We start from the raw sequence: 46,659 nt of genomic DNA on the forward strand, positions 1-46,659 counted from the left end.
CTGAACGACAGGAGCACAACTAATGCGCCGGGTTACCCGCATCGCGCTCGCAGGTACTGCGACCGCCTCTCTCGCCCTCGCTCTGTCCGCCTGTGGCGGCACCTCGACCTCCTCGTCCTCCACGGACTCCAAGGGCGGTCACAAGGGCCTCGCCATCGCGTACGACGTCGGCGGCAAGGGCGACCAGTCCTTCAACGACGCCGCGTTCGAGGGTCTGAAGAAGGCGAAGGCCGAGTTCAAGTACGCCACCGCCGACGTCGAGCCCACCGACGGTGAGACGGACGCGGACAAGACGCAGCGTCTGGTCTCGCTGGCCAAGCAGGGCTACAACCCGGTCATCGGCATCGGCTACTCCTACGGCCCGGCCGTCAAGGCCGCCGCGGCGAAGCTCCCGAACACCACCTTCGGCATCGTCGACGACTCCACCGTCACGGCGAAGAACGTCGCGGACCTGGTCTTCTCCGAGCAGGAGGCCTCCTACCTCGCTGGCGTCACCGCCGCCCTGTCCACCAAGACCGACACCGTCGGCTTCGTGGGCGGTGTGGACGTTCCGCTGATCCACAAGTTCGAGGCGGGCTTCGAGCAGGGTGTCAAGGACACCAAGCCCGGCGTCAAGGTCCTCTCGCAGTACCTGACGCAGACCGCCCAGGAGGGTGGCTTCGCCAGCCCCGACAAGGGCAAGACGGCCGCCGAGGGCCAGATCGAGAAGAAGGCCGACGTCGTCTACGCCGCGGCCGGTCTGTCCGGTCAGGGTGTCATCGAGGCCGCCTCCGCCAAGAAGGTCCTGGCCATCGGTGTCGACTCCGACCAGTACCTGCAGCAGGCGCTGGCCCAGTACAAGGACTCGATCCTGACCTCCGCCACGAAGGACGTCGCCAAGGCGGTGTACAACCTGGCGAAGTCGGTCGAGGACGGCAAGCCCGAGAGCGGTATCGTTCGGGGCGATCTGAAGTCCGGTGAGGTCGGCCTGGCCGATTCCAACCCGGCGTTCAAGAGCAACACCGCGATCCAGGACGCCGTCAAGGCCGCCCAGGAGAAGATCATCAGCGGTGCGATCAAGGTCAAGACCAGCTGACGAGAAGTACCTCAGGAGCAGCCAATGCGGTCCCGGGGAAGTTCGGGTGCGACGCTGTGCCGTCCGGCACGGAGAGACGCCTGTTCCGCCCCGGAGCCGCTTGGTAACCGCGGGGTTACGTCCGCTCAACGGGATGCGGGGAGTCTTGCTCCCCGTGTCCCGTTCTCGCGGCGCGTGGCCCCTTTCGTTGCCGTAGGGGCGCTACGCGCGTAGACGACCCCCTTTCCCTCAGGAGAGTGCGCCATCAACGCGTCCAGCAGCCCTCCGGCCGGCGCGGTCAACGGTCAGGCGACCGCTGTCGAACTCGCCGGGATCACCAAGCGATTCCCTGGCGTCGTGGCCAACCACGACATCCACCTCAGCGTCCGCAAGGGCACCGTGCACGCCCTCGTCGGCGAGAACGGCGCCGGCAAGTCGACGCTGATGAAGATTCTCTACGGCATGCAGAAGCCGGACGAGGGCACCATCGCCGTCGACGGCGAGCAGGTCACCTTCTCGTCGCCCGCGGACGCCATCGCCCGCGGCATCGGCATGGTCCACCAGCACTTCATGCTGGCCGACAACCTCACCGTCCTGGAGAACGTCGTCCTCGGCAGCGAGAAGCTGTACGGGATCGGCGCCAAGGCCCGCCGCAAGATCGTGGAGCTCTCCGAGCGCTACGGCCTCGGGGCCCGCCCGGACGTCCTCGTCGAGGAGCTCGGCGTCGCCGACCGGCAGCGCGTGGAGATCCTCAAGGTCCTCTACCGCGGCGCCCGCATCCTGATCCTGGACGAGCCCACCGCCGTCCTGGTGCCTCAGGAGGTCGACGCCCTCTTCGCCAACCTGCGCGAACTCAAGGCCGAGGGCCTGTCGGTCATCTTCATCTCGCACAAGCTGGGCGAGGTCCTCTCGGTCGCCGACGACATCACGGTCATCCGGCGCGGTACGACGGTCGGCACCGCCGTGCCGTCCGAGACGACCCCGCGTCAGCTCGCCGAGCTGATGGTCGGCAGCGAACTGCCGACCCCGGAGACCTCCGAGTCCACGGTCACCGACCGGGCCGTGATCGAGGTCGAGGACCTGACGGTCTTCGCCAAGGGCTCGGTGTCGATGGGCAAGGGCTCCGCGGCCCTCCTCATGGACGAGGTGGAGCGGGGCGCCGTACGGCTCGTGCTCGACCATGTCTCCTTCACCATCCACGCGGGTGAGGTGATGGGCATCGCCGGTGTCGAGGGCAACGGCCAGACCGAGCTCATCGACGCGCTGATCGGCCTGAAGGCCGCCGACTCCGGTGTCATCCGCTTCGCGGGCGACGACATCACCGGCCTGTCGACGCGCAAGCGCCGCGAGAGCGGCATCGGCTACATCCCCGAGGACCGCCACCGTCACGGCCTCCTCCTGGAAGCCCCCCTCTGGGAGAACCGCATCCTCGGCCATGTCACCGAGAGGCCCAACGCCAAGGGTTTCTGGATCGACATCAAGGGCGCCCAGCAGGACACGCGCCGCATCGTCGAGGAGTACGACGTCCGCACCCCGGGCATCGACGTCACCGCGGCCTCCCTGTCCGGCGGCAACCAGCAGAAGCTGATCGTCGGCCGCGAGATGAGCCACAAGCCGAAGTTCCTGATCGCCGCCCACCCCACCCGCGGTGTGGACGTCGGCGCGCAGGCGCAGATCTGGGACCAGATCCGCTCGGCGCGCCGCGAAGGGCTCGCCGTCCTGCTGATCTCCGCGGACCTGGACGAGCTGATCGGCCTGTCCGACACGCTCCGGGTGATCTACAACGGCAAGCTGGTCGCGGACGCCGACCCTGCCACCATCACCCCGGAGGAACTCGGCTCGGCCATGACCGGTGCCGCCTCCGGACACCTGGAGAACGAGGAGCTCGCCGAAGCGGCCGAGCTCGAAGAGCCCGCCGAGAACCCGGCGGACGCCCCGGAAGACGAGGCCCGCTGATGAAGAAGTTCGACAAGGAGCGCCTGCTCCTCGGGGTGGCCGGACCGGTCATCGCGCTCGTCGTCGCCGTGGCGCTGACCTCGATCGTGCTGCTCGCCTCGGGCAAGAGCCCGATCGAGCCGTACACGATCATGTTCCAGCAGGCGACGTACTCCGACATCCAGGTCCTGATCATCAACCAGGCCTCGCTGTACTACATCGCGGCGCTGGCGGTGGCCATCGGCTTCCGGATGAACCTGTTCAACATCGGTGTGGACGGCCAGTACCAGCTCGCCGCCATGATGGCCGCGATCGTCGGCGCGCACGTCGCGCTGCCGGCCGTGCTCCAGGTCCCGCTGCTGATGCTGACCGCCATCTGCACCGGCGCGTTCTGGGCCGGAATCGCCGGTGTCCTCAAGGTCACCCGCGGGGTCAGCGAGGTCGTCGCGACGATCATGCTCAACGCGATCGCGACCTCCGTCATCGCCTACCTGTGGCTGCCCGACGTCTTCGGCGTCAAGCTCGGCAACAACAACACCACCGGCGAGATGCACAAGTCCGGCTGGATTCCCGGGTTCAACATGGGTGACGCGGGCGAGATCTACGGCCTGGTCATCCTCGCCGTGGTCCTCGGCATCGGCTACTGGATCGTCCTCAACCGCACCCGCTTCGGCTTCGACCTGCGCGCCTCCGGCGCCTCCGAGTCCGCCGCCGCGGCCAGCGGTGTCGACCCCAAGCGCATGGTGCTCACCGCGATGCTGCTCTCCGGCGGCATCGCCGGACTCGCGGGTCTGCCGATCCTGCTCGGCGACACCCACACGTACAGCCTGAACTTCCCGGTCGGCATCGGCTTCCTCGGCATCGGTATCGCGCTGCTGGGCCGCAACAGCCCCGTCGGCATCGCGTTCGCGGCCCTGCTGTGGGCCTGGCTCGACAAGGCCTCGCCCGAGCTCGACTTCCACGGGTACGACAAGGAAATCGCGGTCATCATGCAGGGCCTGATCGTGATCGCGGTCGTGGTCTCGTACGAGGCCGTCCGCGAGTGGGGTCTGCGCCGCCAGCAGCGCCGCGTAGGCGCGGAAATCGCCGCGGGCAACGTCCTCGGCGCCACCGACAACACCGAGAAGGAGGTGGCTGGCCAGTGACCACCGCAACCGACGTCAACCAGCCCACGCAGCAGCCCGCGGCTCCCAGCGGCCGCCGGATGTCGCTTCCCGTCCTCCTGCTGGTGATCGCGGGCGCCCTGGCGCTGACCTCGATCGTTCGCATCATCACGGGCGCCGACGGCATCACCAACGTCAGCCAGATGTCGACCGCGCTCGAACTGGCCGTCCCGATCGGCCTGGCCGGTCTCGGCGGTCTGTGGGCCGAGCGCTCCGGCGTCGTCAACATCGGCCTCGAAGGCATGATGATCCTCGGCACCTGGTTCGGCGCCTGGGCCGGCTACCAGTGGGGCCCGTGGACCGGCCTCCTGGTCGGCGTCATCGGCGGCGCCGTCGGCGGTCTGCTGCACGCGATCATGACGGTCACCTTCAACGTCAACCACATCGTCTCCGGTGTGGCCATCAACATCCTGGCGCTCGGTGCCACCCGCTATCTCTCCCCGCTCGCCTTCGAGGGCGTCCCGGGCGGCTCGGCCAAGCAGTCCCCGCCGGTCGAATCGCTCGGCCAGTTCACCGTGCCAGGGCTCTCCGACTGGCTCACCACCCTGAACTCCAAGGGCTGGTTCTTCGTCTCGGACCTCGCGGGTCTGCTCGGCGGCCTGGTCACCGACGTCTCCTGGCTGACGCTGATCGCCGTAGCGCTGATCCCCGCCACCTGGTGGATCCTGTGGCGCACCCCGTTCGGTCTGCGCCTGCGGTCCTGCGGTGAGAACCCGATCGCGGCCGAGTCGCTCGGCGTGAACGTCTACAAGTACAAGTACATCGCCGTGATCATCTCCGGCGGTCTGGCCGGCCTCGGCGGTGTCTTCCTCTCCATCGTCGCCAACCCCTTCTACCTGGAGGGCCAGACCGCCGGCCGCGGCTACATCGGTCTCGCCGCGATGATCTTCGGCAACTGGATGCCCGGCGGACTCGCCCTGGGCGCGGTCCTGTTCGGCTACACCGACAGCCTCAACCTGCGCGGCGGCTCGGAGAACGTCCACGCCCTGCTGCTGCTCGGCGCCATGCTGCTCGGCATCGGCGCGATCTGGCTCGCGGTCAAGAAGAAGTACGTGTCCGCCGTCATCACCCTGGTCATCGGCGTCCTCGTCTTCCTCTGGTACTCCATGACCAACGAGGTGCCCAACCAGATCGTCTCCGCCACCCCGTACGTCATCACCCTGCTCGTCCTCTCGCTGTCGGCCCAGCGCCTGCGCATGCCGAAGGCGGACGGGCTGCCGTACCGGAAGGGACAGGGCAAGTGACCCCCGCCGGCGTGGAGTCCGCGGACGTCGACTGGGAGGAGCTGCGGGAGGTGGCCCGTACGGCGATGTCCCGCGCGTACGCCCCCTACTCGGAGTACCCGGTCGGCGCCGCCGCCCGCGTCGACGACGGCCGGATCATCTCCGGCTGCAACGTCGAGAACGCCTCCTACGGCCTCTCCCTGTGCGCCGAGTGCGGCCTCGTCTCGGAGCTGCACACCACCGGCGGCGGCCGGCTGACGCACTTCACGTGCGTCGACGGGCGGGGCGAGATCCTCGTCCCCTGCGGACGCTGCCGTCAGCTCCTGTTCGAGTTCGGCGGGGACGACCTGATCCTGGAGACGCCGGAGGGGCTCGTGTCCCTCGCCGAGATGCTGCCCCAGGCCTTCGGCCCCGGACATCTCACCAAGTAATGCCCCGCGGCCCCTCCTGATCGACCGATCCCAGGGAGGGGCCGCTCACTTTCGGAAGGAACGCCATGGCCATGGACGCCGTCTCCGTCATCCGCACCAAGCGGGACCGCGCCGAACTCAGCGATCCGCAGATCGACTGGGTCATCGACGCGTACACCCGCGGCGAGGTCGCCGACTACCAGATGGCCGCCCTCAACATGGCGATCCTGCTCAACGGCATGAACCGTCGTGAGATCGCCCGCTGGACGGCCGCGATGATCGCCTCGGGCGAGCGCATGGAGTTCTCGTCCCTGTCCCGCCCGACCGCCGACAAGCACTCCACGGGAGGCGTCGGCGACAAGATCACCCTTCCGCTGGCCCCGCTGGTCGCCGCCTGCGGTGCCGCCGTGCCGCAGCTCTCCGGGCGCGGCCTCGGCCACACCGGCGGCACCCTGGACAAGCTGGAGTCGATCCCGGGCTGGCGCGCGCTGCTGTCCAACGAGGAGATGCTGCACGTCCTCGACACCACCGGCGCGGTCATCTGCGCGGCCGGCGACGGACTCGCCCCCGCCGACAAGAAGCTCTACGCGCTCCGCGACGTCACCGGCACCGTCGAGGCCATCCCGCTCATCGCCTCCTCCATCATGTCCAAGAAGATCGCCGAGGGCACGGGCTCGCTGGTGCTGGACGTGAAGGTCGGCTCCGGCGCCTTCATGAAGACCATCGAGGACGCCCGCGAGCTGGCCTCCACGATGGTGGGCCTCGGCACCGACCACGGGGTGAAGACGGTCGCGCTGCTCACCGACATGTCGACGCCGCTCGGCCTGACCGCGGGCAACGCCCTGGAGGTCCGCGAGTCCGTCGAGGTCCTCGCCGGCGGCGGTCCGGCCGACGTCGTCGAGCTCACCATCGCCCTGGCGCGCGAGATGCTCGACGCGGCCGGAATCAAGGACGCCGACCCGGCGAAGGCGCTCGCCGACGGCTCCGCGATGGACGTGTGGCGCCGCATGATCGCCGCGCAGGGCGGTGACCCGGACGCCGCGCTGCCCGTCGCCCGGGAGCAGCACGTCGTGACCGCCCCGGCCTCCGGCGTGCTGACCCGTCTCGACGCGTACGACATCGGGATCGCCGCCTGGCGCCTCGGCGCCGGACGCGCCCGCAAGGAGGACCCGGTGCAGGCCGGCGCGGGTGTCGAGCTGCACGCCAAGCCGGGCGACACGGTGACGGCGGGCCAGCCCCTGATGACCCTCCACACGGACACCCCGGACCGCTTCGAATACGCGCTCCAGGGAGTCGAGGGCTCCTACGACATCGCGCCGGCGGGCACGGACTTCAAGGCCACCCCGATCGTGCTGGACCGCATCGCCTGACCTGCGGTTTCCTCCTTCGGATGAACGGGACCGGTGGACCTCCACCGGTCCCGTTCGGCATGCTGCACTCGGTGACGCACCGATAGGAGGCCGTCATGAGCGCACTCACCGTGAGCCAGGACCCCGAGCAGAGCTGGGACGACCTCGTCCGGTTCCGGGAGGAGATGGAATGGCCCGAGGGCAGCAAGGTGGAGATCATCGAGGGGATCATCACCGTGTCACCTGCTCCCGCCTACCGCCACAACGTGATCGCGGCTCGCATCCAGCGTCGCCTCTACTCCGTGATTCCTGAGGACTGGGGGGTCTTCCAGACACTGGCCATCGCCGTGCCGTCCCGCCTGGGCATGCTCATCCCGGACATCGTGGTCGCTCCGGTGCCTCTGTGCGCCGACACGGACACCCACATTCCGGCCGCGCTCGCCGAACTGGTCGTCGAGGTCACCTCGAAGACCAACGCCCGCCACGACCGCGTCAGCAAGCCCGCCGCCTATGCCGCCGCGGGCATCCCGCTCTACCTCCTCGTCGACCGCTGGGCACCCGACCGTCCCACCGTGACCCTCTTCGGGGACCCCGAGGGCGATGTCTACCGCCCCTCAGCACCGCCAAGTTCGGCGAGCCCGTCAAGCTGCCCGCGCCCTTCGACCTCGTCATCGACACCGGCGAATTCCCCGAGGACTGAGCGGGTTCCCCGGGCGCGGAGCGCGGGCCGGGGCCTGAGTCACCCGAGGACCACCGCCACCACGACGAGTACCGGCACCGAGGCCATGGCCCAGGCCGTGGCCGGTCCAGCGACTCCAGCGATGCGTAGGGCATGCATCCAGCCCGAGACGGAGGAGCGGGCGGCGCGGGTCCATGTGAGCCGTCGCGCCGCGCGCGATGACGCCTCGCGTCGCCGCGGGTGATCCCCGCACCGCCCGCGATGAGTTCCGTGCCCCTGGCCGGTCTACTGACTGTGGATTCCGCGACACCGGCCGTACTCGTGCTGCCAGGACTCGTCACCCGGGACGAGGTGCCCCGGCTCTGTGAGGCCGTCCGAGCCCACCTCGGGGTGGCCGGGGGCGGGGTCGTGGTCTGCGATGTCGCCGGACTCGGGCCGCCCGGCCTCGCCGCCGTCGAGGCGCTGGCGCGCATGGAGCTGGCGGCCCGCCGGGCAGGAGGCCGGATACGCCTGCACGGCCCGGACCCGGCGCTGCGCGCCCTACTCGACCTGGTCGGCCTCCGCTTCGAGACCTCCGACAGCTCCGGGGCCACCGGGTCCGGCGACTCCTCCGGTTGCACCGGCTCCCCGGGCTCCGAGGGCCTCCGCGTCCGCGGGTCCGTCGAGGTGGAGGGGGAGCCCGAAGAGCGGGAACCAGCGGGCCGTGTCCAGGAAGCAGTGGAACCCGGTGATGCGGCCCTTTGAGATCTCCAGCGCCTGCACCGCCCAGGGAGTGTAGCCACCCGTCTCCTCGTCCGGCTTGTACTGGGCGAACCCCGGCAGACCGTTCACCTCGACCGGGACCAGGCACGAGTCGGCGCAGGCGGCGCCCAGCGTCGTCATGAAACCGGTGATGTCCTCCGGGCCGCGCAGCCACAGGTCGAACGGCGGCATCGTCATGATCGCGTCCTCGTGCAGGAGCGCCGTCAGAGCCGTCATGTCGTACCCCTCGAACGCCGCCACATAGCGCTCCAGGAGCTTCTGCTGCTCCTCGTCGAGCGGGTCGGAGGTGGCGGCGTCCGCGCCCGCCCCGGCGTTCTCCGCGAGGGTGGCGCGGGCTCGCTGGAGCGCGCTGTTGACCGACGCGACCGTGGTGCCGAGCAGCTCGGCCACCTCGCTCGCCTTCCACGCGAGGACCTCGCGCAGGATGAGGACCGCGCGCTGCTTGGGCGGCAACTGCTGGAGCGCCGCCATGAAGGCGAGGCGCACCGACTCCTTGGCGACCGCCGCCTCCGCCGGATCACCGGCCGCAGGCAGGACACGGGCGTCCGGCACCGGCTCCAGCCAGGTGTTGTCCGGGCGCGGGGTGAGCGCCGCCTGGGCCAGCGGGGAGGGAGCCGTGAGATCCATCGGACGAGCCCTTCGATTGCCCGCGTTGAGCATGTCCAGGCACACGTTCGTCGCGATCCGGTACAGCCAGGACCGCATCGAGGAGCGGCCCTCGAACTTGTCGTAGCTGCGCCAGGCCCGGACCATCGTGTCCTGCACCGCGTCCTCGGCCTCGAAGGACGAACCGAGCATCCGGTAGCAGTACCCGGTCAGCTCGACGCGGTGCTTCTCCAGCCGGACGTCCAGGTCCGCGGTTGTCGCCGTACCCTCGCTCATGGCCAACCCACCCCTGTGGCTGTTTCCGTTCAGCGCGTCATTGCGCCGGCACTTCGGAAGCTACCGCAGCCCACTGACAATGGCGTGCGGAGCGGGGAAAGGTGCAGCTCAAAGGGGGTGTGTCGGAGGGGTTCCGGGATCAGTGGGCGAGTGCCGGACCGCGGCGGGACGCGGTGCGGGCCGCGTGGGAGCCGAACAGGGTGATGGTGACGACGCCCAGCACCGCGAACAGCCCCATGGCCACCGTGCCCGCCCAGCCCCCGGCGTGGAAGGCGACCGCGCCGAGCGTGCTGCCGGCGCTGGAGCCGATGTAGTAGGCGGACTGGTAGAGGGCCGACGCCTGCGCCCGCCCCTTCTTCGCGGTGTGGCTCACCGACGACGAGGCGACCGCGTGGCCCGCGAAGAATCCCGCCGTGATCAGGACCAGGCCGAGCAGGACCAGCGCCACCGAGTGGCCGAGGGTCAGGAGCAGACCGGCGGTCGTGGTGCCGCCCGCCAGATAGAGGGAGCCGCGGCGTCCGACGCGGCCGGCCAGACGCCCCGCCGTCGACGCCGACACCGTGCCGACGAGATAGACCAGGAAGATCGAGCCGACGATGCCCTGCGGGAGCGAGAAGGGAGCTTCGCTGAGCCGGTAGCCGATGACCGTGTAGACCCCGCCGAACACCATCATGAACAGCGCGCCGATCGCGTACAGCCGGCACAGCAGCGGGTTCGCGAGATGGTCGCGCACCGTGCGGGCCAGCACCCGGGGCCGCAGCGAACCGCGCGCGAAGTGCCGCGGCGCCGGAAGCAGCAGCCGGAAGGCCACCGCGCAGACCACGGCGATCAGCCCGATCGTGCCCACGGCCACCCGCCAGCCCCACTCCTGCGCGACCCAGCCGGTGATGACCCGTCCGCTCATCCCGCCGACGCTGTTGCCCGCGACGAACAGACCGATCGCGGTGATCAGCGCCTTGGGGCGGACCTCCTCCGCCAGATACGCCGTCGCCGACGCGGGAAGCCCCGCGAGTGCCGCGCCCTGCACCGCCCGCAGCGCCACCAGCGCGCCGATCGAGGGCGCGAAGGGGACCAGCAGACCGACCGTGACCGCCACTGCCAGGGACGCCGTCATCAACGTACGCCGTCCGAAACGCTCCGACAGCGCGCTCATCGGGAGGACGAACAGCGCCAGCCCGCCGGTCGCGGCCGACACCGTCCAGCTCGCCTCGCTCGCGCTCACCCCGAAGTCCGAGGAGACCAGCGGGAGCAGGGCCTGGGTGGAGTAGAGGAGCGCGAAGGTCGCGACGCCCGCGAGGAAGAGCGCGAAGCTCATCCGGCGGTAGCCGGGCCCGCCGGGGGCCATACGGGAGTCGGCGACAGGAGCGGAGTCGACGACGGAGAGGGAAGCGGCGGCGGGGGTGGAGGCGGCGGGGACGGAGGCGGCGGCGCCCACGGTGGTGGACGCCCCGGTACTGGCGGAAGGCATGCCTCGAACCTAGGGACACGCCGTTCATCCGTCCAATGCATGGAATCGCCATAATCGATCCCATGGCGCATCAGCAGAGGTCAGAGGCTCACCTGTCACCGTTCAGTGACACAGAAGACAGCGCGCACTTCTCGAGGCTGCTCGCCCCACGCCTCGCGTACTTCGCCGGAGTCGCCCGCACCGAGCACGTCACCCGGGCCGCGGAGCAGATGGGGGTCCCGCAGTCGACGCTGTCGCGGGCCATGGTCCGGCTCGAACAGGACCTGGGGGTCGACCTGTTCGCGCGGCGCGGCCGGACGGTGTCCCTGACCCCGGCGGGCCGTACCTTCCTCTCCTCCGTGGAGCGCGCCCTCGCCGAGGTCGAACGCGCCGCCGACGAGGTGCGCGCGGACGCCGATCCGGCCACCGGCAAGGTCGCGTTCGGCTTCCTGCACACGATGGGCTCGGAGACCGTGCCGGGGCTGATCCGCGCGTTCCGCGCCGACCATCCGCGGGTCCGCTTCAGCCTCGTGCAGAACTACGGGGAGGCGATGCTGGAGCGGCTGCGCTCGGGGGAACTGGACCTGTGTCTCACCTCGCCGGTCCCGGACGCGCCCGATCTGGTGGGCCGCCGGCTCGACGAGCAGAAGCTGCGCCTGGTCGTGCCCGCCGACCACCCGCTCGCCGCCCGCAGGCGCGTCCGCCTGGCCGAGGCCGCCGACGAGACCTTCGTGACCCTGGAACCCGGTTACGGGATGCGGCGGATCACCGACGACCTCTGCCAGGAGGCGGGGTTCCGGCCCCGCATCGCCTTCGAGGGGGAGGAGGCGGAGACGCTCCGGGGCCTCGTCGCCGCCGGACTCGGCGTCGCCCTGCTGCCGCCACCGGCCGTCGCCCGCCCGGGAGTTGTCGAACTCACGGTCACCGCCCCGCGCGCCGTGCGGGAGATCGGCGTCGCCTGGCTCGACGGCCACCCGGACACCCCGCCGGTGGCCGCCTTCAAGAAGTTCCTGCTGTCCCGCCGCGGCCACCTGCTGCCCGACTGACCCGCCGGGCGGCCCATCCTCGGGGCCGCCGCCACGCCTTGCCCGGGTGGCCGCTGCCCGCCGCCCGCCCCGTTCGCGCCTGCCCTGCCCCGTCCGCTGCTGTCTGCCCCGCCTCGTCGGCTGCCCGCCCGGGCGCGCCGTCGGCTGACCGGCGGAACCGCTACCGCCTCGGAGTCCGGAAGCACGGCGGACCCGCTACCGCCGCAGCGACTGTCCGAAGCCCGCCGCGAGGGGCATCCGCAGGCCCAGGGGCGGCGGTGCGGCGAAGGCGTCCTCGACCGGGCGGGAGAAGGAGTGCCTGAACAGCGCGCCCAGCACGAAGTCCTCCGCGAGGGCGAGGACTTCGTGCCGGTGCTGGTGCAGCGCGTGCCCGTCCGAGTGGACCTCGAAGCGGCAGATGCCGCGGTTGGCCTTCTTCGCCCGTGCCGCGAGCCGGAAGGACAACTCCGGGTCGGTGCGCTCGTCGTTGGTGCCGTGCACGATCAGCACGCGCCGCCCGGCCAGTTGTTTCACCGGTTCGGGTGGCGCGGCGACATCGTCCTCGGGCAGCCAGGGCGCCAGCGCCAGCACGGAGTTGACGGCCGGGTGGCCGCCGGCGCGCAGCGCCGCCCGGCCGCCCATGTCGATGCCGGCCAGACACACGGGGACGTCGCCGTAGCGGCGGACGATCTCGTCCGCGGCCCAGGACGCGTCGGCCGCGAGATGGGCCTCGCTGCCGTTCCAGCCCCGGACGCGGTAGTGCACCACGTGGGTGACCAGGCCTTCCGCGCGTCCGGCGCGGGTCAGCCTGCGCCCCAACGCCCGTACGGAGGCGGTCGCCATCATGGGGGAGGGTCTTCGGGCCGAGGTCTCGTCGCCGCCCGGCAGCAGCAGAACAACTCCGCTGACCGCCGTCGGCTCCGGGCCGAGCGCCCTCCCCAGCCGGGCCCTGCGAACCGGCGTCGCTTGCTGTGCCATGACAGAACAGTGTCAGAAGCAACGGTGTACGCCACCCGTCCGCACGGTCACCGTTACGTATCGACGGATTCGTACAACAGGAGATCTACGCGCGTAGGGGCTAGAGTGCGAAAATGACGAGCCAGATCCGGAACACCCCGAGCTCGGAGCAGATCCGCCGGGCGCCCAAGGTCCTGCTGCACGATCACCTCGACGGGGGACTGCGCCCCGGCACGATCGTCGAACTCGCCCGCGAAACGGGCTACTCGAACCTCCCCGAGACCGATCCCGGCAAGCTCGGGCTGTGGTTCCGTGAGGCCGCCGACTCCGGTTCGCTGGAGCGGTACCTGGAGACCTTCGCCCACACCTGTGCCGTCATGCAGACCCGCGAGGCCCTGGTGCGGGTCGCCGCCGAGTGCGCCGAGGACCTCGCCGAGGACGGGGTCGTCTACGCCGAGGTGCGGTACGCGCCCGAACAGCACCTGGAGGGCGGGCTCAGCCTCGAAGAGGTCGTCGAGGCCGTCAACGAGGGCTTCCGGGAAGGGGAACGGCTGGCCCGGGAGAACGGCCACCGCATCCGCGTCGGCGCCCTGCTCACCGCGATGCGGCACGCGGCCCGCGCCCTGGAGATCGCCGAACTCGCGAACCGCTACCGCGACTCGGGCGTCGTCGGCTTCGACATCGCGGGCGCCGAGGCCGGCTTCCCGCCCACCCGGCACCTCGACGCCTTCGAGTACCTGAAGCGCGAGAACAACCACTTCACGATCCACGCCGGCGAGGCCTTCGGTCTGCCGTCCATCTGGCAGGCCCTGCAGTGGTGCGGCGCCGACCGGCTCGGGCACGGCGTCCGCATCATCGACGACATCGAGGTGCGCGAGGACGGCTCGGTGCGGCTCGGGCGGCTCGCGTCGTACGTCCGGGACAAGCGCATCCCCCTGGAGCTGTGCCCCAGTTCCAATCTCCAGACCGGCGCCGCCGACTCGTACGCGGCCCACCCCATCGGGCTGCTGCGCCGGCTGCATTTCCGCGCCACGGTCAATACCGACAACAGATTGATGTCGGGTACGAGCATGAGCCAGGAATTCGAGCACCTTGTCGAAGCGTTCGGTTATTCGCTCGACGACATGCAGTGGTTCTCGGTCAATGCTATGAAGTCAGCATTCATTCCTTTCGATGAACGACTGGCCATGATCAATGACGTGATCAAGCCCGGATATGCAGAACTGAAGTCCGAATGGCTGTTCCAGCAGACCGCCTCCACCAGCGGTTCTGTAGAAGATCAGGTCTGATCCGAGGGGATGGAAATCGGCCGGGTCTTCACTTGTTCTCCATGACTCGGCCGCTTTTCGATGTTTGCGGAGGGCGGGTTTGCGTGTTTACGGTTTTGGACCGCTCACATCCCCGTCACCCATCCCAAGGACGCACTCACGATGAAGCAGTCTGCTGCCAAGACCCTCGGTGTCGCCGCTCTCGGCGCCGCTTTCGCCGCTGTCGGCGCGGGCGCCGCGAACGCCGCCCCGGCCGTGCCGGACGCCTCCTCGGCCCTGGACACCGTCACCAGGACGCTGCCCGCCGAGAACGTCAGCTCGGCGCTGCCCGGCGCCGCTCAGGCACTCGCCCAGGGCCAGAGCGCCGTCGGCACCGGAGTGGTCGCCGCGAAGCCCGCCGCCGCGCGTCTCCTCGCCGACAGGCAGGCCGCGCCCATGGTCGGCCTGCTCGGGGGGATGCCGCTGCAGGGGCTGCCCACGCACGGTCTGCCCGTGAACGGGATTCCGCTGGGCTGACGCGCCCCGTCCCCGTCGGACGGAGGTCCCCCGCCTGTCCGAGCCCGGGGCCTTCCGGCCGTACGGAACGCAGGCACTGCGGCCGTACGAACGCCGGTGGGGCGCACCTCTCGTCGGGTGCGCCCCACCGGCGTTCGCCGTGTGCCCGCCGTGCCCGCCCGGATCACCAGGCGTTGCGGGAGGCGTCGTCCTCGGAGGGGAAGAGGATCCACAGCACTATGTAGAGCAGGAACTGCGGGCCGGGAAGCAGGCAGGACAGGACGAAGACGACACGCATCGTCGTGGCGGAGGTGCCGAAGCGCCGTGCCAGCGCAGCACAGACTCCGCCGATCATGCGGCCGTTCGTGGGGCGGGCAAGGGCGGTCATGGTGGCTCCTTCGCGAACCGTCGTCGAATGCCGGCGGGGCCGGTCTCGTCGTCCTCATCGATGCCTTCACCGATGTCCTCAAGGCTACGAGGACGAAGCGGGCGAAGCCTCGCTCTACGGAGCGATCCCGACCCTGGGAATCGTCGGGGTCCGACCCTGAGCGGGATCCTCCCGAAGGACGGCCGCGCGGCGCCGCGTCTCCGCGCGGCGGCGCAGCCGGGCCCTGGCGGCGGGCACGATCGCGAGGTGCGCGAGGGCCACGCCGAGGGTGTTCAGCATGATCGAGTCGATGTCCACGACCTGGCCCGGGACACCGGTCTGGAGCAGCTCTATGCCCAGCGACAGCAGCACCCCGGCGGCGGTCGTCCGCAGGAGGGAGCCCAGAGGGGAGACGGCGAGCCTGCCCCCCGCCATCGGGAGCAGGACACCCAGCGGGGCGAGCAGCCCGAGGCCCGCGGCGATCCGGCGGGCCGCCACCTCGGGGCCCAGCGCGAGGTCGGCTCTGATACCCGCGAAGGGCCGCAGGTTGGCGGCGCTCACCCAGGGGACGTCCAGCGGGCGCAGCGTGATCCAGGCGACGAGCGCCAGGTGTGCGACAAGGAGGACACCTCCTGCCACACGGACGCGGGTGACGGCGCTGCCGCCGTCTGAACCTTGACGCTGCACGCCCCCCAAGACGCGGGGTCCGGCACGATCGGTTCCGTGGCGGGGGTTTTCACCCCCGTCACGTCAGGAGCCCTGGACCGCCGTCGACGCCGGGGACCGGTCGCCCGGGGCGGCACGCACCTCGGGGGTGCACTCGTAACTGCGCAGGGGAGCGGGGGCGGGACCGCCCAGGACGACGCTGCCGTCGTCCCGTGCCGCGGCCGAGTCCGAGAAGGTGCAGACGATCTGGGCGAGGGCCGTCGAGGTGAGGTCCTCCGGCGGGGTGCTCAGCCGGAGCGTGTCCTCCGGGTCCCCGTCGTGGGGCCCGCCGACCGTCATGCCGCCGCGTACGTCCGTCGTGTACCCGGCCTGCTCCTCGGGCGTCGACGGCGCCTCGGCGAGCTCGTCCAGCAGCGCCTGGGCCACCAGGACCCGGCGCGCCGCCTCCGCCGTACCGTCCGGGATCCGCACCGACCGGTCGACGGTCACCAGCTGCGCCGAGCAGAGCAGGAAGACCTGGACCGGAACCCCGTGCGAGGCCTGGGTGGAGATGTCGGGGCCGGAGAGGGCGCACGGCACCCGCGAGGGCGCCGGACCGAAGTCGGTGGGCACCTGCGTGGAGCGGATACCGCACCCCGCGAGCAGCACGGCGAGCAACGGGACGGCCAGCCAGGACCCCGTCCTCCGCAGCCGCGACCGCCGGGACCGCCGGGACTCCCGGCCGGGTCCCGCGGAGTTCGCCACCCGGGGCCGCGCGGCCACCGGGCGGTCGGTCCCCGGAGAACCGGCGGCCCGCGGGCGGCTGGTCTCCGCCGAGCCGGTGGCCTGCGGGCGGCTGGTCTCCGGGAGGTCGGTGGCGCGCGCGGCGGTTGTCGGGGAGCCGGTGGCCCGCGTCGACCGGGTGGCCCCGGTGCCGGAGATTCCCGGGGAGGGGACGACCCCTGCGCCGGAGGGGCCCGGAGGCGGGGTGGCGGGTGTGCCGGTGGGGTGTTCGGTGGTCATCCGGCGGTGCCTTCCGTGCCGTTCCCGCGGGTGGGGCCCTGAGGGTCGTCGGCGAGCAGTTCCGACGCGTCCTGGGGCAGGCGCAGCGTGAAGACCGCCCCGCCCTTGGGCGCGTTCGCCGCTACGATCTCGCCACCGTGGATGTGCGCGTTCTCCAGGGCGATGGAGAGGCCGAGGCCACTGCCCTCGGAACGCGGGCGGGACGCGCTGGCCTTGTAGAAACGGTCGAAGACGTGCGGCAGGACGTCCTCGGGGATACCGGGGCCGTGGTCCTGCACCTCGATGACCAGTTCCTCGCCCTCCAGCCGCACCGACACCCGGACCGGCGATCCGCCGTGCTTGAGCGCGTTGCCGATCAGGTTCGCGAGGATCACGTCGAGACGGCGCGGGTCGAGCCGGGTCGTCATGCCGCGCTCGGCGTCCAGGTCGACGGCGTCCAGCCAGGCGCGCGCGTCGATGCACGCGGTGATCTGGTCGGCGATGTCCACGTCGTCGAGGATGAGCCGGGCGGTGCCCGCGTCGAAGCGGGTCACCTCCATCAGGTTCTCCACGAGGTCGCCCAGGCGCCGCGTCTCGCTGACCACCAGCCGTACGGCCGGCTCGATCATCGGGTCGACGCTGCCGGTCTCCGCGTCCAGTTCCTCTTCGAGGATCTCGGTGACGGCGGTGATCGCGGTGAGCGGCGTACGGAGTTCGTGGGACATGTCGGCGACGAAGCGCCGCGACGCCTCGTCCCGCGCGCTCATGTCCGCGACCCGCTTCTCCAGGGCCTCCGCCGTCCGGTTGAACGTCCGTGACAGATCGGCGAGTTCGTCCGTGCCCGACACCCGCAGCCGGGTGTCCAGCTTGCCCTCGCCGAGCCGGCGGGCCGCGATGCCCAGCCGGTGGACCGGCTTGAGGACCGTGGTCGCCGCGGCCTGCGCGAGCAGCGCCGAACCGATCAGCGCGAGCCCCGTCGCGATCCCCAGCGACCAGGCCAGGGAGTTGAGATCCTTGGCCTCCGGTTCCAGGGACTTGAGCATGTAACCGGTCGTGCTGCCGTCGATCACCCGCGCCCCGCCCACGAGATACGGCTTGTCGTGCTCGGTGATCCGCTGCCAGTACAGGTGGTACGCGGACGTGTTGGTCGAGGACAGCGGCTGCTGCTTGTTCACCGCCTTCTGGAGGGACTTGGGCACGTCCTCCAGGGTGAAGGTGTCCAGTTCGGAGTTGCCGGTGATGGTCTTGCCGCTCGCGTCCTCGGCGATGAGCAGCACACTGAAACGCTGACTGCTGTTCGCCATCTGCCCGGCCGTGCGCTGGAGTTCGTCCTGCGCGGGGTGCACCGGCAGCATGCTCGCGTGGTTGCGCATCTCCTGCTGGAAGTCGCGCAGCACCGCGTCCTGGGTACGCGTCAGCACGGCCTCGCGGTTGAGCCAGTACGCGATGCCCGACGCGGACACGGCGGCGGTGAGCGCGACGAGCCCGAACACCACGACCAGGCGCAGCCGCAGACTGGTGAAGCGCAGACCGGACAGCAACGCCTTGCGCGCCGCGGCCCAGCCGCGGAGCTTGTCCTGCGGTTTGGTCACTGAGGATTGTCCAGCCGATAGCCGACGCCGCGCACGGTACGGATCAGGGTCGGCGAGGACGGAACGTCCTCCACCTTGGCGCGCAGCCGCTGCACACAGGCGTCGACCAGGCGCGAGTCGCCGAGGTAGTCGTGCTCCCACACCAGACGCAGCAACTGCTGGCGGGACAGGGCCTGTCCGGGCCTGCGGCTCAGCTCCAGGAGCAACCGCAGCTCGGTGGGCGTCAGTTGCAGATCCTCGCCGTTCTTGGTGACCGTCATCGCGGCGCGGTCGATGACCAGCGAGCCGAACGCCGCGGAGTCGTTGGCCTCCCGCTCGCCGCGGCGCAGCACGGCACGGATCCGGGCGTCGAGCACCCGGCCCTGCACCGGCTTGACGACATAGTCGTCCGCGCCGGACTCCAGTCCGACCACGACGTCGATGTCGTCGCTGCGCGCGGTCAGCAGGATGATCGGAAGCTGGTCGGTGCGCCGGATGCGCCGGCACACCTCGAATCCGTCGATGCCGGGCAGCATCACATCCAGCACGATCAGGTCCGGCCGCTGCTCGCGCAACAGCTTCAGACCGTCCTCGCCGGTGGCAGCGGTGGCCACGCGGTGTCCCTGGCGCGTCAAAGAGAGCTCCAGGGCCGTACGGATGGCGTCGTCGTCCTCGATCAGCAACAGGGAAGGCACGGACGTCATTCTGGCCCATGTCATGCTCGGGTATCGACCGTTGGAGCGCTCCCACTCGTCTCCTGTGTGCGACGAAGGCCCGCGCGGGCGGCGGCCGGGGCCCAAGTGGTCATCTGTGTAGTCGTACAGCTCTTCTCTGTGATCGCGCTGTGCCGCGCCAGGGAACGACCCCTGTGACAGGTCTGTGACAGTCGGCGGACACGGCCATGAAGTGGGCCCGCCAAGCTTTTGGACACAAGGCAGGACGCACGACGGAACGAACCGAAGAACCGGGACTCCACGACGGGGGGCGCGAGATGAACACGCTGCACAGCACCAACACTGGCGCAGTAGTCACGCGGCTCCATGACGTCAACCGGGCCACGGAGAAGTCCGGTGCTGTGATCGGGCGGGGGTGCGATCGCGGCACCGGGCGTCAGCACACCACGTACATGACGGTGGTTGACGCCTGCACGGGGGAGAGCCCGGCGGCGGCGACAGCCGCTGTGGGTACGGCCGGGGGGAAGGCTCACGGGGGAGCCGCGTACGGGGAGGTCACGGGGGAGCGTCACTCCGGGGCGGGGTCGGTGGAGGCCGAAGCGGCTTTCACCGCCTACGTCCAGGAGCGCCGCGCCTCCCTGTACGCAACCGCCTATCACCTGACCGGTGACCGCTTCGAGGCCGAGGACCTGCTGCAGAGCGCGCTGTTCTCGACCTACCGGGCCTGGGACCGGATCAGTGACAAGGCCGCGGTCGGGGGCTACCTCCGCCGCACCATGACCAATCTGCACATCAGCGCGTGGCGCCGCCGCAAGCTGAACGAGTACCCGACCGAGGAACTGCCGGAGACGCCCGGTGACACGGACGCGATGCGCGGCACCGAGCTGCGCGCGGTCCTGTGGCAGGCGCTGGCCCGGCTGCCCGAACTCCAGCGCACGATGCTGGTCCTCCGTTACTACGAGGGCCGCACCGACCCGGAGATCGCGGAGATCCTCGACATCAGTGTCGGCACGGTGAAGTCCAGCATCTGGCGGTCGCTCCGCCGGATGCGCGAGGACGAGGTCCTCAGCTTCGGCCGTGACGAGGAGGAGTCCTTCGGGGAGCTTGTCGCCTGAAGGTCCGGGGGGAGCGGTAACAGGTAGGACGGGGGAGTCGGTTCCGGGGGGAGCCGGCGACGGGGAGTCGGTTCCGGGGGGAGCCGGCACACAACGGGGTCACGGGGAAACGGGTCACGGGGAGACAACCGTGTCACGGGGGACCACGGGGGAAACGGAAGAAGGTCCAGGCGGACGGGGGTTCGCCTGGACCTCTTTTCGTTGTCGGGTTGTCGAGTTGCCGCGTTGCCCGGGGGCCGACGGGTTTGGTCCCCCCCGGGAGTTGGGCCGTGGGCTCGCGCGCCGGAGCCGTGTCCGCCCGGTGCGGGGCCTCGGCTACAGGGCTGTCACCGGGGCGGACTCCCGTTGTCCGGCCGCGGCGGACGTCAGCCGGCCGAGTGCCTCGTCCCGGTCGCAGGGGTGGGCGCCCAGGGCCGCCTGGCGGGCCACGATGGAGCGCTCGGCGCGCATCAGCCGCCAGCCGCGCCGCAGCAGGAAGGGCACCGACTTGCGGCCCTCCTTCAGATCCCGCACGAAGCGCCGCCGGAACGTGGTGACCGCTCCCCGTGACAGGCACAGCGCGTCGGCGAGCACGCCGAGTTCACGGCAGCGCTCGACGATCTCGGCGGCGAAGATCCCCTCCGCGATGAACAGCGGTGCCCGTTCGATGCTCAGGGCCTCGGTCCCCGTGCGGGCGCTCAGCGAGATGTCGTAGACGGGGAGGGTCGTACGTCCCGTACGGCACAGTTCCCCGATCGCGGCGAGGGCGGTGTCCGCGTCCCAGGACTGCGGGTGGTCCCAGTCGATGTCCTCGCTGCCCTCGACCTGGGGCAGGGTCGGGTCCGTGCCCTCCTTGTAGAAGTCGTCGAGGCGGAGCACGGGGAGCCCGGAGTCGGCGGCGAGAAGGGACTTCCCGGAGCCGGAGGGGCCGCAGAGCAGCACCACGCGGGCGGGTATCGGGGGAGGGGAACCCAATGGTCTGCACCTTCTGTGACGGGTCCGGCGGCGCCGCGCGTCGGCGCGGCTCCCGGCCATTATCCCCGGTTCCGGTGCCCTGCTCCGACGCCCGGACCGGCTGGCGTTGATATGCCTGTTGACCCGCAGGGGCGAATCGGATGCCATGACCGCCCGGAACACGACCTCCGTCAACTACTCTGCGTGTCGCTTTACTTGCTCTCCGCTTTCCGTTCTCGGCTAGTCAAAGAGGTAAACCTGATGGCGCGACACGCAGCCCAGCGGAACACCCTGGCCCGCACGACCGCGCGGATCGCCGTGGCGGTCGGTGTGGTCGCTGCCGGTACGGCCGCGGCCTCCCCGGCCTTCGCGGACACGGCTTCCGCCGTGGACGCCCCGCGTACCCGGCCCGCCTCGCTCGGTGACGTCGACCCGCAGGCGGGTCTCCAGGCCCTGACCGGCACCGTGGGGTATGTCACGGGCCCGGTCGCGGCCCTCAAGCCCAACCCGCTGGCCGGCACCGGTGTGGACCCGCTCGACAACGGCGTGGGCACCCAGGTCGCCGACTTCAAGCCGCTGTCCTCGCAGGCCCTGACGGGGCCGGTGGCGGAGGCGGAGTCGATCGGCGCCGTCCCGGTGCTGGGGCAGGCGACCGGGCTCGTGCACTGACTCCCGCGCGGGCCGGCGGCGGCCCCTGGACATGAGAGAGCCGCGCTCCCCCTGGACGGAGGGGAAGCGCGGCTCTCGTGTGCGCGGGGCCCCGGGGACACGGATCGGGGCCCCGACATCTCGGCGCGTCGGCGTGTCAGCGCGTCAGCACGCCGAGAGGCGGGCGTGCACGGCTCAGTAGGACGAGCCCGAGGCGCCCAGGGAGCCCGTCGGGTGCCAGACCGTCTTGGTCTCCAGGAAGGCCGTGAGGCGCTCGGTGCCGGGAGTCCGCGCGTAATCCACAGCCTGTGGACGAAGAACGCGCTTCAGGTTGTCGGCCGCTGCGATCTCCAGCTCCTTCGCCAGGACGTCGTCCGCGCCGGCGAGGTCGATGGCGTTGACGTCCTGGTGCGCGGCCAGCGGGGCCGCGATCTCCGCGGTCCTGCCGGACAGGATGTTGACCACGCCGCCCGGCAGGTCGGAGGTGGCCAGCACCTCGCCCAGCGACAGGGCCGGGAGCGGGGACTTCTCACTGGCGATCACGATGACCGTGTTGCCGGTGGCGATCACCGGGGCGATCACCGACACCAGACCGAGGAACGACGACTCCTGGGGGGCGAGCACGGTGACGACACCGGTCGGCTCCGGGGAGGACAGGTTGAAGTACGGGCCGGCGACCGGGTTCCCGCCACCCACGACCTGGGCGATCTTGTCGGTCCAGCCCGCGTACCAGACCCAGCGGTCGATCGCCGCGTCGACGACGGCCGCCGCCTTGGCCTTCGACAGGCCCTCCGCCTCGGCCACCTCGCGGACGAACTGCTCCTTGCGGCCCTCCAGCATCTCGGCGACGCGGTACAGGACCTGGCCGCGGTTGTACGCCGTCGCGCCGGACCAGCCGCCGAACGCCTTGCGCGCGGCGACGACCGCGTCACGGGCGTCCTTGCGGCTCGACTGCGGAGCGTTCGCCAGCCACTTGCCCTTGGAGTCGGTCACCTCGTACACCCGGCCGCTCTCGGAACGCGGGAACTTCCCGCCCACGTACAGCTTGTAGGTCTTGAAGACGCTCAGACGCTGCTGCTCGGACTTCTCGGCTGCACTCATTTATCGCTCGCCCTCCGGGCTCGACGGGGCGAGGTACGCCTCCAGGCCGTGACGACCGCCCTCGCGGCCGAAGCCCGACTCCTTGTACCCGCCGAACGGCGAGGTCGGGTCGAACTTGTTGAACGTGTTGGACCAGATGACACCCGCGCGGAGCTTGCTCGCGACGGCGAGGATGCGGGAGCCCTTCTCGGTCCAGATGCCCGCCGAGAGGCCGTACGGCGAGTTGTTGGCCTTCGCGACCGCCTCGTCCGGGGTGCGGAACGTGAGGACGGACAGCACCGGGCCGAAGATCTCGTCCCGGGCGATGGTGTGCGCCTGCGTGACGTTCGTGAAGAGCGTCGGGGCGAACCAGTAGCCGGAGGACGGGAGTTCACAGGCCGGGGACCAGCGCTCGGCACCCTCGGCCTCGCCCTGGTCGACGAGCGTGGTGATGCGCGAGAGCTGCTCGGCGGAGTTGATCGCGCCGATGTCCGTGTTCTTGTCGAGCGGGTCGCCGAGGCGAAGGGTCGACAGACGGCGCTTGAGCGAGTCGAGCAGCTCGTCGTGGATCGACTCCTGGACCAGCAGACGCGAGCCCGCGCAGCAGACCTGGCCCTGGTTGAAGAAGATGCCGCTGACGATGCCCTCGACGGCCTGGTCGATGGGGGCGTCGTCGAAGACGATGTTCGCGCCCTTGCCGCCCAGTTCGAGCGTGACCTTCTTGTGCGAGCCCGCGATCTGGCGGGCGATCGCCTTGCCGACGGCGGTGGAGCCGGTGAAGGCCACCTTGTCCACGTCCGGGTGCGCGACGAGGGCCGCGCCCGCGTCGCCGTACCCGGGAAGGATGTTGACGACGCCCCTGGGCAGGCCCGCCTGGCGGCAGATGTCCGCGAAGAACAGCGCCGACAGGGGCGTGGTCTCGGCGGGCTTCAGGACGACCGTGTTGCCGGTCGCGAGAGCCGGGGCGATCTTCCACGCCAGCATCAGCAGCGGGAAGTTCCACGGGATGACCTGGCCGGCGACACCCAGCGGGCGCGGGTTCGCGCCGAAGCCCGCGTGGTCCAGCTTGTCGGCCCAGCCCGCGTAGTAGAAGAAGTGCGCGGCGACCAGGGGGAGATCGGCGTCGCGGGTCTCCTTGATCGGCTTGCCGTTGTCCAGCGTCTCCAGGACGGCCAGCTCGCGGCTGCGTTCCTGGATGATCCGCGCGATGCGGAACAGGTACTTGGCGCGCTCGGAGCCCGGCAGCGCCGACCACTTCACGAAGGCCTTGCGGGCGGCCTTCACCGCGCGGTCCACGTCCGCCTCGCCCGCCTGGGCGATCTCGGAGAGGACCTCTTCGGTGGAGGGGGAGACGGTCTTGAAGACCTTGCCCTCGGCGGCCTCGGTGAACTCACCGTCGATGAACAGGCCGTAGGAGGGCGCGATGTCGACGACGGAGCGGGACTCGGGCGCCGGTGCGTATTCGAATGCGGAAGCCATGATGGATCAGTCCACCGTCACATAGTCGGGGCCGGAGTAGCGGCCGGTGGCCAGCTTCTGACGCTGCATCAGCAGGTCGTTCAGGAGCGAGGACGCGCCGAAGCGGAACCAGTGGTTGTCCAGCCAGTCCTCACCCGCCGTCTCGTTCACCACGACCAGGAACTTGATGGCGTCCTTGGTGGTGCGGATGCCGCCGGCCGGCTTCACGCCGACCTGCACGCCGGTCTGGGCGCGGAAGTCGCGGACGGCCTCCAGCATCAGCAGCGTGTTCGCGGGCGTCGCGTTCACGGCCACCTTGCCGGTGGAGGTCTTGATGAAGTCGGCCCCGGCCAGCATGCCGAGCCAGCTCGCGCGCCGGATGTTGTCGTACGTCGACAGCTCGCCGGTCTCGAAGATGACCTTCAGGCGGGCGGCGCCCGAGGCCTCCTTCACGGCGACGATCTCGTCGTACACCTTCAAGTATCTGCCCGCGAGGAACGCCCCGCGGTCGATGACCATGTCGATCTCGTCGGCGCCCGCGGCGACCGCGTCGCGGACGTCGGCCAGCTTCACGCCGAGCGCGGCGCGGCCCGCAGGGAAGGCGGTCGCGACCGAGGCGACCTTCACCCCGGAGCCGGCGACGGCCTCCTTCGCCACGGCCACCATGTCGGGATAGACACAGACCGCCGCCGTGGTGGGCGCCGTGCGGTCCGTCGGGTCCGGGAGCACCGCCTTGGCGCCGAGCGCCCGGACCTTGCCCGGGGTGTCCGCGCCTTCCAGCGTCGTCAGGTCGACCATCGAGATGGCGAGGTCGATGGCGTACGCCTTCGCGGTGGTCTTGATGGAACGGGTGCCGAGCGAGGCGGCGCGCGACTCCAGGCCGACCGGGTCGACGCCGGGCAGCCCGTGAAGGAAGCGCCGCAGCGTGCTGTCGGACGCGGTCACGTCGCCGAGCGCGTGGGTGGGGGCACCACCCTGCTCGAGCGGAGTCGAGAGCTTGGGGGAGGGTGCAGAGGTGGGCATGGTCACCAGACGAGCATATCTACGCGCGTAGCGGCTGTACAGCCCCGGGTGCGACCGAGGGTTTTCCCGCCGGGGCGGGCCGTCCGCCCCCTCGAAACTCACTCGATCCCCGGAACCCGGGGTTCTCCGGCCCCTCCCCACAACCTTCTTTCGCCCCTCCGCTCCTCCCCTCCCCCAAGGCCTCGGCTTCGCTCGACCAGGGGGACCCCCACCATCCCTGGGGCTCCGCCCCCAGACCCCGCTCCTCAAACGCCGGAGGGGCTGGATCTTCCCCGCGCCCGGGAGGTGGGCCGGAGGGGGCTGGAGTGTGTCCTGCGCTCGGGAGGTGGGCCGGAGGGGCTGGAGTGTGCCCCGCGCCCGAAAGACGGGGGGTGTCCCGCGCCCGAAAGACGGCGGGTGCCCCGCGTCCGAAAGACGGCGGAGGGGCTGGAGTGTGTCCAGCGCCCGAAAGACGGCGGAGGGGGTTGAAGTGTGTCCCGCACTCGAAAGACGGCGGAGGGACCGTGATGTGCGCTGCGACCGAGAGGTGGGCCGGGGGCGAAGTGTGCTCGGACAGGGCTGAAATGGTTGGTCGGGTGCCGCGGGGCGGCTGCGGCCGGGTACGCGCGGGAGGGGCCGGGCCGGTACATCAGATGCCCGCAGGCCGGACGGATCATCACCCGCTCCCGCTGCGCGACGCCGGTGGGATCCGTTCGGATGCGGGCGGATGTACCGGCCCGGCCCCGACCCCCCACCGGACCCCACCCGAACCCCGCTCACCCGCCGGAGGCGCTCGCGCCGATCTGCCAGCAGGCCGCCGTGAAGCGGACCTCGGTGCCGTGTACGAACGGGTCGAACGCAGCGCGGACCGTGTCGACGACCCGTGCCCGGGTCGGTTCGTCCGTCTCGCGGAGGGCGATCCCGACCGGGCCGAACCGGCTGAAGTACGGGACCAGCTCCGCCTCGGGCAGGACACAGGTCGGGTCGACGGGCCGGATGTCGATCCCGGCCCAGCCGCTCTCCTCCAGCAGTCGGCGCACCCTGTCCGCGTCCGACAGGGCGAACTGCCCCGGTGTGTCCGGCCGGCGCTCCGGCAGGTCCGGCAGGAGCGGTGCCGCGGCGCGTTCGGCCGTTGTCATGAACGGGTTCTCCGCGATGTCCCGCCAGACGATGAAGCGCAGCCGGGCGCCCTCCTTCGCGGCCCGCCGCAGGTTGGTGAAGGCCCGTACCGGGTCCTCGAAGAACATGACGCCGAAGCGCGAGACGACCGCGTCGAAGGCCGCGGGCTCGAAGACGTGGTCCTGCGCGTCGGCGCGGACGAAGGAGGCCCCCGCGCCCTCGCGTGCCGCACGGGCCCGGGCGGCCTCCACCATCGGCCCGGAGATGTCGACGCCGACACACCGGCCCTCGGCACCAAGCCGCCGAGCGAGGGCCACCGTGGTGCCGCCCGTGCCGCAGCCGACGTCGAGCACCCGGCCCCCGTGCCCGGCCGGAACCGCTTCGACGAGCAGTTCCTCCAGCGGCGCGAACAACGCGTCCACCACGTCCTGGGCCTCGACCCAGGCGTTCCCGGCCGGGCCGTTCCAGCGCGCGGCCTGCTCGTCACCCGCCTTGCCCCTGGCCTCGCCGTTCGCCTCGCCGTCCGCCTCGCGGTCCGTCCTGTGGTCCGCCGCGCCGGTGGGTTCCATGACGCCTCCTGTGCTTGCCCTCACGACCTGGAGATGACACCGTCCTACTTCAAGCCGACTTGAGGTCAAGAGGATGCCGGACCTGGACATCGCCGAAGTGGTACGCCGCGCCAAAGTGCCCGCTTCGACCCTGCGCTTCTACGAGGAGAAGGGGCTCATCGCCCCGACCGGCCGGCACGGTCTGCGCCGCCAGTTCGACCCCGGTGTACTGGAACGGCTGGCGCTGATCGCCCTCGGGCGCTCCGCAGGCTTCTCGCTGGACGAGATCGCCCGGATGTTCGCGCCGGACGGGCGCCCGCGCATCGACCGTCAGGCCCTCGCCGACAAGGCCGACGAACTGGACCGGACGATCCGCGAACTCGGAGTGCTGCGCGACTCCCTGCGGCACGCCGCCGCCTGCTCCGCGCCGAGCCACATGGAATGCCCCACCTTCCGCCGGATCCTGGGGGCCGTAGCGTCCGGCACGGTCGCGGTGCCGGGGAGGCGGGGCGCGCGAGGTCTTTCGCGACCGTAGTGAGACCCCACCGAGCTCAAGCGCGTGGCGCGCGTCGTGCACAATCGGGACCATGACCACCCCCGACCACCAGTCACCCCTTCCGGACGCCTCGCGACCCGAGGCCAGGGACCGGGTCTACCGGTCGCCCGCCGGTATCGCGGGCGGCGTCCTTCTGCTCTTCATCGTGGGCTGGCTCGGCGTCGACGCGCTGATCTCCGGACACGGCCGCACCCCCTGGCTGGCGCTCGCCGGGATGATCCTCGGCGTCCCGATCGTGATCGCCTTCACCCTGCGCCCCGCCGTCTACGCGAACGAGGACCGGCTGCGGGTGCGCAACCCGCTCCGCGTGATCGTGCTCCCCTGGGGCAAGGTCGCCTCGCTGCGCTCGCACTACTCGAACGAGATCGTCGACACCTCCGGTACGAAATACCAGCTGTGGGCGGTGCCCGTCTCGCTGCGCGCCCGCAAGAAGGCGTCCAGGCAGCCGATGCCCGGCGCGGCCGGCCGTGGAGGTGACGGCCGGCTGTCGTCGCTGGGCCGTCCGTCCGCCTTCGGCCGGGGCGCAGCCACCGATACGCCGACCCGCCCCGAGACCGACCGGATCATGGACGAGCTGCGCGAGCTGGCCGAGGCCAGGGCCACCGCGGACAGCGCGCAGGGCGAGGTCACGGTGCGCTGGGCCTACGAGGTGATCGGCCCCGCTCTCGCGGGCGCCATCGTCCTGGCGATCCTCCTGGCCGTGGCCTGAGCCACCCCGCTCCACCGGCCGCGGCACCGGCCTCACCGGCCACCGGACGTCACCCCGGTCGGCCGCTGCCGGACGGTACCGGCGGACGGCGCCCCCGCTCTCCGTCGCGGCCCGCCACCGGGTCCCGGGGGAGGGCTCCTAGGGCGCGCTCGGCCACACCAGGACCATGTACGCGCCGCAGTACGCCGAACCGAGCACCGCGGCCGTGAGGAACAGCGTCCGGTGGCGACGCGAGGCGCGGGCCAGATGCAGGGCCGCGGGGAGCAGCAGCGGGAAGCCGGGGAGCAGGAAGCGGGCGCGCGGGAAGTAGACGCCGCCGCTGCCGAGGACGATCAGCAGCAGGATCCCGGTGAAGACCAGGAGGGGGAGCGGCTGGCGGTCCGCCACGCAGAGCCCGTACAGCACCACCGCCGCCAGCAGGGTCACCGTCACCATGATCAGGAACAGCTCGGGCGACGAGTTCTGCGCCAGCACCTCCCGCATCTTGCGCACGGTCTCCGCACCGCCGTCCCATTCGTTGTGCCACAGCCGCTGTACGGCGAAGTAGCCGTCCCAGCGGCCCAGCCGGAGCCCCACCCAGCCGACGTACGCGAGCCAGCCCGCCGGGGCCAGCGCGGCCGCCGCGAGTGCCCGGACCGAGAAACCCCGGCGCAGCGACAGCAGCGCGGTCAGCGCGACGGCGCCGGCCACCGCGATCCCCGTGGGCCGGGTCAGCCCGGCCAGTGCCGCCAGCGAGGCCGCCCACACCAGGCGGCCGGTGAGCACCGCGTACAGCGCCCATGCGGCGAACGCCGTGAACAGCGACTCGGTGTAACCCATCCACTCGACCAGACCCACCGGCAGGGCCGCCCACAGCACGGTCAGCAGCACCCCCACGCGCCGGCCGTGCAGATGACTGCCCACCGCGTGGACGCCCCACGCGGCGAGGAACGAGCAGCCGACCGCGAGCGCCAGCCCGGTCGACGCGCGCGAACCGGGTGTCAGGACGGCGACGGCCTTGACCAGGACCGGGTAGAGCGGGAAGAAGGCCAGGTTGTTCGCGTCGAACGCGTGGCCCAGGTGGTGCGCGTAACCGTGGTCGGCGATGCCGAGGTACCACTCCGCGTCCCACTGCGCCGCGAGGATCGGCCAGACGCCGTGATGTCTGCGGTGCGCCCACAGCGAGAGCGTGATCAGGCCGGTGAGGCGGACGGCCGCGTAGGCGAGGAGAGCGGGGGCCGCGTGCCGCAGCCGGGCGCGGACCGCGGCGGTGACGCCGGCCGGGCCCGGCGCGCGCCGGACGGCCGGAGAGCCGGGGGTGCTCCCGTCCGGGACGCCGTGGGGCGGGGCGGACGCCGGCCGGGAATCGGTCGAGGGCACGCGGCAGCTCCTGGGACTCGACGGTGCGCTACCGCCTACCGTTCCTCGGTCACCCGGGGGCGCACCGGAGCGCTGCGTCAACTGCCGTGTGGAAATCACCCGTAAGAGGGCGGACGCGCGGGTCGTGGTCCGGCGGGAGACGGCGGACGGGCCGTCTCCCGCCGGGGCGGGGGTTCAGATGCCGGCCGCGGCCGACAGGTCCCGCTTGATCGCCGTCAGCAGCTCCGCGGCCTTCGCGTGGGCCGCCGGGAGATCGGCGTGGCCGCCCACGGGCAGCACGACCTCCAGGTAGCACTTCAGCTTGGGCTCGGTGCCGCTCGGGCGGACGATGACCCGGGCGCCGTCCAGGGTGTAGCGCAGACCGTCCGTGGGCGGCAGCCGGTCCGTCCCCTCGTTCAGGTCCTCGGCCTCGGTGACGGCCAGACCCGCGAGCTCCGTGGGCGGCCGCTCGCGCAGCCGGCGCATGGCGTCCGCGATGACCGAGAGGTCCTCCACCCGGACCGAGAGCTGGTCGGTGGCGTGCAGCCCGTACGCGACGGCGATGTCGTCGAGGAGGTCGAGCAGGGTCCGGCCCCGCTCCTTGAGCTCGGAGGCCAGCTCGGTGATGAGCAGGGCGGCGGTGATGCCGTCCTTGTCCCGTACGCCGTCGGGGTCGACGCAGTAGCCGAGCGCCTCCTCGTAGCCGTACCGCAGACCCTCCACGCGGGCGATCCACTTGAAGCCGGTGAGCGTCTCCTCGTACGGCAGCCCCGCGCCCTCGGCGATCCGGCCGAGCAGGGAGGAGGAGACGATCGACTCGGCGAAGACGCCGCGCGCGCCCCGGCGCACCAGGTGCTCGGCGAGCAGCGCGCCGACCTCGTCGCCGCGCAGCATCCGCCAGTCGGCGCCGGACCTCACGGCCACGGCGCACCGGTCGGCGTCCGGGTCGTTGGCGATGATCAGATCGGGTTCCGCCGCGCGGGCCGCCGCGAAGGCGAGGTCCATCGCGCCGGGCTCCTCCGGGTTGGGGAAGGCGACGGTCGGGAAGTCCGGGTCGGGCTCGGCCTGCTCGGCGACGAGCACCGGCTCGGGGAACCCGGCCCGCGCGAAGGCCGCGAGCAGCACGTCCTTGCCGACGCCGTGCATGGCCGTGTAGACGGTGCGGGCGGTGCGCGGCGATCCCTCGGCCAGGACGGCGTCCGTACGAGCCAGATAGGCGTCCAGGACACCCTCGTCGAGGGTCTCCCAGCCGGAGTCGGGGCGGGGCACACCGGCGAGCGCGCCGACCGCGTCGATCGCGGCGGCGATCTCCGCGTCGGCCGGCGGGACGATCTGCGAACCGTCGCCCAGGTACACCTTGTAGCCGTTGTCGCGGGGCGGGTTGTGGCTGGCGGTGACCTCCACACCGGCGACCGCGCCGAGGTGCCGTATGGCGAAGGCGAGGACGGGGGTGGGCAGCGGCCGGGGCAGGACGGCGGCGCGCAGGCCCGCGCCCGTCATCACGGCCGCGGTGTCCCGGGCGAAGTCCGCGGACTTGTGGCGGGCGTCGTAGCCGATCACGACGAGTCCGCCGGTCTCGCCCTTGGACTTCAGGTACGCGGCGAGTCCGGCCGCGGCCCGGATGACCACCGAGCGGTTCATCCGCATCGGTCCCGCGCCGAGTTCACCGCGCAGGCCCGCGGTGCCGAACTGGAGCGTGCCGCTGAAGCGGGTGGCCAGTTCGGTCACGTCCTCGGCGTCGACGAGCTTGGCGAGTTCGTCACGGGTCTCCGTGTCGGGGTCCTCGGCCAGCCATGCCTTGGCCCGCGCGATGAGTTCGTCCTGCACCTCGGGTGCACCTCTCTTCGGTCGTACGGTTCCGTGTTTCCCGGGTGTGTCCCGGGGCGTTCGGCCCCCTACGCCGGGGCGAACACTCCGTCGCTTACAGACGATCCAGTACCTGGGTCAGAAGTTCCCCCATGCGCGCGGCCGAGTCGCGGCCCGCCTGGAGGACCTCCTCGTGGTTGAGGGGCTCGCCCGTCATACCGGCGGCGAGGTTGGTGACGAGGGAGATGCCGAGCACCTCGGCGCCCGCCTCGCGCGCGGCGATGGCCTCGAGGGTCGTCGACATGCCCACCAGGTCGGCTCCGATGACCCGGGCCATCCGGATCTCGGCGGGCGTCTCGTAGTGCGGGCCGGGGAACTGCGCGTAGACGCCCTCCTCCAGGGAGGGGTCGACCTCCTTGCACAGCGCGCGCAGCCGCGGCGAGTACAGGTCGGTGAGGTCGACGAAGTTCGCGCCGATGATCGGCGAGGTGGCCGTCAGGTTGATGTGGTCGCTGATCAGCACGGGCTGGCCGGGGCGCATGCCCTCGCGCAGACCGCCGCAGCCGTTGGTGAGGACGATGGTCTTGCAGCCGGCGGCGACGGCGGTGCGTACGCCGTGCGCGACGGCGGCGACCCCGCGGCCCTCGTAGAAGTGGGTGCGGCCGAGGAAGACCAGGGCGCGCTTGTCGGCGATCCGGTACGAGCGGATCGTGCCGCCGTGGCCCTCGACCGCCGGCGGCGGGAAGCCGGGCAGCTCGGTGACCGGGAATTCGGCCTCGGGGGTGCCGAGGGCGTCCACGGCGGGAGCCCAGCCGGAGCCCATCACGAGGGCGACGTCATGGGTCTCGGCGCCCGTGAGCTCGCGCAGGCGCGTGGCGGCGGCGTCAGCGGCGGCATGGGGGTCGCCCTGGATGTCGTCCGGAAGAAGAGATGCGTTCACGCGCAAGAGGGTAGCTGGTCTGGGCCTACGCGCGTAGATGACGGAGCTCACGGTCTTGCGATCGTTGTCTTGTCGTTTCCGACAAGAGGAGGGAGGGTGCGGTGCCTGAGCGGCCGCTCGGGTCCCCGGGCGGAGAGCCGGGCGGAGTCGGGCGGGTGCAGGGGAAAGACGCCGCGGAGCGGCGGGGCCGGGGGTGCCCGGACGGCGGAGCGGGTCGGGCGGGTCGGTGGGGAAGACGCCGCGGAGCGGCGAAGACGGCGCCGCGGAGCGGTGGGGCGCGTCCCCCGCGAAAGACCTCAGCAGGGGCGCTTGCGGAGCTCCATGACGTAGTCGTGCGGGGCTCCCGCCGACTCGGCGGCATCGGCCAGCTCGCCCAGATAACGCGCCGAGGGCAGTCCGCCCTCGTACCCGTTCAGTACGTAGACCCACGCGGCTTCCTCACCTTCCAGTGTGTGCACACGTACACGCATCCGACGGTAGACGTCGAGCCCGACGCCCTCCCAGCGGTCCATGGAGTCCTCGTCCAGCGGTGCGATGTCGTACAGCGCCACGAAGACCTGTGACCGCGGCGCCTCGACGATCGTCGCGAGCGCGCCCTCCCAGCCCATGTGCTCGCCACCGAAGGTCAGCCGCCAGTCGTTCAGCCAGCCCGTGGCGCGCAGCGGCGAATGCGGGGCGCGGCGCGTCATGAGCCGCGGGTCGAGATTGCCGGCGTACGCGGCGTAGAGCGACATGGGGTCGAGGGTACGGCAGCGACACGTACGCCTCTCGCGTAACAAAGTGGCTCGGATGCCGCGGACTCGGGGCCCCTGGGCGGAAGCACCTTGAAGCGTGCGGGACAATGGAGTACGTGACTCGGATCGTGATCATCGGTGGCGGACCCGGCGGATATGAAGCGGCGCTGGTTGCCGCGCAGCTCGGCGCGGAGGTGACCGTCGTCGACCGCGACGGTCTGGGCGGGGCGTCGGTGCTCACCGACTGCGTGCCGTCGAAGACTCTCATCGCCACGGCCGAGGTGATGACGACCTTCGACTCCTCCTACGAGGAGCTGGGGATCATCGTCGCCGACGACACCCCTCCCCTGGAGCAGGCCGCCCGTGTGGTCGGGGTCGACCTCGGCAAGGTCAACCGCCGGGTGAAGCGTCTCGCGCTCGCCCAGTCGCACGACATCACGGCCTCGGTGACCCGCGCCGGCGCCCGCGTGCTGCGCGGCCGCGGACGGCTGGAGGGCATGCAGTCCCTGGACGGCTCCCGCAAGGTCGTCGTGACCGCCGCGGACGGCACCGAGGAGACCCTCACCGCCGACGCCGTGCTCCTCGCCACCGGCGGGCACCCGCGCGAGCTGCCCGACGCGCAGCCCGACGGCGAGCGCATCCTGAACTGGACCCAGGTCTACGACCTCGACGAGCTGCCCGAGGAGCTCATCGTGGTCGGCTCCGGTGTCACCGGCGCCGAGTTCGCGGGCGCCTACCAGGCGCTCGGCTCCCGCGTCACCCTCGTCTCCAGCCGCGACCGCGTGCTGCCGGGCGAGGACCCGGACGCCGCCGCCGTCCTGGAGGACGTCTTCCGCCGCCGCGGCATGAACGTCATGGCCCGCTCCCGCGCCGAGTCCGCCAAGCGGGTCGGCGACCGGGTCGAGGTCACGCTCTCCGACGGCCGGGTCATCAGCGGCACGCACTGCCTGATGGCCGTCGGCGCCATCCCGAACAGCACGGGGATGGGACTGGAGGAGGCAGGCGTCAGGGTCCGCGACTCCGGGCACATCTGGACGGACAGGGTCTCGCGCACGACCGCCCCGGGCGTGTACGCGGCCGGTGACGTGACCGGCGTCTTCGCCCTCGCGTCCGTCGCCGCCATGCAGGGCCGTATCGCCATGTACCACTTCCTCGGCGACGCGGTGGCCCCGCTGAACCTGAAGACGGTCTCCTCGAACGTCTTCACCGACCCCGAGATCGCCACCGTCGGCTACTCCCAGGCGGACGTCGACGCGGGCAAGATCGACGCCCGGGTCGTGAAGCTGCCGCTGCTGCGCAACCCGCGCGCCAAGATGCAGGGCATCCGCGACGGCTTCGTCAAGATCTTCTGCCGCCCCGGCACCGGCATCGTGGTCGGCGGTGTGGTCGTCTCCCCGCACGCCTCGGAGCTGATCCACCCCATCTCGATCGCGGTCGACAACAATCTGACGGTCGAACAGATCGCGAACGCGTTCACCGTGTATCCGTCCCTGTCCGGCTCGATCGCCGAGGTGGCACGGCAGCTGCACACCCGGAAGGCGACGAGCGAGGGCTGACGGTTCCGGGCGACTCCCCGCTGGTCACGGGGAGTTGGTGACCGTGCGCGCGGCATAGGCGGCGCGAGTAGGCACGTATACCACTCGGCCTCCTGTCATGCGAACAACTTCTGTTATTCGGCGCAAACTGCTGAAAGCAGACGGTCGTTGGGGTTACTGTCAGTTTCGTGTTCGCTGCAGAACGTCGCCAATTGATCCTCGAAATGGTGCGAGCGAATGGGGCCGTGTCGCTCCGTGAGCTCGCCCGCGTCGTCCAGACCTCCGAAGTGACCGTACGGCGGGACGTGCGCGCACTGGAGGCAGAAGGACTCCTCGACCGCCGGCACGGCGGTGCGGTATTGCCGGGCGGGTTCACGCGGGAGTCCGGCTTTCCGCAGAAATCGCATCTCGCGACCGCCGAGAAGACGGCCATCGCCGATCTCGCCGCGGGTCTCGTCGAAGAAGGCGAGGCCATCGTGGTGGGGGCGGGTACCACCACGCAGGAGCTGGCTCGCCGGCTCGCGCGGGTGCCCGGCCTGACCGTCGTCACCAACTCCCTGCTGGTGGCCCAGGCGTTGGCCCACGCCAACCGTGTGGAGGTCGTGATGACCGGCGGCACCCTCCGCGGTTCCAACTATGCCCTGGTCGGCTCGGGTGCGGAGCAGTCCCTCCAGGGGCTGCGCGTCTCCCGGGCGTTCCTCTCCGGGAGCGGCCTGACCGCCGAGCGCGGACTCTCCACGTCCAACATGCTCTCGGCGTCCGTGGACCGCGCTCTCGTCCAGGCGGCCGCGGAGGTCGTGGTCCTCGCCGACCACACCAAGCTCGGGACGGACACCATGTTCCAGACCGTGCCGACCGACCTCATCACCCGCCTGGTCACCGACGAGCCGCCCGCCCATGACGACCGCGCGGCCACCGAACTGCAGGCCCTGGCCGATCAGGGCGTACAGATCACGGTGGCCGGGTCATCGGCTTCGGGCGGCGCGGGAGGAGATCCGCACCCGGGGGGCCGCCAGCCGCGCCGGGACGTGCCGCTCCCTGGCCCGCGTCGCGGCCAGGTGGTCCCGGGCTCGGGGCCACAACTACGGAGCGCGACGGTGATGGGGGACCAGCCCCCGGCCGAAAGGGCACGTGTGGCCGACCTTCGCCGCCGCTGAGCGGTGTGGGGAGGGCCGTGGGGCCGGTGGCGGGTTTCCTCGTCCGGTCCGGTCCGGTCCGGTCAGATACCGGGTCAGGTCCGGTCAGGTAGCGAGGCGGGTCGGTCAGGTACCGGGGCAGCTCAGGTCCGCTCAGGTACCGGGGCAGGGTCGGCTCGGACAGGTACCGGATCCGGTTCGGTCCGGTCGGTTCACGGCTTCAGGCCGCGCAGTGTCAGGCTCAGCAGACGGTCGGCCAGCGCGGGGTCGTCCGCGGTTTCCTCCGCCGCCAGGGCGATGGCGTTGGTCAGCTGGAGGAGATCACCGATCGAGACGTCGGGGCGTACGGCGCCCGACTCCTGAGCGCGGAACAGCAGGGCGCTGCCCGCCTCACGCATCGGGCCGCTGCATCGGGCGAGGTGTGAACCGTCGTCCTGCGAGACCGACATGAGGGCGCGTGCGAGCCCTCGGTACTCACCCGCGTGCGTGATGATCTCGCGCAGCCATTCCACCAGGGCGGTGCACGGCCGCGGAGCGTCGAGCAGCTCACGCGAGCGGGCCAGCAGATCGCTCACGGCCTCCTCGAAGACCGCGCTCATCAAAGCGTGCCGATTCGGGAAGTGCCGGTACAGCGTGCCGATGCCGACACCCGCGCGCCGGGCCACATCCTCCAGGGACGCGTCCGTGCCGTGCTCGGCGAACGCGGAACGCGCCTCGGCGACCAGTCGCCCGTGATTGCGCCGGGCGTCCGCGCGCATGACGCGCGGCGCTCCTGGGCTCGGAGCGTGCCCGGACGTGGGGGCACGCTCCCCCGTGGTCACGCCCACCGTGGCTTCCACCAGCCCTCCACCGCCCTCTCCCACCACCCGGTGCGCTCCAGGATGCCACCGGTGGCGCCCGGGCGGACGCCCACGGGTTGCGCGGTGGACGGCTCGAAGCATCATTGCCGGTTGCGCGGACGGGGGGTCAAGCGCCGTCGTCGGGGCGGGGGCGGGCTTGGTTTCTTCGTCGGGCTCGTACGTCGTCGTCAGGTTGTCCGTACGCCTGTCCGTACGTCGTCGCCCGGCGCTTGTCCGCACGTCGTCGTCAGGCCCGTACGTTCGTCATCGTCAGGCTCGTACGTCGACCGGTGGCGCAGCGAAGCGCCCGGCGGGCCGCGGGTGCGGTTCGCCGGGCGCTTCGGTTGCGACAGGGACGGGTGAGTCACCCGTCCCTGTCACTCGGTCCTACGTCGTTCAGTCCTTGATCTCGCAGATGGGGGCGCCCGAGGTGACGGAGGCGCCGACCTCCGCGCTCAGGCCCTTGATGGTGCCGGAGCGGTGGGCGTTCAGGGGCTGTTCCATCTTCATGGCCTCCAGGACGACGATCAGATCGCCCTCCTGGACCTCCTGGCCCTCCTCGACGGCCACCTTGACGATGGTGCCCTGCATCGGGGAGGCCAGCGTGTCGCCCGAGGCGACCGGGCCGGACTTCTTCGCCGCCCGGCGCTTGGGCTTGGCGCCCGCGGCCAGACCGGTACGGGCCAGCGACATGCCGAGCGAGACGGGCAGCGAGACCTCAAGACGCTTGCCGCCGACCTCGACGACCACCGTCTCGCGGCCCGGCTCGTCATCGGTGTCGGTGACGGACGGCGCGGTGAACGGCTTGATCTCGTTGACGAACTCGGTCTCGATCCACCGGGTGTGGACCGTGAACGGAGCGTCCGAGCCGGTCAGCTCGGGTGCGAACGCCGGATCGGTGACCACCGCGTGGTGGAAGGGGATCGCGGTCGCCATGCCCTCCACCTGGAACTCGGCCAGCGCGCGGGCCGCCCGCTGCAGAGCCTGCTTCCGGGTCGCGCCGGTGATGATCAGCTTGGCGAGGAGCGAGTCCCACGCCGGGCCGATGACACTGCCCGACTCCACACCCGCGTCGAGGCGGACGCCGGGGCCCGACGGCGGCGCGAAGGCGGTGACGGTACCGGGGGCGGGCAGGAAGCCGCGACCCGGGTCCTCGCCGTTGATACGGAACTCGATGGAGTGACCCCGCAGTTCGGGATCGCCGTAACCCAGCTCCTCGCCGTCCGCGATACGGAACATCTCACGGACCAGGTCGATGCCGGCGACCTCCTCGGTCACCGGGTGCTCGACCTGCAGACGGGTGTTGACCTCCAGGAAGGAGATCGTGCCGTCCGTGCCGACCAGGAACTCCACGGTCCCCGCGCCGACGTAGCCGGCCTCCTTCAGGATCGCCTTGGAAGACGAGTACAGCTCCTGGACCTGGGCCTCGGACAGGAACGGTGCCGGGGCCTCCTCGACCAGCTTCTGGTGACGGCGCTGCAGCGAGCAGTCACGCGTGGAGACGACGACCACATTGCCGTGGCTGTCGGCCAGGCACTGCGTCTCGACATGCCGGGGCTTGTCGAGGTAGCGCTCCACGAAGCACTCGCCACGCCCGAAGGCCGCGACCGCTTCACGCACCGCCGACTCGTAGAGCTCCGGCACCTCCTCCAGCGTCCGGGCGACCTTCAGACCACGACCGCCACCGCCGAAGGCGGCCTTGATCGCGATCGGCAGACCGTGCTGTTCGGCGAACGTGACGACCTCGTCCGCACCCGAGACCGGGTCCGGAGTACCGGCCACCAGCGGCGCACCCGCGCGCTGCGCGATGTGCCGGGCGGCGACCTTGTCACCCAGGTCCCGGATGGCCTGCGGCGGCGGACCGATCCAGGTCAGCCCCGCGTCGAGAACGGCCTGGGCGAAGTCGGCGTTCTCCGAAAGGAAGCCGTAACCCGGATGGATGGCATCCGCGCCCGAGTCCTTGGCGGCCTGCAGCACCTTGGCGAAGTCCAGGTAACTGGTGGCCGGGGTGTCACCGCCCAGCGCGAACGCCTCGTCCGCCGCACGGACATGCAGAGCGTCCCGGTCCGGTTCCGCATAGACGGCAACGCTCGCGATCCCGGCATCCCGACACGCTCGGGCCACGCGGACAGCGATTTCGCCACGGTTGGCGATGAGCACCTTGCGCACGATGGCTCCCTCCTTGAAAACAAGCCGAGTTTAGGGACAGCCAACACGACGTTTCGACCTGTCCCCGGTGGTGAGCTTGCCCACACGGAGCGTGATTCGAGGCTCGCCCTACCCGCGAAATCCCTTGTCGTGCCAAGGCACGCCGGAATCCTTCCCTGAACCCTAGCCCGCAGGTGTGGCCAAGGTCTCTGTGGCTCCGTGCTGCGGCCCACAACGATTCTTTGTGGAGTCCCTACGAATGGCCCAACGATTCTTTGCCCTCGGCAGAACCCTTGTCCCGGGGTTTACCCGTTAGTAGCGTTCGGGATGTCTCGAACGTACTTGGGGTAACAGCACGCGGAAGTGGGTGGGGCCGGTGGTGCGCAGACCGGTGGTGTGGGTGGCGGCGATCGTGCTCTTCCTGGAGGCGATGGGGATCGCGCTCCTCAATTGGTACCTCGGCGTGGTCGTCGATCGCCAGGACATGTCCATGGCGGGGCTCGACTCCGACTTGATGTCGCTGTCGTCGAAGATCGGCGGACTGGTCTTCGGCCTCTACTTCGCGGCGTGCGCCGTGGCCGCACTGCTGGTCGCGCTCCGGCAGCGCCCGCCGGGTCTCCTCGGGCGGGTCCTGCTGATCAGCGCGGCCGTGGTGCACGCCCTGCTCGGCGCCTTCACGGTGGGCCTGGTGGGCTGGGGCGCTTTCACCTTCATGATGGTCGCGTTCGCGCTGGTCGTGTTCACCCTCCTGGCGTACGACCGTCGGGAGACCGGCCCCGTCGGCGCCGCGCCACAGGCCGGCGGGAACGGCGACGGCGAGGGTGAGGCCGACGCGGGGAGCGTCGGCCCGGGTGAGGGCGTTGCCGCCGGGAGTGTGGACCTGGGCAAGGGTGCCGAGGTGAAGGACGCGCTTCCCGAAGCGGAGGCCGCGGTGACGCCGCCGCCGAACGCCTCGGCCTCCTGACGGCTCCCGCCGCCCCCTGATCGCTCCCTCGGTCGCCTGGCCGCCCTCTCCGGGCGCGGCCGGGTCTTTCGCGCCGGACGGGGCCCTGCCGGAAGACCGGGCCCTTTCCGGTCGTCCGGCTGTCCGGCTGCCCACCAGCCCGCACGGCTGCGTGGCTGCCCCGGCTCTCTGATTGCCCGGCCGTTTCCGGCTTCCGGCCGATTCCGGTGGCGACCGGTCCCGTTCTGGTGTCGGGGCCGCAACCGGCCTCGGCTGTAAGGCCGTTCACGTGCGGCCGGGTGTTGGGCGGCTCCTGCCGGCCGTCGCGCCCGCGATGCTCAGTGCTCCTGAGGTGTCCACAACTCCGTGATGCCGACGCCCAGTTCGGCCAGCAGCCTGCGCAGCAGCGGAAGCGAGATGCCGATGACGTTGCCGTGGTCGCCGTCGATGCCCTCGATGAACGGGGCCGAGCGTCCGTCGAGGGTGAACGCGCCCGCCACGTACAGGGGTTCGCCCGAGGCGACGTACGCGGCGATCTCCGCGTCGGTCGGCTCGCCGAAGCGGACCACGGTCGAGGCGGTGGCGGACTCCCACCGCTTCTGTGTCGTGTCCCAGACGCAGTGCCCCGTCTGGAGCGTGCCCGCCCGGCCGCGCATCGCCTTCCAGCGCGCGGTGGCCTCCTCGGCGTCCGCGGGCTTGCCGAGCGCCTCGCCGTCCAGGTCGAGCACCGAGTCGCAGCCGATCACCAGCGCGCCCTGGACCTCGGGCCGCGCCGCCACGACGGAGGCCTTCGCCTCGGCCAGCGCGAGGGCGAGTTCGGCGGGGGTGGGTGCGGTGACGGCGTCCTCGTCGACCCCGCTCACGATCACCTCGGGGGCGAGTCCGGCCTGCCGCAGCAGGCTGAGCCGGGCGGGGGACTGCGAGGCGAGGACGAGGCGGCGGCGCGGCTGATCGGTCATGTGCTCAGGGTATCGGCGCCGATGGGCCCCCGCCTCGGCTGCTGTTCGCCCGACCCGGGCGTGGCGGGACCGCCGCGACCCGGCCGCGGACCGCAGCGGGGCGGGACACCGGCTGCCGGGCCGGGGCAGCGGAGGCAGGGCCGGGTCGGCGGAGACCGGGTCGGCGGAGGCAGGGCCGGGTCGGCGGAGACCGGGTCGGCGGAGGCAGAGCCGGGTCATCGGAGACCGGGTCAGCGGATGCCCAGCAGGGCCATCGCGATCACCATGGCCAGTGCCAGAAGAACACCCAGGCGTCGCAACATGTCCTGCATGTCGCGGAGATCCTTGGGGGGTTCGTTCTCCGGGTCGGACCACAGCATGCTCCCGATCGTGCGACGACGGGGCGGCCGGGCGCCTGAGTACGCGTACTCAACTTGCGGGAATCCCCCCTGGGACACGGTCCACAGGGGGGATCGGCGGCCCGCACGTTCGGGCCGCGCCGTCGGCGGCGGGGCGGGGGACGGCCGGACCGCCCGGCCGGAGTGTCCTAGCCCGGCCAGTAGCTCCGGCCCCACGTCGTCGGGCCCGGCTGCGGGAGCCGGTGCGCGGCGATGCGGGCGGGGTCGGACCAGGAGTCACGCGGCCCGGCCGCGCCGGACGGGGTGGATTCCACCGCCGCGGCGCGTACGCGAACCACCGCCAGTGCGGCGGCCAGCTCCTCCGGGGTCGGATTGCCCCGTACGACCTTGATCGTCATGTCTGCTCCCAGGATCCGGGTCTGCGGGGTTCTAGAGCGGGATGTTGCCGTGCTTCTTCGGAGGCAGTGATGCCCGCTTCGTGCGGAGCTGACGCAGGCCGCGTACGACGTGGGAGCGGGTCTGCGACGGCATGATCACGCCGTCGATGTAGCCGCGCTCGGCCGCCGTGTACGGGTTCAGCAGCGTGTCCTCGTACTCCTGGATCAGCCGGGCCCGGGTGGCGTCCTGGTCCTCGGCGGCCGCGATGGTGCGGCGGTGCAGGATGTTCACCGCGCCCTGCGCGCCCATGACCGCGATCTGCGCGGTGGGCCAGGCGAGGTTGAGGTCCGCGCCCAGGTGCTTGGAGCCCATGACGTCGTACGCGCCGCCGAAGGCCTTGCGGGTGATGACCGTGATCAGCGGGACGGTGGCCTCGGCGTAGGCGTAGATCAGCTTGGCGCCGCGGCGGATGATGCCGGTGTGCTCCTGGTCGACGCCCGGGAGGAAGCCGGGCACGTCGACGAAGGTGAGGACGGGCACGTTGAACGCGTCGCACGTCCGCACGAACCGCGCGGCCTTCTCGCTCGCGTCGATGTCCAGACAACCGGCGAACTGCATCGGCTGGTTGGCGACGATGCCCACCGGGTGACCCTCGACCCGGCCGAAGCCGGTGAGGATGTTCGGCGCGAACAGCGCCTGCGTCTCGAAGAACTCGGCCTCGTCCAGGACGTGTTCGATCACCGTGTGCATGTCGTACGGCTGGTTCGCGCTGTCCGGCACGATCGTGTCCAGCTCGCGGTCCTCGTCCGTGAGGGCGAGGTCCGCCTCCTCCGGGAACACCGGGGGCTCGCTGAGGTTGTTGGACGGCAGGTACGACAGCAGCTGCTTGACGTACTCGATGGCGTCCTTCTCGTCGCCCGCCATGTGATGGGCCACGCCCGACACGGCGTTGTGCGTACGGGCGCCGCCCAGCTCCTCGAAGCCGACGTCCTCGCCCGTGACCGTCTTGATGACGTCAGGACCGGTGATGAACATGTGCGAGGTCTGGTCGACCATCACCGTGAAGTCGGTGATGGCGGGGGAGTACACCGCGCCGCCCGCGCACGGGCCGACGACCAGGCTGATCTGCGGGATGACACCGGACGCGTGCGTGTTGCGGCGGAAGATCTCGCCGTACATGCCGAGCGCGCTGACACCCTCCTGGATCCGCGCGCCGCCCGAGTCGTTGATGCCGATGACCGGACAGCCGGTCTTCAGCGCGAAGTCCATGGCCTTCATGATCTTCTGGCCGAAGACCTCGCCGAGGGCACCGCCGAAAACCGTGAAGTCCTGGGAGAACACGGCGATCGGACGCCCGTCGACCGTGCCGTAGCCGGTGACCACACCATCACCGTAAGGACGGTTGTTCTCCAGCCCGAAGTCGGTCGACCGGTGCCGCGCGAACTCGTCGAACTCGACGAAGGAACCGTCGTCCATCAGCAGATCGATGCGCTCACGAGCCGTCAACTTGCCCTTGGCGTGCTGCTTTTCGACGGCGCGCTCCGAGCCGGCGTGCGTCGCCTCTTGAATACGGCGTTGCAGATCCGCGAGTTTGCCCGCGGTGGTGTGGATGTCGGGGTGGTGCAGCTCTTCCGGCTCGGACATCGGGATGCGGCTCCCTGCCTGCTCAAAGGGGATATGAGGGTGAGGTGCTCAGAAGGGGGGCTGGCTACTCGTTCGTAGCGTAGTGGCGTGTCTACCGATCGGCAGTGCGGCGTTTACCACACCTAGGGTGGGTTGCATGACGCCGCGAGATGCAGCAGACGCGAACGACAATCGGTGGTCCGACCTGGACCGTCCGCCACTGAACGGGACCGCCCTGCGCCGGGCGCTGGTCCGTGACGACGGCCTCTGGTCCGACGTGGAGGTGGTGCAGCGGACCGGCTCCACCAACTCGGACCTGGCCGGCCTCGTCACCAAGGGGAACGCCGACGAGGGTGCCGTCCTCGTCGCCGAGGAACAGAACGCCGGGCGTGGCCGTCTGGACCGCCGGTGGACCGCGCCGGCCCGCTCCGGCCTCTTCTTCTCCGTCGTGCTGAAGCCCACCGGTGTCCCCGTCGAGCGCTGGGGCTGGCTGCCGCTGCTCACCGGCGTGGCCGTCGCGACGGCGCTCTCGCGCTCCGCCGGGGTGGACACGGCACTCAAATGGCCCAACGACCTCCTGGTCACCGTGGACGGCGAGGAACGCAAGGCCGGTGGCATCCTCGCCGAGCGCGCGGGCACCGACGCGGTCGTGGTCGGTATCGGCATCAACGTCTCGCTCCGCGCCGACGAGCTCCCCGTGCCGGGCGCCGGATCGCTGGCGCTCGCGGGAGCGACGACCACGGACCGTGACACCGTGCTGCGGGCCGTGCTGCGATCGCTGGAGCAGTGGTACGGGCGCTGGCGCGACGCGGCCGGCGATCCCGCCGCCTCGGGCCTCCAGGCCGCCTACACGGCCGGGTGCGCGACGCTCGGGCGGGCGGTGCGGGCCGAGCTGCCCGGAGACCGGTCGATCGTCGGGGAGGCGGTGGCCGTGGACGGGGACGGGCGGCTCGTCATCGCGACGGAGGACGGCGTGCGGGAGCCGGTGGGGGCCGGGGACGTGGTGCATCTGCGCGCGGTATGAGGGGACGGGCCCGCGCTCGGCGCGAGGAGCCGGGCCCGCGCGCCCCGCACGCGGCGCGACGGTCCGGCTCGGCGGGCGGTGTGACGGCATGGGGCTGAGGGTGGTGTGACGGCACGGCTCGGAGGGCGGTGTGAGGCCATGGGCCGGAGGGCGGTGTGAGCCCTCGGCACCGTCTCCGACCTCGGTCCCGCCATCGGGAGTGAGCCAGCGCACACCTGCCGTAGAGTTGAGCGCGGTCGATACCTGACCACGGCAGATCGGAAGGGCAGCAGGAGTGACCGTCGACGACACCGGCTCCGGCACGGGTGCCCACCCCGCCCCCGACGGCGAGCCGGGCCGTACCGCCGGGCCGGTCACGGACGCGACACCCGCACGGGCCGCCGCGGACGGCGACGCCCGGCAGGACGCCCGTCCCGACGCCGGGACCGGCACCCGCCCGGAGGACCGCTTGGACCATCGCCCGGAAGACCGCTCGGACGCGGGAACCGGCATCCGCAGGGACGACCGATACGACGTGGGGAGCGACATCCGCAGGGACGACCGCAGGGGCGACCGGACCGACGCACGGCCGGACGTCCGGCACGACGCGCGGCACGAGGCGAACGGCCGGGTGGACTCCGAGGTCGAGCCGGACTCCGGCGAGGACCCGCTCGCGCTGCGCCTGGAGGGGCTCATCCTCGGTGCCGAGCGGCGGTACACCCCCTTCCAGGCGGCCCGCAGCGCGGGCGTCTCCATGGAGCTGGCCTCCCGCTTCTGGCGGGCGATGGGCTTCGCCGACATCGGCCAGGCCAAGGCGCTGACCGAGGCCGACGTACTGGCTCTGCGCCGCCTCGCCGGTCTCGTCGAGGCGGGCCTGCTGAGCGAGGCCATGGCCGTCCAGGTCGCCCGGTCCACCGGGCAGACCACCGCCCGTCTGGCCGAATGGCAGATCGATTCCTTTCTGGAGGGTCTGACCGAGCCCCCGGAACCGGGGATGACGCGCACCGAGGTGACGTACCCGCTGATCGAACTGCTCCTGCCCGAGCTGGAGGAGTTCCTCGTCTACGTCTGGCGCCGCCAGCTCGCCGCCGCCACCGGCCGGGTCGTGCAGGCGGCGGACGACGAGGAGATGGTCGACCGCCGGCTCGCCGTCGGCTTCGCCGACCTGGTCGGTTTCACCCGGCTGACCCGCCGCATGGAGGAGGAGGAGCTCGGCGAACTCGTCGAGGCCTTCGAGACCACCGCGGCGGACCTGGTGGCGGCCCACGGGGGCCGGCTCATCAAGACCCTCGGCGACGAGGTGCTCTACTCCGCGGACGACGCCGGTGTCGCCGCCGAGATCGCGCTGCGGCTCATCGAGACGATGGCGAACGACGAGACGATGCCGGAGCTGCGCGTCGGCATCGCCTTCGGCACGGTCACCACCCGGATGGGCGATGTGTTCGGTACGACCGTGAACCTGGCGAGCCGCCTCACCTCGATAGCGCCGCGCGACGCGGTGCTCGTCGACGGCGCCTTCGCGGAGGAGCTGACCCGCACCGGTGACGCTCCTGCCTCCGAGGCGGAGGCCGCAGAGGCCGCGGCCGCGGCGGAGAAGGAAGGCGAGGAACCCCCCTCGTACCGCTTCGCGCTCCAGCCGATGTGGCAGCGGCCCGTTCGCGGACTCGGCGTCATCGAACCGTGGCTGCTGGCCCGCCGGTCCAACGAGACGTAGCACCTCACCTCACCTCACCTCACCTCGGCCGAGCGGGCCGGGCCGGGTCGAGCCGACCCGATTCCGGTCCTGGCCCTTCCCCTGCCTTCCCTGTCCGGTCGTTCCCTCCCCGCCCGGTCAATCGTCGTGGCCGGGTGCCAGCAACCCGTTGACACAGATTCCTACGATCGGTACGCACACGCCGGGCTGCTGGTGCGGCGGCGCCGTCGCCGGGGTGGTGGGAGACGGCGTGTGCCGCGGTGCCGCGGTGGTCGGCACGGCCGTCGGTGTCGAGCGCGGTGGCGGTGGCGTCGTCATGGGGGCCGAGGGGATCCCCGTGGGGGCGTCCGTGGGGATGTCCGTGGTGCTGCCCGGTGCGGTGGTGACGGGGGCCACGCCGTGGGCCGCCGGGATCGCGGCGGGGGCTGTCGGGATCGACGCCGGGGTCCGGCCGGCGTCCGAGGAGGGTGCCGGGCTCGTGCTGCCCATCGCGGCGCTCGCCGGTGCGGCGCCGGGATGCGTGGGCGAGGGCATGGCCTCGCCCGTGGGGACGGCGTCGCTCGCCGCGTCGGTGTCCGCGGCCGTCGCGACCGGCTCCGCCTCCGCGTTCCCGCCGCCCCCGGTCACCGACTCCGGTGTCATCCGGGCCAAGCTCAGCACTCCCGCGGCGAGGGCGAGTCCTCCTACGGCGAAGAGCACCCGGCGCGGCCGGGGTCGGCGGTGTCGGCCCCGGACGGTCCGGAGCCGGACGGGTGCGGGTTCGTTGCCGACGAGCGCGTCCGCGGCCCCGCGCGAGCCGCCCGACCGCGGCGCCGGAACGATCCCTCGCCTCCGGCCGGCACCGCTCACCCCGCCCTCCGACACAGGACCCCCCGCCGCAACCGGCCCCTCGCACACCCGCACACCTGCCGGAGTCCCGGCCTGCTGTGCTCGCGCGCCCGCCGGAGCGTCGGCCCGCCGTGCTCGCGAACCCGCTGCGGCGCCGGTCTCCGCCACCGGTGTGCCAGCCATGGTCCGGGCATCTCGTACCTGAGTGTTCGCCGGGACCCTGACCTGCTCTGCCTGTGTGTCGACCGGAGTCTCGGTCCGCTGTGCGCGCGTGTCCGTCGCGGTGCGGGTCTGGGGCGCCGGTGTGCCTGCTGCGGTCCGGGCGTCTCGTACCCGTGTGTT

42 protein-coding genes and 2 pseudogenes are annotated in these 46,659 nt (G+C 71.5%); 20 read left to right on the forward strand and 24 right to left on the reverse strand.

All coding sequences use genetic code 11. The features are described 5' to 3' along the window. Positions 1–22: 22 nt before the first annotated feature. The 8 genes and pseudogenes from ACIQRL_RS18810 to ACIQRL_RS18845 form a co-directional block, all read left to right on the forward strand. The gene (locus ACIQRL_RS18810) at positions 23–1,075 is read left to right on the forward strand and encodes a BMP family protein (RefSeq protein ID WP_401332587.1); all 1,053 of its coding nucleotides are present in this window, start codon (positions 23–25) and stop codon (positions 1,073–1,075) included. A gap of 243 nt (positions 1,076–1,318) precedes the next feature. Continuing rightward, on the forward strand, positions 1,319–3,010 hold the full coding sequence (locus ACIQRL_RS18815) for an ABC transporter ATP-binding protein (protein ID WP_401333341.1): 1,692 nt from the start codon (positions 1,319–1,321) through the stop codon (positions 3,008–3,010). Beyond that, entirely contained in the window at positions 3,010–4,134 is a 1,125-nt protein-coding gene (locus ACIQRL_RS18820; RefSeq protein WP_401332588.1) for an ABC transporter permease, read from the forward strand. Before ACIQRL_RS18815 ends, ACIQRL_RS18820 begins: the two co-directional genes overlap by 1 nt. Beyond that, positions 4,131–5,396, forward strand: a complete 1,266-nt coding sequence (locus tag ACIQRL_RS18825; protein ID WP_401332590.1) for an ABC transporter permease — start codon at positions 4,131–4,133, stop codon at positions 5,394–5,396. Before ACIQRL_RS18820 ends, ACIQRL_RS18825 begins: the two co-directional genes overlap by 4 nt. Beyond that, positions 5,393–5,806 carry a cytidine deaminase gene (locus tag ACIQRL_RS18830; protein ID WP_401332594.1) on the forward strand — a complete coding sequence of 138 codons (414 nt, stop codon included), beginning with the start codon at positions 5,393–5,395 and terminating at the stop codon, positions 5,804–5,806. Before ACIQRL_RS18825 ends, ACIQRL_RS18830 begins: the two co-directional genes overlap by 4 nt. 65 nt (positions 5,807–5,871) lie before the next feature. Then, on the forward strand, positions 5,872–7,155 hold the full coding sequence (locus tag ACIQRL_RS18835) for a thymidine phosphorylase (RefSeq protein WP_401332596.1): 1,284 nt from the start codon (positions 5,872–5,874) through the stop codon (positions 7,153–7,155). A gap of 95 nt (positions 7,156–7,250) precedes the next feature. After that, positions 7,251–7,834: pseudogene (locus ACIQRL_RS18840) on the forward strand (Uma2 family endonuclease). Between the two features lie 240 nt (positions 7,835–8,074). After that, a pseudogene (locus ACIQRL_RS18845) lies at positions 8,075–8,314 on the forward strand (STAS domain-containing protein); the annotation flags it as partial. Between the two features lie 39 nt (positions 8,315–8,353). Here the strand turns inward: ACIQRL_RS18845 and ACIQRL_RS18850 are convergent. Together ACIQRL_RS18850 and ACIQRL_RS18855 are read right to left on the reverse strand one after the other, a co-directional pair. Next, positions 8,354–9,457, reverse strand: coding sequence for a sigma-70 family RNA polymerase sigma factor (locus ACIQRL_RS18850; RefSeq protein ID WP_401332598.1), 1,104 nt, complete (start codon positions 9,455–9,457; stop codon positions 8,354–8,356). Between the two features lie 139 nt (positions 9,458–9,596). Further along, complete coding sequence (locus ACIQRL_RS18855) at positions 9,597–10,925, reverse strand: MFS transporter (protein ID WP_401332600.1); 1,329 nt, start codon at positions 10,923–10,925, stop codon at positions 9,597–9,599. A gap of 62 nt (positions 10,926–10,987) precedes the next feature. On the opposite strand from ACIQRL_RS18855, the gene ACIQRL_RS18860 reads away from it, so the two are divergent. Then, positions 10,988–11,950 carry a LysR substrate-binding domain-containing protein gene (locus ACIQRL_RS18860; protein ID WP_401332602.1) on the forward strand — a complete coding sequence of 321 codons (963 nt, stop codon included), beginning with the start codon at positions 10,988–10,990 and terminating at the stop codon, positions 11,948–11,950. A 195-nt stretch (positions 11,951–12,145) separates the two neighbouring features. Here ACIQRL_RS18860 and ACIQRL_RS18865 read toward each other — a convergent pair whose 3' ends face one another. Continuing rightward, the gene (locus ACIQRL_RS18865; RefSeq protein WP_401332604.1) at positions 12,146–12,907 is read right to left on the reverse strand and encodes an alpha/beta hydrolase; all 762 of its coding nucleotides are present in this window, start codon (positions 12,905–12,907) and stop codon (positions 12,146–12,148) included. A 113-nt stretch (positions 12,908–13,020) separates the two neighbouring features. Between ACIQRL_RS18865 and ACIQRL_RS18870 the strand changes: the two genes are divergently transcribed. Both ACIQRL_RS18870 and ACIQRL_RS18875 read left to right on the forward strand, forming a co-directional pair. Then, on the forward strand, positions 13,021–14,175 hold the full coding sequence (locus ACIQRL_RS18870; RefSeq protein ID WP_401332606.1) for an adenosine deaminase: 1,155 nt from the start codon (positions 13,021–13,023) through the stop codon (positions 14,173–14,175). A 141-nt stretch (positions 14,176–14,316) separates the two neighbouring features. Then, the gene (locus ACIQRL_RS18875) at positions 14,317–14,670 is read left to right on the forward strand and encodes an ATP-binding protein (RefSeq protein WP_401332608.1); all 354 of its coding nucleotides are present in this window, start codon (positions 14,317–14,319) and stop codon (positions 14,668–14,670) included. A gap of 163 nt (positions 14,671–14,833) precedes the next feature. Here ACIQRL_RS18875 and ACIQRL_RS18880 read toward each other — a convergent pair whose 3' ends face one another. The 5 genes from ACIQRL_RS18880 to afsQ1 all read right to left on the reverse strand — a co-directional run bounded on the left by ACIQRL_RS18880 (position 14,834) and on the right by afsQ1 (position 18,929). Next, positions 14,834–15,037, reverse strand: a complete 204-nt coding sequence (locus tag ACIQRL_RS18880; RefSeq protein ID WP_401332609.1) for a PspC domain-containing protein — start codon at positions 15,035–15,037, stop codon at positions 14,834–14,836. 114 nt (positions 15,038–15,151) lie between these two features. Continuing rightward, positions 15,152–15,703 (reverse strand): VanZ family protein, encoded by a 552-nt coding sequence (locus tag ACIQRL_RS18885; RefSeq protein ID WP_401332611.1) that lies wholly within the window; start codon positions 15,701–15,703, stop codon positions 15,152–15,154. Positions 15,704–15,766: 63 nt separating this feature from the next. Further along, entirely contained in the window at positions 15,767–16,372 is a 606-nt protein-coding gene (locus tag ACIQRL_RS18890) for a hypothetical protein (RefSeq protein ID WP_401333344.1), read from the reverse strand. A gap of 308 nt (positions 16,373–16,680) precedes the next feature. After that, positions 16,681–18,255, reverse strand: a complete 1,575-nt coding sequence (locus ACIQRL_RS18895; RefSeq protein ID WP_401332612.1) for an ATP-binding protein — start codon at positions 18,253–18,255, stop codon at positions 16,681–16,683. Further along, positions 18,252–18,929 carry a two-component system response regulator AfsQ1 gene (afsQ1, locus tag ACIQRL_RS18900; RefSeq protein WP_355851816.1) on the reverse strand — a complete coding sequence of 226 codons (678 nt, stop codon included), beginning with the start codon at positions 18,927–18,929 and terminating at the stop codon, positions 18,252–18,254. Before afsQ1 ends, ACIQRL_RS18895 begins: the two co-directional genes overlap by 4 nt. Before the next feature lie 296 nt (positions 18,930–19,225). On the opposite strand from afsQ1, the gene ACIQRL_RS18905 reads away from it, so the two are divergent. Continuing rightward, positions 19,226–20,023, forward strand: a complete 798-nt coding sequence (locus tag ACIQRL_RS18905) for a SigE family RNA polymerase sigma factor (protein ID WP_401332614.1) — start codon at positions 19,226–19,228, stop codon at positions 20,021–20,023. Positions 20,024–20,338: 315 nt separating this feature from the next. On the opposite strand, the gene ACIQRL_RS18910 is transcribed toward ACIQRL_RS18905, so the two are convergent. Next, positions 20,339–20,977, reverse strand: coding sequence for a uridine kinase (locus ACIQRL_RS18910; RefSeq protein WP_401332616.1), 639 nt, complete (start codon positions 20,975–20,977; stop codon positions 20,339–20,341). A gap of 240 nt (positions 20,978–21,217) precedes the next feature. Here ACIQRL_RS18910 and ACIQRL_RS18915 point away from each other — a divergent pair, with 240 nt between their 5' ends. Beyond that, positions 21,218–21,625, forward strand: a complete 408-nt coding sequence (locus tag ACIQRL_RS18915) for a hypothetical protein (RefSeq protein ID WP_401332617.1) — start codon at positions 21,218–21,220, stop codon at positions 21,623–21,625. 174 nt (positions 21,626–21,799) lie between these two features. On the opposite strand, the gene ACIQRL_RS18920 is transcribed toward ACIQRL_RS18915, so the two are convergent. From ACIQRL_RS18920 to ACIQRL_RS18935, 4 genes are all read right to left on the reverse strand, one after another. Next, positions 21,800–22,705 (reverse strand): aldehyde dehydrogenase family protein, encoded by a 906-nt coding sequence (locus tag ACIQRL_RS18920; RefSeq protein ID WP_401332619.1) that lies wholly within the window; start codon positions 22,703–22,705, stop codon positions 21,800–21,802. Further along, the gene (locus ACIQRL_RS18925; RefSeq protein ID WP_401332621.1) at positions 22,706–24,163 is read right to left on the reverse strand and encodes an aldehyde dehydrogenase family protein; all 1,458 of its coding nucleotides are present in this window, start codon (positions 24,161–24,163) and stop codon (positions 22,706–22,708) included. A 6-nt stretch (positions 24,164–24,169) separates the two neighbouring features. Further along, a complete protein-coding gene (gene deoC / locus ACIQRL_RS18930; RefSeq protein WP_401333347.1) occupies positions 24,170–25,165 on the reverse strand; it encodes a deoxyribose-phosphate aldolase in 996 nt (331 codons plus the stop codon). A gap of 755 nt (positions 25,166–25,920) precedes the next feature. Beyond that, complete coding sequence (locus ACIQRL_RS18935; RefSeq protein ID WP_401332623.1) at positions 25,921–26,832, reverse strand: class I SAM-dependent methyltransferase; 912 nt, start codon at positions 26,830–26,832, stop codon at positions 25,921–25,923. A gap of 73 nt (positions 26,833–26,905) precedes the next feature. Between ACIQRL_RS18935 and ACIQRL_RS18940 the strand changes: the two genes are divergently transcribed. Both ACIQRL_RS18940 and ACIQRL_RS18945 read left to right on the forward strand, forming a co-directional pair. Continuing rightward, complete coding sequence (locus ACIQRL_RS18940; protein WP_401332625.1) at positions 26,906–27,346, forward strand: helix-turn-helix domain-containing protein; 441 nt, start codon at positions 26,906–26,908, stop codon at positions 27,344–27,346. A gap of 52 nt (positions 27,347–27,398) precedes the next feature. Next, entirely contained in the window at positions 27,399–28,076 is a 678-nt protein-coding gene (locus tag ACIQRL_RS18945) for a PH domain-containing protein (protein ID WP_401332627.1), read from the forward strand. A gap of 138 nt (positions 28,077–28,214) precedes the next feature. Here ACIQRL_RS18945 and ACIQRL_RS18950 read toward each other — a convergent pair whose 3' ends face one another. The 4 genes from ACIQRL_RS18950 to ACIQRL_RS18965 form a co-directional block, all read right to left on the reverse strand. Then, positions 28,215–29,435: a hypothetical protein gene (locus ACIQRL_RS18950; RefSeq protein WP_401332629.1), complete on the reverse strand. Its 1,221-nt coding sequence runs from the start codon at positions 29,433–29,435 to the stop codon at positions 28,215–28,217. A 174-nt stretch (positions 29,436–29,609) separates the two neighbouring features. Then, positions 29,610–31,241 (reverse strand): phospho-sugar mutase, encoded by a 1,632-nt coding sequence (locus tag ACIQRL_RS18955; RefSeq protein WP_401332630.1) that lies wholly within the window; start codon positions 31,239–31,241, stop codon positions 29,610–29,612. A gap of 94 nt (positions 31,242–31,335) precedes the next feature. After that, a complete protein-coding gene (locus ACIQRL_RS18960; RefSeq protein WP_401332632.1) occupies positions 31,336–32,160 on the reverse strand; it encodes a purine-nucleoside phosphorylase in 825 nt (274 codons plus the stop codon). Between the two features lie 296 nt (positions 32,161–32,456). Then, the gene (locus ACIQRL_RS18965; protein WP_351134316.1) at positions 32,457–32,894 is read right to left on the reverse strand and encodes a gamma-glutamylcyclotransferase; all 438 of its coding nucleotides are present in this window, start codon (positions 32,892–32,894) and stop codon (positions 32,457–32,459) included. Positions 32,895–33,001: 107 nt separating this feature from the next. Between ACIQRL_RS18965 and ACIQRL_RS18970 the strand changes: the two genes are divergently transcribed. Beyond that, positions 33,002–34,450: an NAD(P)H-quinone dehydrogenase gene (locus ACIQRL_RS18970; protein ID WP_401332634.1), complete on the forward strand. Its 1,449-nt coding sequence runs from the start codon at positions 33,002–33,004 to the stop codon at positions 34,448–34,450. 203 nt (positions 34,451–34,653) lie between these two features. Continuing rightward, positions 34,654–35,586: a DeoR/GlpR family DNA-binding transcription regulator gene (locus tag ACIQRL_RS18975; protein ID WP_401332636.1), complete on the forward strand. Its 933-nt coding sequence runs from the start codon at positions 34,654–34,656 to the stop codon at positions 35,584–35,586. 191 nt (positions 35,587–35,777) lie between these two features. Here the strand turns inward: ACIQRL_RS18975 and ACIQRL_RS18980 are convergent, their stop codons facing one another. Continuing rightward, a complete protein-coding gene (locus ACIQRL_RS18980) occupies positions 35,778–36,323 on the reverse strand; it encodes a TetR/AcrR family transcriptional regulator (protein WP_401332638.1) in 546 nt (181 codons plus the stop codon). Positions 36,324–36,800: 477 nt separating this feature from the next. Further along, on the reverse strand, positions 36,801–38,573 hold the full coding sequence (locus ACIQRL_RS18985) for an acetyl/propionyl/methylcrotonyl-CoA carboxylase subunit alpha (RefSeq protein WP_401332640.1): 1,773 nt from the start codon (positions 38,571–38,573) through the stop codon (positions 36,801–36,803). Between the two features lie 355 nt (positions 38,574–38,928). Here ACIQRL_RS18985 and ACIQRL_RS18990 point away from each other — a divergent pair, with 355 nt between their 5' ends. Continuing rightward, a complete protein-coding gene (locus ACIQRL_RS18990; protein WP_401332642.1) occupies positions 38,929–39,516 on the forward strand; it encodes a hypothetical protein in 588 nt (195 codons plus the stop codon). A 317-nt stretch (positions 39,517–39,833) separates the two neighbouring features. Here the strand turns inward: ACIQRL_RS18990 and ACIQRL_RS18995 are convergent, their stop codons facing one another. The 4 genes from ACIQRL_RS18995 to ACIQRL_RS19010 all read right to left on the reverse strand — a co-directional run bounded on the left by ACIQRL_RS18995 (position 39,834) and on the right by ACIQRL_RS19010 (position 42,814). Further along, on the reverse strand, positions 39,834–40,454 hold the full coding sequence (locus ACIQRL_RS18995) for a Maf family protein (protein ID WP_401332643.1): 621 nt from the start codon (positions 40,452–40,454) through the stop codon (positions 39,834–39,836). 230 nt (positions 40,455–40,684) lie between these two features. Beyond that, positions 40,685–40,813 carry a morphogenic membrane protein MmpB gene (gene mmpB, locus ACIQRL_RS19000; protein WP_401332645.1) on the reverse strand — a complete coding sequence of 43 codons (129 nt, stop codon included), beginning with the start codon at positions 40,811–40,813 and terminating at the stop codon, positions 40,685–40,687. Positions 40,814–40,980: 167 nt separating this feature from the next. Then, entirely contained in the window at positions 40,981–41,190 is a 210-nt protein-coding gene (locus tag ACIQRL_RS19005) for an acyl-CoA carboxylase epsilon subunit (RefSeq protein WP_401332646.1), read from the reverse strand. 31 nt (positions 41,191–41,221) lie between these two features. Next, a complete protein-coding gene (locus ACIQRL_RS19010; RefSeq protein WP_401332647.1) occupies positions 41,222–42,814 on the reverse strand; it encodes an acyl-CoA carboxylase subunit beta in 1,593 nt (530 codons plus the stop codon). A gap of 136 nt (positions 42,815–42,950) precedes the next feature. Here ACIQRL_RS19010 and ACIQRL_RS19015 point away from each other — a divergent pair, with 136 nt between their 5' ends. After that, positions 42,951–43,817, forward strand: a complete 867-nt coding sequence (locus ACIQRL_RS19015; protein WP_401332649.1) for a biotin--[acetyl-CoA-carboxylase] ligase — start codon at positions 42,951–42,953, stop codon at positions 43,815–43,817. A gap of 610 nt (positions 43,818–44,427) precedes the next feature. After that, positions 44,428–45,510, forward strand: coding sequence for an adenylate/guanylate cyclase domain-containing protein (locus tag ACIQRL_RS19020; RefSeq protein WP_401333349.1), 1,083 nt, complete (start codon positions 44,428–44,430; stop codon positions 45,508–45,510). Between the two features lie 117 nt (positions 45,511–45,627). On the opposite strand, the gene ACIQRL_RS19025 is transcribed toward ACIQRL_RS19020, so the two are convergent. Further along, positions 45,628–46,131 carry a hypothetical protein gene (locus ACIQRL_RS19025; RefSeq protein WP_401332651.1) on the reverse strand — a complete coding sequence of 168 codons (504 nt, stop codon included), beginning with the start codon at positions 46,129–46,131 and terminating at the stop codon, positions 45,628–45,630. Between the last annotated feature and the right edge of the window lie 528 nt (positions 46,132–46,659).

Source organism: Streptomyces sp. NPDC091209 (assembly GCF_044757755.1).
GTDB lineage: Bacteria > Actinomycetota > Actinomycetes > Streptomycetales > Streptomycetaceae > Streptomyces.

Bases quoted from the DNA above. Each gene is read 5' to 3' on its own strand.
- ACIQRL_RS18810 (WP_401332587.1), top strand. From the start codon at position 23: ATGCGCCGGGTTACCCGCATCGCGCTCGCAGGTACTGCGACCGCCTCT.
- ACIQRL_RS18820 (WP_401332588.1), top strand. From the start codon at position 3,010: ATGAAGAAGTTCGACAAGGAGCGCCTGCTCCTCGGGGTGGCCGGACCG.
- ACIQRL_RS18835 (WP_401332596.1), top strand. From the start codon at position 5,872: ATGGCCATGGACGCCGTCTCCGTCATCCGCACCAAGCGGGACCGCGCC.
- ACIQRL_RS18850 (WP_401332598.1), bottom strand. From the start codon at position 9,457: ATGAGCGAGGGTACGGCGACAACCGCGGACCTGGACGTCCGGCTGGAG.
- ACIQRL_RS18855 (WP_401332600.1), bottom strand. From the start codon at position 10,925: ATGCCTTCCGCCAGTACCGGGGCGTCCACCACCGTGGGCGCCGCCGCC.
- ACIQRL_RS18860 (WP_401332602.1), top strand. From the start codon at position 10,988: ATGGCGCATCAGCAGAGGTCAGAGGCTCACCTGTCACCGTTCAGTGAC.
- ACIQRL_RS18865 (WP_401332604.1), bottom strand. From the start codon at position 12,907: ATGGCACAGCAAGCGACGCCGGTTCGCAGGGCCCGGCTGGGGAGGGCG.
- ACIQRL_RS18870 (WP_401332606.1), top strand. From the start codon at position 13,021: ATGACGAGCCAGATCCGGAACACCCCGAGCTCGGAGCAGATCCGCCGG.
- ACIQRL_RS18875 (WP_401332608.1), top strand. From the start codon at position 14,317: ATGAAGCAGTCTGCTGCCAAGACCCTCGGTGTCGCCGCTCTCGGCGCC.
- ACIQRL_RS18880 (WP_401332609.1), bottom strand. From the start codon at position 15,037: ATGACCGCCCTTGCCCGCCCCACGAACGGCCGCATGATCGGCGGAGTC.
- ACIQRL_RS18905 (WP_401332614.1), top strand. From the start codon at position 19,226: ATGAACACGCTGCACAGCACCAACACTGGCGCAGTAGTCACGCGGCTC.
- ACIQRL_RS18915 (WP_401332617.1), top strand. From the start codon at position 21,218: ATGGCGCGACACGCAGCCCAGCGGAACACCCTGGCCCGCACGACCGCG.
- ACIQRL_RS18920 (WP_401332619.1), bottom strand. From the start codon at position 22,705: ATGAGTGCAGCCGAGAAGTCCGAGCAGCAGCGTCTGAGCGTCTTCAAG.
- ACIQRL_RS18925 (WP_401332621.1), bottom strand. From the start codon at position 24,163: ATGGCTTCCGCATTCGAATACGCACCGGCGCCCGAGTCCCGCTCCGTC.
- deoC (WP_401333347.1), bottom strand. From the start codon at position 25,165: ATGCCCACCTCTGCACCCTCCCCCAAGCTCTCGACTCCGCTCGAGCAG.
- ACIQRL_RS18935 (WP_401332623.1), bottom strand. From the start codon at position 26,832: ATGGAACCCACCGGCGCGGCGGACCACAGGACGGACCGCGAGGCGGAC.
- ACIQRL_RS18940 (WP_401332625.1), top strand. From the start codon at position 26,906: ATGCCGGACCTGGACATCGCCGAAGTGGTACGCCGCGCCAAAGTGCCC.
- ACIQRL_RS18945 (WP_401332627.1), top strand. From the start codon at position 27,399: ATGACCACCCCCGACCACCAGTCACCCCTTCCGGACGCCTCGCGACCC.
- ACIQRL_RS18965 (WP_351134316.1), bottom strand. From the start codon at position 32,894: ATGTCGCTCTACGCCGCGTACGCCGGCAATCTCGACCCGCGGCTCATG.
- ACIQRL_RS18970 (WP_401332634.1), top strand. From the start codon at position 33,002: ATGGAGTACGTGACTCGGATCGTGATCATCGGTGGCGGACCCGGCGGA.
- ACIQRL_RS18975 (WP_401332636.1), top strand. From the start codon at position 34,654: ATGGTGCGAGCGAATGGGGCCGTGTCGCTCCGTGAGCTCGCCCGCGTC.
- ACIQRL_RS18980 (WP_401332638.1), bottom strand. From the start codon at position 36,323: ATGCGCGCGGACGCCCGGCGCAATCACGGGCGACTGGTCGCCGAGGCG.
- ACIQRL_RS18995 (WP_401332643.1), bottom strand. From the start codon at position 40,454: ATGACCGATCAGCCGCGCCGCCGCCTCGTCCTCGCCTCGCAGTCCCCC.
- mmpB (WP_401332645.1), bottom strand. From the start codon at position 40,813: ATGCTGTGGTCCGACCCGGAGAACGAACCCCCCAAGGATCTCCGCGAC.
- ACIQRL_RS19005 (WP_401332646.1), bottom strand. From the start codon at position 41,190: ATGACGATCAAGGTCGTACGGGGCAATCCGACCCCGGAGGAGCTGGCC.
- ACIQRL_RS19010 (WP_401332647.1), bottom strand. From the start codon at position 42,814: ATGTCCGAGCCGGAAGAGCTGCACCACCCCGACATCCACACCACCGCG.
- ACIQRL_RS19015 (WP_401332649.1), top strand. From the start codon at position 42,951: ATGACGCCGCGAGATGCAGCAGACGCGAACGACAATCGGTGGTCCGAC.
- ACIQRL_RS19025 (WP_401332651.1), bottom strand. From the start codon at position 46,131: ATGACACCGGAGTCGGTGACCGGGGGCGGCGGGAACGCGGAGGCGGAG.